Annotated in this window: 45 protein-coding genes, 5 tRNA genes and 1 pseudogene (1 of these 51 running past the window's edge); 26 read left to right on the plus strand and 25 right to left on the minus strand. The window is 45.4% G+C overall.

Annotation, left to right across the window (positions count from 1 at the left end; all coding sequences use genetic code 11):
* From GMES_RS22720 to GMES_RS00025, 3 genes are all read left to right on the plus strand, one after another.
* Nucleotides 1-256, plus strand: a 256-nt coding sequence (locus GMES_RS22720; RefSeq protein ID WP_226990228.1) for a DUF6515 family protein, incomplete at its 5' end; no start/stop codon positions are given.
* A 4-nt stretch (nucleotides 257-260) separates the two neighbouring features.
* Nucleotides 261-413: a hypothetical protein gene (locus GMES_RS22725; RefSeq protein WP_193362968.1), complete on the plus strand. Its 153-nt coding sequence runs from the start codon at nucleotides 261-263 to the stop codon at nucleotides 411-413.
* Nucleotides 414-690: 277 nt separating this feature from the next.
* The gene (locus GMES_RS00025; RefSeq protein ID WP_006990471.1) at nucleotides 691-4,992 is read left to right on the plus strand and encodes a DEAD/DEAH box helicase; all 4,302 of its coding nucleotides are present in this window, start codon (nucleotides 691-693) and stop codon (nucleotides 4,990-4,992) included.
* Between the two features lie 219 nt (nucleotides 4,993-5,211).
* Here the strand turns inward: GMES_RS00025 and GMES_RS00030 are convergent, their stop codons facing one another.
* From GMES_RS00030 to ppsA, 3 genes and pseudogenes are all read right to left on the minus strand, one after another.
* The gene (locus GMES_RS00030) at nucleotides 5,212-5,433 is read right to left on the minus strand and encodes a hypothetical protein (protein WP_006990472.1); all 222 of its coding nucleotides are present in this window, start codon (nucleotides 5,431-5,433) and stop codon (nucleotides 5,212-5,214) included.
* Between the two features lie 84 nt (nucleotides 5,434-5,517).
* Complete coding sequence (locus tag GMES_RS00035) at nucleotides 5,518-6,252, minus strand: chloride channel protein (RefSeq protein WP_006990473.1); 735 nt, start codon at nucleotides 6,250-6,252, stop codon at nucleotides 5,518-5,520.
* Between the two features lie 101 nt (nucleotides 6,253-6,353).
* A pseudogene (ppsA, locus tag GMES_RS00040) lies at nucleotides 6,354-8,792 on the minus strand (phosphoenolpyruvate synthase).
* A gap of 708 nt (nucleotides 8,793-9,500) precedes the next feature.
* Between ppsA and GMES_RS00045 the strand changes: the two are divergent.
* Both GMES_RS00045 and GMES_RS00050 read left to right on the plus strand, forming a co-directional pair.
* Nucleotides 9,501-10,184, plus strand: a complete 684-nt coding sequence (locus tag GMES_RS00045; protein WP_006990474.1) for a histidine phosphatase family protein — start codon at nucleotides 9,501-9,503, stop codon at nucleotides 10,182-10,184.
* A gap of 39 nt (nucleotides 10,185-10,223) precedes the next feature.
* Entirely contained in the window at nucleotides 10,224-11,195 is a 972-nt protein-coding gene (locus tag GMES_RS00050) for an ATP-dependent 6-phosphofructokinase (protein ID WP_006990475.1), read from the plus strand.
* Between the two features lie 181 nt (nucleotides 11,196-11,376).
* Here the strand turns inward: GMES_RS00050 and pta are convergent, their stop codons facing one another.
* Both pta and GMES_RS00060 read right to left on the minus strand, forming a co-directional pair.
* Complete coding sequence (gene pta / locus GMES_RS00055; RefSeq protein ID WP_006990476.1) at nucleotides 11,377-13,521, minus strand: phosphate acetyltransferase; 2,145 nt, start codon at nucleotides 13,519-13,521, stop codon at nucleotides 11,377-11,379.
* A gap of 9 nt (nucleotides 13,522-13,530) precedes the next feature.
* Nucleotides 13,531-14,727: an acetate kinase gene (locus tag GMES_RS00060; protein ID WP_006990477.1), complete on the minus strand. Its 1,197-nt coding sequence runs from the start codon at nucleotides 14,725-14,727 to the stop codon at nucleotides 13,531-13,533.
* 598 nt (nucleotides 14,728-15,325) lie between these two features.
* On the opposite strand from GMES_RS00060, the gene betI reads away from it, so the two are divergent.
* The 6 genes from betI to GMES_RS00090 all read left to right on the plus strand — a co-directional run bounded on the left by betI (nucleotide 15,326) and on the right by GMES_RS00090 (nucleotide 25,403).
* Nucleotides 15,326-15,916, plus strand: a complete 591-nt coding sequence (gene betI, locus GMES_RS00065) for a transcriptional regulator BetI (protein ID WP_006990478.1) — start codon at nucleotides 15,326-15,328, stop codon at nucleotides 15,914-15,916.
* Between the two features lies 1 nt (nucleotide 15,917).
* A complete protein-coding gene (gene betB / locus GMES_RS00070; RefSeq protein WP_039986147.1) occupies nucleotides 15,918-17,381 on the plus strand; it encodes a betaine-aldehyde dehydrogenase in 1,464 nt (487 codons plus the stop codon).
* Nucleotides 17,381-19,051 (plus strand): choline dehydrogenase, encoded by a 1,671-nt coding sequence (betA, locus tag GMES_RS00075; protein WP_006990480.1) that lies wholly within the window; start codon nucleotides 17,381-17,383, stop codon nucleotides 19,049-19,051. Before betB ends, betA begins: the two co-directional genes overlap by 1 nt.
* Before the next feature lie 106 nt (nucleotides 19,052-19,157).
* Entirely contained in the window at nucleotides 19,158-20,375 is a 1,218-nt protein-coding gene (locus tag GMES_RS00080; RefSeq protein ID WP_006990481.1) for a BCCT family transporter, read from the plus strand.
* 92 nt (nucleotides 20,376-20,467) lie between these two features.
* Nucleotides 20,468-22,837: a TonB-dependent receptor domain-containing protein gene (locus tag GMES_RS00085; protein WP_006990482.1), complete on the plus strand. Its 2,370-nt coding sequence runs from the start codon at nucleotides 20,468-20,470 to the stop codon at nucleotides 22,835-22,837.
* Between the two features lie 223 nt (nucleotides 22,838-23,060).
* Nucleotides 23,061-25,403 (plus strand): CehA/McbA family metallohydrolase, encoded by a 2,343-nt coding sequence (locus tag GMES_RS00090; RefSeq protein ID WP_006990483.1) that lies wholly within the window; start codon nucleotides 23,061-23,063, stop codon nucleotides 25,401-25,403.
* 57 nt (nucleotides 25,404-25,460) lie between these two features.
* On the opposite strand, the gene GMES_RS00095 is transcribed toward GMES_RS00090, so the two are convergent.
* Nucleotides 25,461-25,745, minus strand: coding sequence for a hypothetical protein (locus GMES_RS00095; RefSeq protein ID WP_039986131.1), 285 nt, complete (start codon nucleotides 25,743-25,745; stop codon nucleotides 25,461-25,463).
* Nucleotides 25,742-27,385: a response regulator gene (locus GMES_RS00100; protein ID WP_006990485.1), complete on the minus strand. Its 1,644-nt coding sequence runs from the start codon at nucleotides 27,383-27,385 to the stop codon at nucleotides 25,742-25,744. The genes GMES_RS00095 and GMES_RS00100 overlap by 4 nt, the downstream gene beginning before the upstream one ends.
* A 314-nt stretch (nucleotides 27,386-27,699) precedes the next feature.
* Between GMES_RS00100 and GMES_RS00105 the strand changes: the two genes are divergently transcribed.
* From GMES_RS00105 to GMES_RS00120, 4 genes are all read left to right on the plus strand, one after another.
* Entirely contained in the window at nucleotides 27,700-28,845 is a 1,146-nt protein-coding gene (locus GMES_RS00105) for an FAD-dependent oxidoreductase (protein WP_006990486.1), read from the plus strand.
* Nucleotides 28,846-28,901: 56 nt separating this feature from the next.
* Nucleotides 28,902-30,794, plus strand: coding sequence for a DUF885 domain-containing protein (locus GMES_RS00110; protein WP_006990487.1), 1,893 nt, complete (start codon nucleotides 28,902-28,904; stop codon nucleotides 30,792-30,794).
* Nucleotides 30,795-30,890: 96 nt separating this feature from the next.
* Nucleotides 30,891-31,070, plus strand: a complete 180-nt coding sequence (locus GMES_RS00115; protein ID WP_006990488.1) for a hypothetical protein — start codon at nucleotides 30,891-30,893, stop codon at nucleotides 31,068-31,070.
* Nucleotides 31,071-31,111: 41 nt separating this feature from the next.
* The gene (locus GMES_RS00120) at nucleotides 31,112-31,681 is read left to right on the plus strand and encodes an NADPH-dependent FMN reductase (RefSeq protein WP_006990489.1); all 570 of its coding nucleotides are present in this window, start codon (nucleotides 31,112-31,114) and stop codon (nucleotides 31,679-31,681) included.
* Nucleotides 31,682-31,800: 119 nt separating this feature from the next.
* On the opposite strand, the gene GMES_RS00125 is transcribed toward GMES_RS00120, so the two are convergent.
* The 5 genes from GMES_RS00125 to GMES_RS00145 form a co-directional block, all read right to left on the minus strand.
* The gene (locus GMES_RS00125) at nucleotides 31,801-33,216 is read right to left on the minus strand and encodes an alanine/glycine:cation symporter family protein (protein WP_006990490.1); all 1,416 of its coding nucleotides are present in this window, start codon (nucleotides 33,214-33,216) and stop codon (nucleotides 31,801-31,803) included.
* Between the two features lie 212 nt (nucleotides 33,217-33,428).
* Nucleotides 33,429-33,503, minus strand: a tRNA-Gln gene (locus GMES_RS00130).
* A 34-nt stretch (nucleotides 33,504-33,537) separates the two neighbouring features.
* Nucleotides 33,538-33,612, minus strand: a tRNA-Gln gene (locus tag GMES_RS00135).
* A gap of 4 nt (nucleotides 33,613-33,616) precedes the next feature.
* Nucleotides 33,617-33,701 (minus strand) — tRNA-Leu (locus GMES_RS00140).
* A 47-nt stretch (nucleotides 33,702-33,748) separates the two neighbouring features.
* Nucleotides 33,749-33,825 (minus strand) — tRNA-Met (locus tag GMES_RS00145).
* Nucleotides 33,826-34,385: 560 nt separating this feature from the next.
* Here GMES_RS00145 and GMES_RS22400 point away from each other — a divergent pair.
* Nucleotides 34,386-34,487, plus strand: coding sequence for an AraC family transcriptional regulator (locus GMES_RS22400; protein ID WP_226990229.1), 102 nt, complete (start codon nucleotides 34,386-34,388; stop codon nucleotides 34,485-34,487).
* Between the two features lie 127 nt (nucleotides 34,488-34,614).
* Here GMES_RS22400 and GMES_RS00150 read toward each other — a convergent pair whose 3' ends face one another.
* The 10 genes from GMES_RS00150 to lolB all read right to left on the minus strand — a co-directional run bounded on the left by GMES_RS00150 (nucleotide 34,615) and on the right by lolB (nucleotide 43,223).
* A complete protein-coding gene (locus tag GMES_RS00150) occupies nucleotides 34,615-35,058 on the minus strand; it encodes a hypothetical protein (RefSeq protein ID WP_006990495.1) in 444 nt (147 codons plus the stop codon).
* A 192-nt stretch (nucleotides 35,059-35,250) separates the two neighbouring features.
* The gene (locus tag GMES_RS00155; protein WP_006990496.1) at nucleotides 35,251-36,495 is read right to left on the minus strand and encodes an ABC transporter substrate-binding protein; all 1,245 of its coding nucleotides are present in this window, start codon (nucleotides 36,493-36,495) and stop codon (nucleotides 35,251-35,253) included.
* A 316-nt stretch (nucleotides 36,496-36,811) separates the two neighbouring features.
* On the minus strand, nucleotides 36,812-37,903 hold the full coding sequence (ychF, locus tag GMES_RS00160; protein WP_006990497.1) for a redox-regulated ATPase YchF: 1,092 nt from the start codon (nucleotides 37,901-37,903) through the stop codon (nucleotides 36,812-36,814).
* Nucleotides 37,904-37,947: 44 nt separating this feature from the next.
* Nucleotides 37,948-38,532: an aminoacyl-tRNA hydrolase gene (gene pth, locus GMES_RS00165; RefSeq protein ID WP_006990498.1), complete on the minus strand. Its 585-nt coding sequence runs from the start codon at nucleotides 38,530-38,532 to the stop codon at nucleotides 37,948-37,950.
* 5 nt (nucleotides 38,533-38,537) lie between these two features.
* Entirely contained in the window at nucleotides 38,538-39,179 is a 642-nt protein-coding gene (locus tag GMES_RS00170; protein WP_006990499.1) for a 50S ribosomal protein L25/general stress protein Ctc, read from the minus strand.
* Between the two features lie 248 nt (nucleotides 39,180-39,427).
* The gene (locus GMES_RS00175) at nucleotides 39,428-40,504 is read right to left on the minus strand and encodes a mechanosensitive ion channel family protein (RefSeq protein WP_006990500.1); all 1,077 of its coding nucleotides are present in this window, start codon (nucleotides 40,502-40,504) and stop codon (nucleotides 39,428-39,430) included.
* Nucleotides 40,505-40,664: 160 nt separating this feature from the next.
* Nucleotides 40,665-41,612, minus strand: a complete 948-nt coding sequence (locus GMES_RS00180; RefSeq protein WP_006990502.1) for a ribose-phosphate pyrophosphokinase — start codon at nucleotides 41,610-41,612, stop codon at nucleotides 40,665-40,667.
* A 30-nt stretch (nucleotides 41,613-41,642) separates the two neighbouring features.
* Nucleotides 41,643-41,717 (minus strand) — tRNA-Gln (locus GMES_RS00185).
* A 55-nt stretch (nucleotides 41,718-41,772) separates the two neighbouring features.
* A complete protein-coding gene (ispE, locus tag GMES_RS00190; RefSeq protein WP_006990503.1) occupies nucleotides 41,773-42,633 on the minus strand; it encodes a 4-(cytidine 5'-diphospho)-2-C-methyl-D-erythritol kinase in 861 nt (286 codons plus the stop codon).
* Entirely contained in the window at nucleotides 42,618-43,223 is a 606-nt protein-coding gene (gene lolB / locus GMES_RS00195) for a lipoprotein insertase outer membrane protein LolB (protein WP_006990504.1), read from the minus strand. Before lolB ends, ispE begins: the two co-directional genes overlap by 16 nt.
* A gap of 140 nt (nucleotides 43,224-43,363) precedes the next feature.
* Here lolB and hemA point away from each other — a divergent pair, with 140 nt between their 5' ends.
* The 6 genes from hemA to GMES_RS00225 all read left to right on the plus strand — a co-directional run bounded on the left by hemA (nucleotide 43,364) and on the right by GMES_RS00225 (nucleotide 49,936).
* Nucleotides 43,364-44,635 carry a glutamyl-tRNA reductase gene (hemA, locus tag GMES_RS00200; RefSeq protein WP_006990505.1) on the plus strand — a complete coding sequence of 424 codons (1,272 nt, stop codon included), beginning with the start codon at nucleotides 43,364-43,366 and terminating at the stop codon, nucleotides 44,633-44,635.
* An 88-nt stretch (nucleotides 44,636-44,723) separates the two neighbouring features.
* On the plus strand, nucleotides 44,724-45,812 hold the full coding sequence (gene prfA / locus GMES_RS00205) for a peptide chain release factor 1 (RefSeq protein ID WP_006990506.1): 1,089 nt from the start codon (nucleotides 44,724-44,726) through the stop codon (nucleotides 45,810-45,812).
* Nucleotides 45,813-45,817: 5 nt separating this feature from the next.
* Nucleotides 45,818-46,750 carry a peptide chain release factor N(5)-glutamine methyltransferase gene (gene prmC / locus GMES_RS00210; RefSeq protein WP_006990507.1) on the plus strand — a complete coding sequence of 311 codons (933 nt, stop codon included), beginning with the start codon at nucleotides 45,818-45,820 and terminating at the stop codon, nucleotides 46,748-46,750.
* Nucleotides 46,751-46,855: 105 nt separating this feature from the next.
* Nucleotides 46,856-48,409 (plus strand): response regulator, encoded by a 1,554-nt coding sequence (locus GMES_RS00215; protein WP_006990508.1) that lies wholly within the window; start codon nucleotides 46,856-46,858, stop codon nucleotides 48,407-48,409.
* 85 nt (nucleotides 48,410-48,494) lie between these two features.
* Nucleotides 48,495-48,872, plus strand: coding sequence for a SirB2 family protein (locus GMES_RS00220; protein ID WP_033187712.1), 378 nt, complete (start codon nucleotides 48,495-48,497; stop codon nucleotides 48,870-48,872).
* Between the two features lie 149 nt (nucleotides 48,873-49,021).
* A complete protein-coding gene (locus GMES_RS00225; protein ID WP_006990510.1) occupies nucleotides 49,022-49,936 on the plus strand; it encodes a SirB1 family protein in 915 nt (304 codons plus the stop codon).
* A gap of 38 nt (nucleotides 49,937-49,974) precedes the next feature.
* On the opposite strand, the gene bioA is transcribed toward GMES_RS00225, so the two are convergent.
* Nucleotides 49,975-51,255 carry an adenosylmethionine--8-amino-7-oxononanoate transaminase gene (bioA, locus tag GMES_RS00230; RefSeq protein ID WP_006990511.1) on the minus strand — a complete coding sequence of 427 codons (1,281 nt, stop codon included), beginning with the start codon at nucleotides 51,253-51,255 and terminating at the stop codon, nucleotides 49,975-49,977.
* Nucleotides 51,256-51,353: 98 nt separating this feature from the next.
* On the opposite strand from bioA, the gene bioB reads away from it, so the two are divergent.
* The 4 genes from bioB (at nucleotide 51,354) to bioD (ending at nucleotide 55,523) form a co-directional block, all read left to right on the plus strand.
* A complete protein-coding gene (gene bioB, locus GMES_RS00235; protein WP_006990512.1) occupies nucleotides 51,354-52,463 on the plus strand; it encodes a biotin synthase BioB in 1,110 nt (369 codons plus the stop codon).
* Nucleotides 52,463-53,695 carry an 8-amino-7-oxononanoate synthase gene (locus GMES_RS00240; RefSeq protein WP_006990513.1) on the plus strand — a complete coding sequence of 411 codons (1,233 nt, stop codon included), beginning with the start codon at nucleotides 52,463-52,465 and terminating at the stop codon, nucleotides 53,693-53,695. The genes bioB and GMES_RS00240 overlap by 1 nt, the downstream gene beginning before the upstream one ends.
* A complete protein-coding gene (locus tag GMES_RS00245) occupies nucleotides 53,685-54,650 on the plus strand; it encodes a methyltransferase domain-containing protein (RefSeq protein WP_153811039.1) in 966 nt (321 codons plus the stop codon). The genes GMES_RS00240 and GMES_RS00245 overlap by 11 nt, the downstream gene beginning before the upstream one ends.
* A gap of 78 nt (nucleotides 54,651-54,728) precedes the next feature.
* A complete protein-coding gene (gene bioD / locus GMES_RS00250) occupies nucleotides 54,729-55,523 on the plus strand; it encodes a dethiobiotin synthase (protein ID WP_006990516.1) in 795 nt (264 codons plus the stop codon).
* A gap of 235 nt (nucleotides 55,524-55,758) precedes the next feature.
* On the opposite strand, the gene aldA is transcribed toward bioD, so the two are convergent.
* Together aldA and GMES_RS00260 are read right to left on the minus strand one after the other, a co-directional pair.
* On the minus strand, nucleotides 55,759-57,222 hold the full coding sequence (gene aldA, locus GMES_RS00255) for an aldehyde dehydrogenase (protein WP_006990517.1): 1,464 nt from the start codon (nucleotides 57,220-57,222) through the stop codon (nucleotides 55,759-55,761).
* Nucleotides 57,223-57,227: 5 nt separating this feature from the next.
* Nucleotides 57,228-57,671 carry the 3' portion of a 2,5-didehydro-3-deoxy-L-galactonate 5-reductase gene (locus tag GMES_RS00260; protein ID WP_006990518.1) on the minus strand. The gene runs 321 nt beyond the window's last position, so only the last 444 of its 765 coding nucleotides appear in the window; the start codon falls outside the window, past its right edge; it ends in the stop codon at nucleotides 57,228-57,230.

Consider the following 57,671-nt stretch of genomic DNA (forward strand, 5'->3'; position numbering starts at 1 on the left):
GCTAGTGCGTAAAGCGCCAGTAAACAGTATTTCTCTGCGCTTTGCTGGCGTGTCATTTGTTTTTCACGACGGTCTATATTATCGCCATGTGAAGCAAGGGTATAAAGTGGTGCGCCCACCCGTCGGGCTTAGGGTTAGCTATCTGCCAGCAGGGTACAAGCGCATTGTTGTGGGAAGCAGTTCTTACTATTTTTCTCAAGGTATTTATTATGTGTTTGATAATGGCGGTTACCGTGTGATTGACGAGCCTGCATAATTAGATGATACATACAATATTGGCGTATGACTCGTTACCACAAGGCGCCGAGCCGGTTAGCCAAAATGGCCAACAGTATTTCAAATACCGCGACATTTACTTTCTGCCTCAATCATCAAACGCAGGTGTTCACTACTTAGCCGTCAAACTCAATTAATCGTTAGCTGGGCTTGAGCCAGCCAATGAATGATTGGAACCCTAGCAATGATAGTCTGAGTGACTAGATCTCAGTGCCTTATGATTAGCATTAGCAATCATAATCGCAAGTCAAATGGGTTTGGCTAGCGCCAGCAGCGATAGCTAAACCTAGATAAATAACGCCGCACTGGATTGACTGGTGCGTTTTGAAGAGTGATAACTGCAATTGTTTCGCAGCATTGTTTTTGATAACTTCACGCCACTGAAAAAGAATCCTCATTAAGAATCAATTGACTATGAAGCTTGCTGCTTTAATTCATCCCCAATCTCATGATCAAATCGAAGCGTTATATCAGAGTTTTTTAGCCCTGAGTGAAGCCGAGCAAGGGACACTCTTTGTTTTGTCTGTCATTCATAAGCCCATTGGGGCTCTGAAGCTAGGGCTGGTCATTGATTTACTCATTCGCCGAGGCTTACTGTCATTGCCCAAAAAGCACTATGTGCTTACCCCTGAGAGAAAAGAACAACTCACCTCTGAATCGTTGTTAATTAACAATCGAGAAGGCTTGCAACTCAATCCGCTGTTGGGCAATTTTTTAGTGCAAAAAATCGACCAGCTACCTATCGCCATAGAGCTTGCACCAGGGCAACGATTACTCGAAATTATCATGGCTGGCGAGGAAGTGGTGCCAGTCATAAACAGTTATAGCTGGCAGAATAAACAAGCCGATCAGGCTAGAGTGATCCGAGACTTGTATTATTTGAATCAAATGGATGGCTTTGAAGCCGCGTTAGATTTTCATAAAAACCCCCAAATTATTGAACATACAAAGAACAGGGTATTACTTGATATTTTGTTCTTACCCTTTGATTTAAAATCATTTTCACAACTTTCCAGCGCTGTTCAATACCAAGCATTTGCGACTCTTTTTAGAACATTTCAAATGCAAGGGCAAAGCTGCGCGTACCCCACTCAGTTGTTAGAGCAAGTTTGCGCAGCTACGCCAGATAAAACACAGCCCAGTGACAATAGCGATTGTCATCATCTATTGGCTGAGCAATATTTGTATCAGTTGCGCTTCGATGACTTTTTGCGTATTCAAAATCCAGAAGACAGAAGCAGCTACGGCTTGCAGCTACAGGGTATGTATTGGTTTTTATCGGGCCAGAATGACCTTGCTATTGGCTACTTCGAACAAGCCATGCTGGCAAAAAACAAGCTAACGAAGCGCAAAAAACAATACTTGAATGAGCTGCCAGGTTACTTCTATAAATTAGCGTTAATGGTAAAGGCGAATAAAGATGACGTGAGTGCATTTAGCACCGCATTGCAACAAGTGGAATATGAAGAAAGCGACCGTAAAGTTAATAGCGATTTCTACTATGTAGGCCAAGGCGTTGTTAAGCCCATTATGTGCCTTTCTGCAGGGCTAAAGTATGACATCAATATTGGTTACAACAGCATTGACGATGAGTTGGACTTCTTCGCCCATCAGCTGTGTTATTTTAATTATTTTTTAGGACAGGTTTGGTGTAATCAAAGCAAAGACCCCGCACTGGCAACTTTAGCTTTAAAATATCAAGGGCATTTTATGCAGCTTGATTACCCGCTTTTTGCACAAATATGCGCGCAATTTGCCGCCAGTTTCACTCAGCAAAATACTCAGACAGCGCTAGCATCCTCGGCAAAACCAGCAGCGAATTTAGTGGATTTTACCCGCTTGATCGTGACTAAATCACAGTGGGATTTAGCCCTTGATAAACTGATTGCCCTGAACCCGAATGCACCTAAAAATGAAGCACTGGCTAAAGAGGTTGTCATTAAGCCTGTGCGCTTAATTTGGGAATTTGAACAGACCTATGCTCACAGTTTAACGGCAAGGGAACAAAAGCTGAATAAGTCAGGTTGGAGCAAAGGGCGTGTGGTCTCGCTAAAACGCCTTAAAGAAGACACCCATAAATTTGACTATTTAACTGAAAGTGACAAGAAGCTTTGCCATGCCATTGATGCGTATCAAAATTGGGGCTACTACTCAAAAGTTGACTACATGCTACAAGGGTTACCCGCGCTGCAAGCCGCAGTAGGCATAGACAACCTTTATAAAGCAGATGACCTTAACCAAAAGATTGACATCACCCAGCGCGAGCCAGAATTGCTGGTTAGCGAGATAGGCGACCAACTTTGTTTAAGCATTGCTGATTTACCCGATGACATACGAGAGTACGACGATCAGCCGGCCTACAATCTAAAAGCGATTTCGGATAGTCAATATCAGCTGACCGTGTTCTCAACATCGCATCTAAAAGTGGCCGAAATCATCGGTGAATCTGGTTTGCTTATTCCCATCAGTGCTAAACAAAAAGCCCTTGAAGGGATTTCTGCGATTGCGCCGTTTTTGAATATTCAATCTGCTATCACTGAGCTAGATACCGGATTAGAAACCTTTGAGTGCGATCCCAATTTGGTGGTCAATATTCAGCCAAATCAAAGTGGCTTAACCTTTACTTGCGTCGTGATGCCATTCGGGGAAAACGGCCCAGCGTTTAAACCCGGTGTGGGGAATGCCAGTTTGACCACTGATATAGATGGCAAACGCATGGCCACCCAACGTGATTTGCAGCGAGAGGAAATATTACTCGATGAGCTAGACCAAGCGTGCCCAGTGTTTTTAGACATGGCGGATAACGTTCTACTGTTAGATGACTTGCAAGCGGCGCTGAGCGCCCTTGAGCAGCTAGAGATTGCCCACAAGCGAGACACATTCGATTTAGTACTGCGCTGGCCAAAAGGCAAAAAAGTGACTCTGTCGAAAACCCTAGACAGCGAGCACCTGCAACTGGCGGTCAGTCAAAAGAATGAATGGTTTGATATTACCGGTGACTTACAAATAGACAATGAGCAGGTCATTGAATTAAGAAAGCTACTCGAGCTGGTGCAAACCAGTCATGGGCGATTTATTGAGCTTGGCGAGGAGCAAATACTCGCCTTGTCTGACGATTTACGCCATAAACTTGAGTTAATTAATCAAGTTACTGATGACGGAAAATTCCACCCCTTAGCCAGTTTGCAAATGGAAGAAGCCACCACAGGCATGCGTATGAAAACCATTCATGCGTGGGAGCAGCAGACTGAAAAAATGCATCAAGCGAACGAGATTACGCCGCAAATTCCTTCGACCTTTCAAGCACAATTGCGTGACTATCAGCAAGTTGGCTTTGATTGGGCTTCACGCCTTGCACATTGGGGCGCAGGTGCGTGCCTAGCCGATGACATGGGGTTAGGTAAAACTTTGCAAGCCTTGGCTATTTTATTGTCCCGAGCCAGCGCTGGGCCAAGCTTGGTGATCGCCCCTACATCTGTGTGCTTTAACTGGCAACAAGAGGCACTTAAATTTGCGCCGACCTTGAATATAAAGTTATTCGCCGACTCGACTAACACACTACAGCGCGAAGTGCTGTTGAACGATTTAGGCCCGTTTGACTGCGTGATCATAAGCTATGGATTACTGCAAAGAGAAAGCGAAATACTCAAAGGCGTGCATTGGCACAGTATAGTGGCGGATGAAGCCCAAGCCCTTAAAAACCCGCTGGCCAAGCGTACAAAAGCCGCTTACGCACTGAAAAGCGACTTCAAAATGATCACAACAGGCACGCCCATTGAAAACAACTTAACTGAGCTGTGGAGTTTGTTTCGTTTTATTAACCCGGGTTTACTTGGCAACATTAAACGCTTTGGCCAGCGCTTTTCAGTGCCTATCGAAAATGCTAAGGAAGACCCCTTGGCTGCGCGCAAGGCCAGCCAAGCTCTTAAAACGCTTATACAGCCGTTTATATTACGGCGCATGAAAAACCAAGTGTTAACGGAGTTGCCATCTCGTACAGAGATCAATATCCGCGTAGAAATGAGCTCTCAAGAGCGCGATTTTTATGAAGCGCTTAGGCTCAATGCTATCGACAATATTAGCCAAAGCGGCCAACAAGCCAACGCAGGTGAACAGCGCATTAGAATGCTCGCAGAGCTCGTGAAATTGCGCCAAGCCTGCTGTAACTCGAAATTGGTCATGGCAGAAACCACAATACCCAGTGCCAAACTAGCAGCACTTGACGAGTTATTAGAAGAGCTGAGGCTGAACAATCATAAAGCGCTTATTTTTAGTCAGTTTGTTGGGCATTTACAATTGATCAAGCAGCACGTCGAAGCCAAAGGATTTAGTTACCAATACTTAGATGGCTCGACGCCGCAAAAGCAGCGACAAGCAAGCGTTAATGCCTTTCAGGGGGGGGAAGGGGACATATTCTTGATTAGTTTAAAAGCGGGTGGCTCAGGCTTGAACTTAACCGCTGCGGATTACGTCATCCACATGGATCCATGGTGGAACCCAGCGGTAGAAGAACAAGCATCAGATCGCGCCCACCGCATAGGGCAATTGCGGCCAGTCACTGTCTACCGCTTAATTACCCAGAACACCATAGAGGAGAGAATTGTCGCCCTGCATCAGCACAAACGCGACTTAGCCGATAAGTTACTAGAAGGGAATGAAGCTGCGACTAAGCTGTCGGTGGATGACATGCTAAATCTGCTCAAAGAAACCTTTTAGTTAAAGTAGAAAAGCGTTGAATAGCCTTTAACGTCTGGTGTGTGGTTCAGTGGCTGTGTTATGAGGATTGCAAAGTGAGTGAGGATGCATAGCGATGGGTAAATACAGACGCGTGAACAAAGATGCACGGTCGGAGCAGCGATATGTACGTAGGTTGAACGCTAAGCGTAACCTAATAGCGAGGGTTAGCGCTTAACGTATAAACTGTTGGCTTTCACACTAGGGCGTTGCGGGCGTATCTTCGAGTAATTTTACAATATTGGTGTTACCGCTTTCTTTTGCCAATTCAACAAAATGGTTTTTCTCTAATTCATCGAACACTTCATTAGTGAGGAGTGCTTTTAGTCGCACTTCATCGCCATTATAGATGGCTGTTTTTATAGCTTGAGTCGCTAATGCAGGTCGTTGTTGTAAGTTACTTTGATCATTGTAATCAGTCATAAAGGATCCTCAGTACGGGGGATTTACTAGCTATGTATACAGTTTGTACAGAAAACTCGTATAAATAGCTCGTGTAAAAAACTTTCACATAACAAATGTTTGGGTGCGGTGCGTATTATTCAACCCATATAACGCCGCCTGGATATTAAAAATAGGTGACCAACCGACAACAAACCCCATAATGGTGTATGCAGTAGCTGACGCGAGTATGGCAAAGTACAAAGCACGGGTTTCCATTGAAAACCCAGAATAAAGTACCTTAACTGCGAATAAAGCAGACCCCAGTGGGCTTTTGAATATTGCTGAAAGCCCGGCAGCCGTGGCAACCACTGTCAATAAACGACGCTCAGCATTTGCTAATCTAAACCGATCCGCAAGAATGGCGGCGATCCCCGCACAAATCTGCGCGGTGGGGCCTTCACGTCCTGCCGAGCCTCCTGAGCCAATAGTAATTGCACTTGCTAATGCTTTTACCCAGGGCACTCTGCTGCGTATGGCACCATCGTGTTGATGGAAGGCGTCAATATAGGCATCGGTGCCATGTCCTTCTGCTTCAGGTGCGAGTCGATAAACGATAACGCCGGATATTAGCCCACCCAAAGTGGTCACTACAGGTACCCAATACAAGGGCATTGAAAACGGAAAGGTCAGGGGTTGAGTTTCGTCAAAGTGTCCAATACCGACGATAAAAAGTTCGCTGCACAACTGCAGTAACCAAATAAACATTAGTGCGCCAATGGCGCCAACAACACCAAGACAAAAGCTCCATATTCCCATATAAATTTCACGTCTGGTGCGCCAACTGTATTTTTCAAACATGGCCGAATTCTCGAGCATTCATAAGCTGATGTGGCAGTAGCCATGTTTGACCACTGCGCACTCTTTCTTTCGTGCTTTCTACTTTGTCATTTAGTCCACTTTCATGCTGATTTAGCGGTTTGTGTTAAACGTTTTTCAACCTCTAACACGCGCCTTGTGGTGGCTAATACCGTATCTGGGTTTAGGCTCATGGCATCAATACCCAGTTCTACTAAGTATTCCGCTATTTCGGGATAGTCCGATGGTGCTTGCCCACAAATACCTGAATGGCGGCCGTTGCGTCTTGCGCCCTCTATTGATAGGCGCAGCATTTCTTTTACTCCGGGATCGCGCTCGTCGAAATCGAAGGCGACAATCTGCGAATCTCGATCCACACCTAGCGTTAATTGGGTTAAATCGTTCGATCCAATTGAGAATCCATCGAACAGTTGAGCAAAAGCATCGATTTGAATGACATTATTGGGTATTTCGCACATTACATACACTTGTAAGCCATTCTCACCGCGCGTCAGGCCATTTTCAGCCATCGCTTTTAGTACCTTTTCGCCTTCTTGCACACGACGACAAAAGGGGATCATCAGCTTGACGTTGGTCATGCCCATTTCATCTCGTACTCGCTTCATGGCCTGGCACTCTAACGCAAAACCATCGGCGTAAGCAGAGTGTGTATAACGAGACGCGCCGCGAAAACCAATCATTGGGTTGTCTTCTTCAGGCTCGAAATACGTACCCCCTAATAACGTTGCGTATTCGTTGCTTTTGAAATCACTCATGCGAACAACGCAGGATTTCGGATACACCGCTGCTGCGATTGAGGCAACACCCTCAGACAAGGCTTTTACAAAGAAATCTTGGGGGCTTTCATAAGCTGTGCACAATTCATTTATTTTCTGGCGGGTGTCGTCATCGGTTTTGTCGGGATGTTGCAGCGCCATAGGATGCACTTTGATGTACTCGTTAATGATAAACTCCATGCGCGCTAACCCTATGCCGTCTACTGGTAGAGAGGCCAAACTAAATGCTCGGTCAGGGTTACCCAAATTCATCATAATTTCAGTGTTAGGGTGCGCCAATTGGCTAAGATCTGTTTTTTCGATGTCGAAATTCAAAATACCTTCGTAGATATTGCCAAATTCTCCTTCGGCGCAGCTAACCGTTACAGGGCGCTCATTGGTGAGAAGTTCAGTGGCGTTATTGGTGCCGACAATGGCGGGAATGCCCAACTCGCGCGCTACAATGGCGGCGTGACAGGTGCGACCGCCTCGGTTTGTTACGATCGCGGATGCTATTTTCATCACCGGCTCCCAATCAGGGGTGGTGGTATCAGCGACTAATACTTCACCGGGCTGAAAGTCACTTAGTAAGGCTACGTTATTGATAACACGAACCTTACCGGCGCCGATTCGTGTGCCTACGGCTTGTCCGCGTGCAATCACATTCGCGGTTTCTTTAAGATGATAAATCTCTAGCACTGCACCGTTTTTCTGGGATGAAACGGTCTCGGGACGCGCCTGAACGATATAGAGCTCACCGTCGATGCCGTCCTTGGCCCACTCCATATCCATCGGTTTGTAATGACCCGCATCACCTGAGTAATGGTTTTCAATCTTAATCGCGTAGTCAGCTAATACCATGACGTCTGCGTCTGAAATACAGTAGTGTTTTCTTTCGTCGTCGCTGGTTTCAATATTGTTGGTATACTCTACCGCGATATTGTCAGTATTGAGACTGTCGGTGAAGATCATCTTTAATTCTTTTTTACCCAAGCGGCGCTTCAGTACAGTGCGATGCCCGAGATTAAAAGTGGGCTTGTGTACATAGAAACTATCGGGTTCAATTGTGCCTTGCACAATGTTCTCGCCTAAGCCAAGGGCACCGTTAATAAAAACCACATCTTTGAAAGATGTTTCAGTGTCTAATGAAAACATCACGCCGCTGGCACCAATATCACTGCGTACCATTTTCATCACGACCACAGATAAAAACACGGTGTACACATCAAAATTATTATCGTGTTAGTAGTGGATAGAGCGGTCAGTGAAGTTTGATGCTAAGCAACGTTGATACGCATCCAGTAATGCTTCGTCACTGCTTATGTTCAGGTAACTGTCGTTTTGACCAGCGAAGGAGGCTTCAGGAGAGTCTTCAGCGGTCGCCGATGAGCGCACGGCCAGTGAAATGTCGTTACCGTATTCTTGTTTGAGTTCATTGTATCCGCTTAAAATGGCTGCTTTGAGATCATCTGGCAGCACGCAGTTCATCACTATCTCACGGGCTTTCTTTCCGCCAGCTTGTAAGTCTTTGATATTATCTGGATTAAGCCCATCGAGCGCGGCGTGTAGTTTGGGCCATGCGTTATTAGATTCAAGCACATAATTATAAGCCTCAGCGGTAACGGCGAACCCGTTCGGCACGCGCACACCTTCTGCTGTCAGGTTTTGGTACATTTCCCCAAGAGAGGCGTTTTTGCCCCCAACAAGAGCCACATCAGCAATACCGAGCTCTTTAAACCAGCGAACATAACTTGTTGAATCTGTCATAAAATTTACCTTTTGCTGAAGAGTAGAATGTCGCAGCAAGTCGAGTCGAACTGCGTTAGCTGAGCCAATGCATTTCATGAAACTTTACGAAATAATGTACTGCCGACTCATTTTACGTTTCGCAACTCAATTTACTGCGTGATTAGATCTGTTCCACACCCGATCAATACCGATAGCCGTGTCTGGGTTGATGTGTGTGGGGATCAAAGTGTTAATTGACTCGGGCGAGCGACGTCCATTTTGTAAATGCAATATTTCATGTTTTTCAGAGGCACGAATTAAGTCAACAAAATGTCAGTGAAGGCACCTTAAATCACCGTTATTTTACGCCTTACTTAAGGGTATTTTTATGCGTAATTCCACCTACAAACTAGTGGCTTATACCTAGAGCAACATGTAACCCGTGGCTGAATGTCCTCAGTTTGAAGTCCACATTTACAGCCCACACGCCACTGTATTAGCTGGGAATGAATAGCCCATGAAAATAGCTTTTTTGGGGATAATTGAGCACAAACGCCTTTTTCGAAATGGCGTTGCAACAGTGCGTGTTGCAATAAAGCACCTGTTGCAGATGGCGCCTGCTGCAGAAGAGAGCGCTGAACAACAGGCTGCAAGGAAAATTGTCGAATATAGGTATAAACCCTGATTATTTTTAAGGGAATTGCGCGGCATAATCAATGATAAGTACATTGATGAAAGGCAGCGAAAATGTCGTTATTAACGTTGATCCGCCACGGACAATCCATTTGGAATCAGCAAAATCGGTTCACCGGATGGGTTGATGTTTCGCTTAGTCAGTCAGGGGTTAAAGAAGCGCAGCGCGCAGCACAAATGTTAGCCCAGCAGCGCTTTGATTTAGCATTTACTTCTGAGCTATTGCGGGCACAAGACACCTTATACGAGATACTTCGGCATAACCATCAATGTCACCAGTACGTGCGTATTCATGATACTGGCAGTCAGTGGTATGAGCATTTTGAAATGTCGCCCGCTGAAGAACTTGAATTGAAAATTTATGTTTCACAGCAATTGAATCAGCGTTATTACGGCGACTTACAAGGGCTGAATAAAGACAAGGCGCGGCAGTTGTTCGGTGATGATCAGGTTCATACTTGGCGCCGAAGTTATGATGTAGCACCGCCCAACGGCGAAAGCCTCGCGATGACCGCCACTCGCGCGATCGCTTACTTTCAATCGCATATTGTTCCGGCCCTACAACAAGGCAAAAATGTGTTGGTTTGCGCTCATGGTAATTCGCTGCGCGCGATCATTATGCACATTGAAAAAATGACCGCCTCGCAGATTGCTGCATATGAGTTAAAAACCGGCAGCCCTCATATTTATCAGTGCAGTACAGCAATGGAAATACTCAGTAAGCAAGTGCTTGAGTAATACCAGTAGAGATTTATTCAACGATTTGGACGACGATTTATGACGAAAAATATCAAGCATATTGGCTTATTTACTCCAGGCGGCGATGCCCCTGGTATGAATGCCGCTTTGTATGCGGTGGTAAAAGCGGCTAGTGCCAAGGGCATTAAAGTCAGCGGGATACGCAAAGGTTTTGAAGGACTGATTGACAACGATTTCGTGGAGCTGAAGACCAAGCAGTTACAAAAAACGATGCATCTGGGGGGGACCGTGCTTAAAACGGCGCGAAGCGAGCGCTTTAGAACGGTTGAAGGGCGAGAAGTGGCGCTACAGAATATCCACGATAATCATATAGACGGGCTCATCGCTATTGGCGGAGATGGTACTTTCCGTGGTATTTCGCTGTTGTCAGAGATAAGTGATATTCCATGTATTGGTATCCCAGGCACCATAGATAATGACACAGTGGGAACTGATTTTACCTTGGGGTTTGATTCTGCGGTTAATACGGCGATGAACTGTATTGATAATATACGGGATACCGCAGAGTCTCATAACAGAATGTTTGTGATAGAAGTCATGGGCAGAGATTCCGGCTATATAGGGGTGTATTCAGGCTTAACATCGGGGGCTGACTCAATCTTAATTCCTGAAAGCCCGCAGGATATGACGTACCTGCTAGATAAAATTCACGGTTACGAAAGTGAAGATGCGTTTATTGTGGTGTTGTCAGAAGGCAATGAATTGAGCATCGACCGTGTGTCACAACAGATACGCCAAGTGAATGACGCAATAGACTTACGTGTGTGCAAACTGGGCCACATTCAAAGAGGAGGTAATCCTACTGCGGCAGACAGAATGTTGGGCATTAGGCTAGGGGTGGCGGCAGTGAATGCCCTTATTCAAGGGGAAAGCAACAAGATGGCGGGCATTTGCAATAATCAGCCTGTACTAACGCCGTTTTCTGAAATAGCCAAGCAACACGCTATCGATGCTGAGCAACAAAGCCTAGTGGATTTGTTTTGCCGCTAAAATCTGCGGTCTATCATCGGTATTAAATAGCGACGTGCCATTAGCGACCCGGACAACCGAGTCTCGGTCAATCGAGACCCGGACAATCGAGACCCGGACATTGTTCATACCTTGTGGTGTTAAAAAGTGACCGTATTTATTGCTCAAGAAGGCCCCATTTAAACCTTTAGAGAGGTGCTCCTTAGCTATTTAGTTGCGTCGCTTGAATCGCTGTTAGCGCTATCGTATATACGATATCGTCAACCAGCGCCCCGCGACTCAAGTCGTTCACTGGCTTACCCATACCTTGCAGCATAGGGCCAATACTGACTAAATTAGCGCTGCGTTGAACGGCCTTGTAGGTTGTATTGCCCGTATTGAGATCTGGGAATACGAATACGGTGGCTTGGCCGGCTACTTTTGAATTCGGTGCTTTTTTACTGGCAACACTTTCCATCACAGCGGCATCGTATTGCAGTGGGCCGTCAATCAATAAGTCAGGTCTTTTTTGTTGCGCCAGTTCAGTGGCTTTTTTAACCTTGTCTACATCAACCCCAGTTCCTGAGGTGCCGGTGCTGTAACTGATCATGGCGACTTTGGGCTCAATACCAAATGCCGCAGCTGAATCGGCAGATTGTATCGCGATGTCTGCTAATTGTTCGGCACTAGGGTCTGGGTTAATCGCGCAGTCACCATACACCAGTACTTGTTCCGGCAGCAGCATAAAGAAGATGGAGGACACCAAAGACGCCCCGGGTGCCGTCTTAATTAACTGCAGAGCAGGGCGTATGGTATTGGCTGTGGTATGCACCGCGCCAGACACTAAGCCATCAACATCACCTTGCTTTAACATCATGGTGCCAAGTACGACGTTATCGAGCAGTTGCTCTTGTGCTACCACGTCGGTTAGCCCTTTATGCTTGCGCAGCTCAACCAAGGGTGCAATGTAATGTGCCTGTATATCTTGCGGTTGTTGTATGGTGACTGAATCAGGCAGTACCACGCCTTGCTGCTCTGCCACTCTTAATATTTCTACTTTGTCCCCCAACAGTACGCAATTAGCAATACCGCGCTCGGCGCAAATTGCCGCCGCTTTTATGGTGCGAGGCTCGTCACCTTCAGGGAGCACAATGGTCTTGTTAGCGGCTTTGGCTAACTGGGTTAGTTTAAAGCGAAATGCAGGAGGCGATAAGCGTAAGGCTTTTGATGCGCCAGCGCTTAACGAGTTTATCCATTTGGGATCAATACAGCTGGCGGCGTGATCCATCACGCGGTTAATGCGTTGTTCATCGTCAACCGGCACTTCTAAGTTATAGAAGTGTAAATTCAGTGATGTTTGCCATGTGTTGTCATCGACCAACATCACAGGTAAGCCTGTTTCCATGGCTTGGGAGCACAATGCCATCACTCTTGGGTCGGGTTCATACCCACCGGTAAGCAAAATAGCCCCGATTTTTGTGCCGTTTTGTGCCGCTAAGCATGCCATTACAAACATGTCGTTTCTATCCCCTGAAATAACAAGCAATGCGCCGGGTTTTAATACCCACACCATATTGTGGATTTCCCGGGCACACAGGTTTACGCTGCGTAATCTGCGGTGTTTATAATCGCCTTCATTGAGTAACTTGGCATTCAGGTGTTTTCTTAAGTCATCCACTCGGGGCGCGATTAATTCGAAACTCCAACTGATGCACCCAAGAAGGGCAAATGATTTATTAAAAATTGGCAAACTTTCAAGTCGCTGTATAATTTCAGCGGTTTCACTCTGGTCATGATTTTCGAGTAATTCGTTGCTTAAATGCCCACGGTCATCCAAAGGCGCATTGATTTTATTAAAGATACAGCCGAGCACTTTTTTGCTTCTGTGGCCGCCGTAATTATCTGCCACTATTTCTAACTTATCGTTAAGCTGGGTCATGCTGAGGTTGCCAGGCGAGCTCACTAACACAATTTTAGCATCCAGAGCGTTACAGATTTCCCGGTTCAGGCGCACCGCGTAAGGGTGACTTGGGGTCGACACTAACCCTTCGATGATACCAATGTCTTCGTCAGTATAGTGTGTTTCATATAGGGCGATGATTTCTTCTAGCAGGACGTCCATCTTGTCTTTACTTATCATGTCCTCAACATACGCTGATGTGAAAGGAGTGGCGGGTTTTGATGGGCCTAGCTGGGTGATAATCGTTGTCGATTTCTCTGGTTCATCGTCACCGTGACGAGGTTGTCCCATAGGCTTGAAAAAATTCACTTTTAAACCTTGCTGCTGCATGGCTCTGACCATACCCAATGAAACACTGGTGAGTCCGGCGCTACTACCAACAGGTATTAACATTATTCTACGTGCCATGGTATCTCCTTAGGCTTTAAAGGCGCAGTGAATGGTGTCTTTGGCGATAACCCACTCTTCGTTAGTGGCGATAGCAAAAACAGACTTAGACGTTGCATCGCTAATGCGTCCTGAGCGACCAAAGCGAGTTTCAGCGTTTAACGTTTCATCTAAGCTAAAGCCCATGTGGGCAAGCTGCGCTATGGTTTGCTGGCGAATATAACTGGAGTTTTCACCGATGCCGCCAGTAAACACTAGGGCATCTAAGGGGCCAACAAGCGCTATGTATGAGCCGATATATTTTACTAAGCGATGCACAAACATATCGAGGGCAAGTTTGGCGTTTTCGTTACCTAATGCTTGTTGCTCCTCTAACGTGCGACAGTCATTGCTTAACTGTGAAATGCCTTGAAGGCCTGACTGCTTATTCATAAGCGCACTGACCTGAGCGGCGCTGTAATCTAATGACTCAATTAGAAAGGTCGCCACACTGGGATCAATGTCACCGCATCGAGTACCCATCACTAGGCCCTCAAGTGGGGTGAAGCCCATGCTGGTATCTATCGCCTTACCTTGTTTTATCGCTGTGATGCTGCAGCCGTTACCAAGGTGCGCGGTGATCAGGTTACATTGGCCAATACCTTTATTCAGTAATCTAGCGGCCTCATGAGACACAAAGTGGTGGCTAGAACCATGAAAGCCGTATTTGCGAATACCGTGCTGCTCGTACAGGGCGTAGGGCAGGGCATAAAGATACGCGTGCTTGGGAAGTGTTTGAAAATAAGCAGTATCAAAAACCGCTACTTGAGGTAAATCTGGAAACGCATCTTGTGCACTTTCAATACCCGCCACATGGGCCAGATTATGCAACGGCGCCATTTTCGCTAAATCGCGAATCCCTTCTTTGACTAACGGATCAATTAAACACGATTGCTCAAAACGCTCCCCGCCATGTACCACCCGATGCCCAACCGCAATAATGCTTGATTGCAAGGCATCATGCTGCTTCAACACCCGGCCGATACTGGCCAGGGCCTCTTTGTGGTTGGCATTGTCACTAAGTTCGATAGCGGTTTCTTTCCCATCGAAGCTGTAGCGCAATTGGGCGTTGTGTGCCCCGAGGTTTTCAGCAATTCCTTGTAAAGGAGCAGCGCCTGTTTCGGCATCAATAATGGCAAATTTAATCGAAGAGCTGCCGCAATTAAGCACAAGTACGTGTTGATTCATAAACGTTTTTATCCTTCGTGGATGAATGCTAAGGGAACAATAGTAGCTTGCCTAATGTGTTTTGGGTATGACTAGTTAGGCTTAATGGTTCGGTCTTTGATAGGGAACAAGAGAGAACAAGCTGATTGCGCGATTAATAAGCAATGGGCGCGCTATTCAAACGTAAAAAAACCAACATACTCGCAATAATGCACAGTTTTCCCGTGCTATATCCACGCGCATTCAAGGTGCAAAAAGACTTAGATTGTGGTTCGTTTTTCGACATCGTCAGGCTTTCTTCGATAGGGCTTTGTACTCGTAAAATAGTTAGTGCACTACTAAATATGGCAGTTTTATGACTATCCCAAAATACCCGCTTAATAGAATTAATTTGCCTGAAACGCCCGTTTTTAAGCTCTTTTGAGGATTTTAATCAAAAAAATATGATTAATTTTAATCTTTTCGTTTGCTCTTTATTGACGCGGTGTTGCAGCGAATTAAGTTTAGCTCTACGCATTTATCTGGCCTGTTTACAGTTTGTCAACGTTGAATTATCAAACCTATTACCCTAAAATTTATTTTTATTGAACGTTCAATTAACAAAAAGCCTTTACACAATATGCCTAAAATTGGAATGCAACCTGTACGTCGTCAGCAACTAATCGACGCCACTATTGAGTCTGTGGCTGAGCTTGGTTTACGGGCTACCACCATTAATAGCATCAGTAAAAAGGCGGGTTTGTCCTCTGGCATTATTAGCCACTATTTTGGTGGCAAGCAGGGTCTTATCGAAGCGACCGTGCGTTATTTGTTATCTAACCTGAAACAAACGCTAATAGGTGGGTTAAAAGCTGATACCACCCCAGAGCAAAGGTTGATGTTAATTGTTGAAGCTAACTTCTCTCGGCTTCAGCAGCAAAGCAATGCAACCAAGACCTGGTTGAGTTTTTGGGCGCAGTCCATGCACGACATTGAATTGCATCGCTTGCAGAACGTAAACAGCAAAAGACTGTGCAGTAATTTAGCGTGTTCATTTAAACAGTTAATGAACACTGAAAACGCAAGATCTGCCGCTGAATTAAGTGCGGCAATGATAGACGGCTTGTGGTTAAGAGCGGTACTAAGCAAGTCTGACAAAGATGAATTTGAACACTGTGAGCGACTGGCAAAAGGCTACGTGCGCTCGCTTATCAAACAATATGGATCCTAACGTGACAACACCTGTTTACCAAAATTTTATACACGGCCAATTCCTCGCGAATCAATCTGGCGAGACGTTTGCTGTTAAAAACCCAGCTACCGACGAAGTAATTTATCACGTTGAAGTTGCGGATGATTCCATTCAACAGGCGGCGATCAGCAGTGCTAAAGAAGGCTTTGCACTTTGGTCAGCCATGACCGCCATTGAGCGTAGTCGAATATTATTGAAAGCCGTATCGTTATTACGTGAGCGTAATGACGCTCTGGCTAAAATTGAAGTGCTGGATACTGGCAAACCGTGGCAAGAGGCCGAGTGCGTAGACGTACAAACTGGCGCAGATGTTATCGAATACTTTGCTGGGTTGGCACCCGCGCAAGTAGGCCAGCAACAATCGATAGGTGATGATTTTTACTACACCCGCAAAGAGCCTCTTGGCATTTGTGCGGGTATTGGCGCATGGAACTACCCACTGCAAATAGCCTGTTGGAAGTCAGGCCCTGCGCTTGCTGCGGGTAACGCGCTTATTTTCAAACCGTCTGAAGAAACACCCTTAGGCGCAATTAAGCTAGCCGAGATTTTCTTCGAAGCGGGCGTACCCGCAGGTGTGTTCAATGTGGTGCAAGGCGCTGCAGAAGTTGGCCAATGGTTAACCCAAAGCCCAGACATCGAGAAGGTGTCGTTTACCGGTGAAGTAGGTACAGGCAAAAAAGTGGTTGCCAGTGCAGCTGGCTCACTAAAAGACGTGACCATGGAATTAGGCGGTAAATCCCCGTTACTCGTGTTTGAAGACGCCGATGTGTCACAAGCGGTAAGCGCAGCAATGATAGGCAACTTTTACACCCAAGGTGAGGTATGTACCAACTGCACCCGTGTTTATGTGCACAAATCAGTTTATCAGGCGTTTGTCGACGAGCTTAAAACCCGCACTGAACAGAATATTATTGCTGGTGATCCGCTTGATCCAAACGTTAATTTGGGTGCGTTGATTTCTAAAAATCACCAAGACTTAGTCATGGGGTATATCAATAAAGGCATTGAAGAGGGCGCGACCTTATTAACAGGTGGGTCAACGCTTAGCCCTGCGTCAGCACCAAATGGTTATTTTGTGGCACCGACGGTATTTACTGATTGCAATGATGATATGACCATAGTCAAAGAAGAAATCTTTGGCCCTGTGATGAGTGTGTTGGTGTTTGATGACGAAGCCGATGTGATTCGCCGGGCGAATGATACGCACCTAGGCTTGGCCGCTGCTGTGTTCACTCAAAATATTAAACGCGCGCACCGCGTTATTCATAAACTACAAGCCGGTATTTGCTGGATCAACAGTTACGGCAATTCACCTGCAGAAATGCCAGTAGGTGGCTATAAGCAGTCTGGTATCGGTCGCGAAAACGGCATCGAAACGCTTGATCATTACACCCAAACTAAATCCATTTACGTGGGCATGACCGACATAGAGAGCCCGTTTTAATGGCTGAGCAAACTTACGACTACATCATAGTGGGCGCAGGCTCTGCAGGGTGTGTGCTGGCAAATCGATTATCTGAAGATGCCAACAATCAAGTGTTGTTATTGGAAACCGGCGGCAGCGATAAAAATATCTTTATCAAGATGCCCACCGCGCTGTCTATTCCCATGAACACTGAAAAACTTGCTTGGCAGTTTCACACCGAAGCCGAACCTTATTTAGATAACCGAAAAATGCATTGCCCTCGGGGCAAGGTGTTAGGTGGTTCATCGTCTATTAATGGCATGGTGTACGTGCGCGGCCACGCCAAAGACTTTGACGAGTGGCAAGAGCACGGCGCACAGGGGTGGGATTACCAGTCTTGTTTACCTTACTTTCAAAAAGCGGAAACGTTTTATTTAGGTAAAGATGCATACCGTGGTGATAAAGGCCCTCTTGGCGTAAATAACGGCAATGAAATGGCGAATCCTCTTTATACCGCCTTTATCGAGGCAGGTAAGCAAGCGGGTTACGCGGCTACCGATGATTACAATGCAGCCCAGCAAGAGGGTTTCGGACCCATGCACATGACCGTAAAAGATGGTGTGCGTAGCTCTGCAAGCCGCGAATACCTTGACCCGGTCAAGTCACGTAAAAACTTAACCATAGTCACAGGCGCACTTGCTGAAAAAGTGCTACTTGACGGCAACAAAGCGGTCGGAGTTGAGTACAGCATAAACGGCAACAAAACGTCGGCTAAAGCATCAAACGAAGTGGTGTTAAGTGCAGGCTCCATTGGCTCACCACACCTATTACAACTTTCCGGTATCGGTGATAGCGACACACTCACCGCCGCGGGTGTTGAGGTGAAACATCATTTACCGGGGGTAGGGCAAAACCTGCAAGATCACTTGGAGTTTTACTTTCAATATAAGTGTAAGCAGCCCATCACGTTAAACGGCAAACTTGGCCTTATTTCAAAAGGTTTGATTGGCGCTCGCTGGCTATTTACCCGTAAAGGTTTAGGCGCGACCAATCATTTTGAGTCTTGTGCGTTTATTCGTTCAAAACCCGGCGTTGAGTGGCCAGATATTCAATACCACTTTTTACCAGCAGCCATGCGTTACGACGGGCGAAGCGCGTTTGCTGGGCACGGTTTTCAGGTACACGTGGGCCATAACAAACCGAAAAGTCGTGGAGCGGTCACGATCAAATCAGCTGACCCGACACAAGCGCCAAAAATTCAATTCAATTATTTGCAGCATCAAGATGATATCGAAGGCTTTCGTGCCTGCGTGCGCTTAACCCGTGAAATCATCGAGCAAAGCGCGTTTGATGATTACCGTGACGATGAAATTCAGCCGGGCAAACACATTCAAACAGACGAAGAAATTGATGCCTTTGTACGCCAAGCAACTGAGAGCGCATACCATCCGTCGTGTTCATGTCGTATGGGTGAAGACGCCATGGCCGTGGTGAACTCCAGCACTCAAGTGCATGGTATTCAGGGGCTTAGGGTGGTTGATTCGTCCATTTTTCCCACTGTGCCTAATGGCAACTTGAACGCACCCACCATTATGGTAGCCGAAAAAGCCGCAGACATGATTTTGGGTAGGCCTGCACTGAGCCAAGCACCGGTAGATGTTGCGATTTCAAGCAATTGGCAAACTGTGCAGCGAAACGTAACTATTTAATCTGGCCACCTGAAGCCCAGCAAAAGTAGAATTTTTGCTGGGTAATGCGAGTCAAAAGTAACAGGAAGAAAGATGAAGTTTTATCGCTTATTTTGGGGAGGCACAAATGACCTTATGGCTTAATGCTGGGATCATTTTCACCCTATTGGCCATTGTGGTTATTTTGCTCAAGTGGGGAAATGTCGTTTGTGTCGGTGTTACACCGGTCAGACTTTTCACCTTTATTGCTATTCTATTTACCTCAGGCCTAGACGTTGGCTTGATCATGTTCCCGCTGACTGAGTTTGGCGGTTATGCAAACCTCAAGGCCAACCCCGAATACGCCTTTACCAACCCAATGGCGATTGAGTTTGGTTATTGGGGCTTTCTGATTTGGGGATTTTACTTCGTTACCTGTTTTTACTTCTGCGTTGTTGAGCCCAAAGTTAAGTTTTTTGAAATCCCCGTGGTCAAACTGATTAACAATGTGGTGATCATTGGCACCTGTGCATTCACCGCGTTTTTGTTGTTATCTAATTTGCCTTGGTACTTACCGGCGATTGGTGATGGCGAATCGATTATCCCTACCTTCTATTTCATTGTTTTTGCCGCTATTTGTTTTGCTGTGTACTCCAGTACTGACATCAAATATGTGCGTTTACTGAGTATTTCCACCACTTGGTTATTTATTGCCTTAATTGCTCTTATGTGGGCCGGCGCATTTTTAGGCAGCGACAGCCAAATAGCTGCGTTTACTCATAACCTGGAAATGATCGGTAGTTACTTCGGTAACCTAGAAGATTTTGTATTGCCCCTGAACAAATACCACGAATTTTACTTATTTTGGTGGTTCGCATGGAGCATCATGATCGGACAGTTTACCTCGCGTTTTGTAGGTGGATTAAAAACCTATCAAGTGCTGGGGGCTATGTTGATATTCCCGTCCATTCCCATCGCGGTGTGGTTTAGCGTTATCTACCAATATCACGAAGCAGGCATTCCCACTGCAGGTCTGAAGAATTTTGCCATGGCTTTTGTGGGCGTTGTATTCGTGATCAATTCACTTGATTCGCTGATCCGTTTGTACACCGATAACTTAAACCTCACCGTTAAGCGCTTGGGAAAATTTGGCTACATCGCACTAAATGTAGTCACGCTATCGTTGTTGACCTTGCTGTTTAAATTAGAGTTTTTACAAATTCAATGGGTTGGGGCGCTCGTGATTGGTTTGTTCTTTAGCTGTGCGATTTTCATCGCTTATAGCAAGCCCAAAACAGTTAAGAATATCGATAGCTCACCAAAAGATAACGAGATTGATTTTAGCAAAATAGATTCAGCAGATTAGAAGTTTGAAACATTAGAAGTCACGAATTACTAACTAAGGAATTTACCATTAATACACACAATAAAAACATCACACACAAAACAGGACTTTTTATGAATACTTATGTGCCAAAGAAGCAAAGCCTTATCGCTTTGTCTGTGCTTTCAGCCATGTCGATGACGTCGTTGACAGCCTTTGCTCAAGAAGCAGACACAGCAGCTAACGCTAAAAAACAACGAGAAGACGTTGAGTCTATCGTTGTAACGGGCCGCAATGTGTCTTACGCCAACAGTGCCGCTTCTGAAGAAATGAAAAAGCAGCAAACTCCTATGACAAGCGTATTGGCCTTAGTTGATAACTTGCCAGGCGTATTGGTGACTGAGGGGGACCCGTTTGGCTCTGATGAATGGTCTACCAGTATCTCAATTCGTGGTTTTCAGTTGAACCTAGAATCTCAGCAAATCGGTATGACGGTTGATGGCATATCAAATGGTAACTCTAATTATGGCGGTGGTACTAAAGCCAGCCGTTATATTGATACCGAAAATTTGCGTGGTGTAGAAGTATCCCAAGGTACTGCTGACATCAGCTCGCGTTCAAACGAGGCGCTGGGCGGTACAATGGATTTTACCACCATTCTACCGGCTCTAGATGAAACGCTAACGGTTAGCACAACCCTTGCTGAACACAACGCTAGAAAATTCTATGTACGTTACGATACCGGCGAAATAGCTCAAGACACATTTGCGTGGATGTCCCTATCAAGTCAGCAAAACGATGACTACATGGACGGTTCAATCACCAACAAACGCGATCACGCTGAAGGTAAAATTATCAGCACCATTGGTGAAGTGGATTTAACCGCTTATGTTAGTTACGACGATGCAGAAGAGTATACCTATCAACGCGTTTACGGTTTAGCTCAGTATGCACAAAACTCAGAATGGGATGGCCTGACTGAAGATTGGTCTGGCGTGCCATACCAAGACCAAGTGTTCCGTGAAGGTTGGGTGACAGAGCGTGAGAACTTCTTTACCTATCTAAAAGCAGACTTCGCCGTGGGTGAAGTTGATTTTAGTACCAACGTTTACTACCACGAAAACGAAGGTGCAGGGAAGTGGATCCCATATTACATTGCTGATGTAACGGATGACGGCGTAGGTAATCCAAATTCTGAGCTTGATTCGTCCACTACTGCCTATGGCGGCGCATCACAGGGTTTGATTTATTTTACTAATCGCGCTGGCGAAACGTTATCGCCAATCGCTGGCTGTGAAAGCTCAATCGGCTTCCCATATGGCGGTGGCGGTGCAGAAATTGACCCGGGTTGTTACGAGCAAGGCGCGATTCCAGTAAGCTCAAACCGTCACACCCATTATGATAAAAAGCGTATTGGGGTAAACGGTGACTTTACGTGGCATACCAGTATTTCTGATATGGACAACGTATTACGCGGTGGTTTCTGGTACGAAGATTACCAACGTGACGAGTATCGCGATTGGCATAAAACGATCGATGCAGCGACAAGCGCGCGTTACGACAACACCCCTTATTGGGTGCAATATGACCGTGAATTCCCAGTTGAAACCTTGATGTATTACATTGAAGACGAACTTGATGCTGGTTTTGCAAAATTCCGCTTAGGTGCAAAGCAGTTCAATGTTGACGTTTCCAAAGATGATCAGTTTGTACCAGAGAACGATTTAGATGTGTCATCTGACTCAGACGTACTTATTTCAGCCGGTTTTGTTGCGCCATTACCGTTAAATGGCCTAGAAGTATTCGGTGGTTATGCTGAGAACTTTGCAGCGGTAAAAGATGCAGTACTAGAGCGTGATGACGCTGATGTGAGCACAGTTGAGCCTGAAACGGCTGATAACATTGATTTTGGTTTACGTTATTCAACACCTGGCTTTAACGCCAGTTTGACCTATTACAACATCAAGTTTGAAAACCGTATCACCTTCATCAGTAACGAAGACGTTAATGGTATCGACTTCTTAGAATCTGCTGCTGGTGGCTTTCTGAATGACGGCGGTATTGAATCTGACGGTATCGAAGCATCAATCGATTATAAGATTAATGAGAACTTCGGTGTGTATATTTCATATACCAAGAATGAATCGACTTACACTGATGATGACCAAGATATCCGTGGTAAAACCGTTATCGGCAGCCCTGAAGATATGGCCGTTATCAGCTTCGATTATACTAAAAACGACTTTTACGCAGGTTTCAGCACCAAATACGTAGGTGAGCGTTTCTTAGACCAAGCCAACACTCAAGAAGTAGATTCTTATGTAGTAAGCGATTTGTATGTGGGTAAAACCGCTTATGATATTGGTGGCAGCATCGATAGCGTAGAGCTTAGCTTTACTGTAAACAACGTATTTGACGAAGAGTATCTTGGCTCAATTGCGCCAAATGCGGGTTGGATTGGTGCACCACGTATCGCATCATTTAACGTTAGATTCGTAATGTAAAATTACTGACCTTACGAGGCCACATTCAGACTCTCTGTTTGTGGCCTTTTTTGTACTTGTACTTGCGTTTGTCGGTGCGACTGCTTGCGGAAACGGTCATTTTGTTTTTACGCGCGCTGGAAAAACTGACATAAAACGCGTTTATATTTTTATTTCGCGCAGATGTGATAAACCTATTTAATCAGAACAGGCAGAGCGCTAAGCCTGCTACAGGTAGATAACCATGAAATTCTTTTCTCGCTCTTCTTTATTTGCCAGTCTCGGGATCCTATTGACAGGCCTTACAGTGTCATTTTCAAGCTATGCCACTGTCAGTATCATAAAAGGCAAAACCATTATTCCCCATGGCAACGCGACGTCCGACAGCGACATCACTATTAAAAATGACAAATTAGCGTTCTCATTAGCCATGGGCTCTGCGCCGCCTTGGGGTGTAGCGCGTGGTTGTATTGTTGATATTGCAAACGTTGAAGCCGATGGTGTGCTGAGCCTTGACCGTGTAGCTTTTGCAGATTTCATACCGAATGATTGGTCCAGCTGGCCCAACACTTATCAAACCCTCGATGTAATAAAAGACAGCTCTGATGAAGCCATCGTTAACATTACCCGAGATTTTGGGCAGGTTGAAATAAGCACTACATATAGCTTGGTCTCAGGCTCTGACATCATCTATGTACAAACCACTATGACCAATCAAGGTGACGCGATCCCAGATATGCGTTCAGGGTTTACCTTGTGGCCGGATGGGGGATACAAGTTTGCAGTGCCTGAACATAAATCAATTGATACAAAAGGACAGGCTGAGAACTTTATAACCGATCGTTTTGTAGGTTACGGCGCTGATTGGGCTGTGGCGCTGCACGCGCCATACATGACTGAAACAGCAAACCAATCACGAGATTTATACACCCAACATAATTTGCAAAAAGGTCAAACTGTGACGTTCACAGGTGATTACCAAGTACTGGCCAGTGGCAATTTAGCCCCTGTGGTGCGTGCTGAAATCGAGCGTAAAAATGTTAAAGCAGGTACGCTAAAGGGCGAAGTGCAAACCCAAAGCGGAAGCACGCTCACACAACCTGCCATTATAGTGACCAAAGACGATGTGCCTTATATGTGGGGGCTAGGTCAAAATGGCCAGTATCAATTTGATTTACCGGTAGGGCAATACCAAGTCTATGCCACAGGTAAAGGCTATTCTGCGAGCAAAATTCATGATATTGAAATAACTGAGAAGAAAACTCAAACATTGTCTTTTAGCGACCTTCTAGCGCCGGGCGAGGTTGATATTCAGGTAATAGATGCAAACACAAAAGCGCCTCTTGATGGAAAAATTAAGATTGAAAAAGGCAATCAACCACTGATTGAATTTTTAGGTGCGCGCACGTTTTTCACTGAACTTGATAATAAAGGCCAAGCGACATTTCCACTGGCGCCGGGTGACTATCAACTGAATATCTCTGCCGGTAGTGGTTTTAATGCAAAGCCTGTACTAATTGACACCACAGTCAAAGCTAATAAAACCACGGATATTGCTAGTGCTATCACCATTAGCACGTATCCTACACAGCATGGTTGGTATGCAGGGGACTTACACCATCATGCTAACGTACTCGAAGGCTCGACTTCCCCTGAGTATTTGGTGCGCTCGCAATTAGCTGCGGGATTAAACGTGTTGTTTGTGAGTGATCACGATTCGACCAAGAACAATGCTGAAATCCAAATGTTGGCAGATAAGCAAGGTGTGCCTTTTGTTCCGTCAATTGAGGTTTCACCGTCGTGGGGGCATTTTAATGCATTCCCGATTGATAGCGGGGCACAGTTATCGGTCGATCCAGGTGTGGATGATATTCATACCCTGATCAAAGATATGCGCCGCATGGGGGCGACGATAATTGCATCAAACCACCCATATATTCCCTATGGATATTTGAGCAGTTTAGATAAAAATACCGCCCCAGGTGGCTTTAACCCGAGCATTGACGTATTTGAGTTGAACGCCGTAGTAGATAACCAGCCCACTATTGAAAAAGCGCATCAGCTCTGGTCAAAGGGGCTACCTTACTACTATACCGCAGGGTCAGACACCCACGATGTATGGAATCAAACCAGCGGCTTAAATCGCATGTTTGTTTACACGGGGAGCAAACCCAGCGCCAAGGCTTTCGCACAAGCCATGAAGAATGGCCGCTCTTATGTGTCATTCGGCCCGATCATTTACCCGCAAAATATAATGTTTGGTGACACGGTTAAACTGGCTCAAGCACAACCGCAATCGTTCACTGTGGATTTGGTTGCCGTTAACGGTCTCAAATCAGTACAGCTAATTGGTGCAGCAACAAAGACCAAAGGCGAGGTTAAAAACCAGAATGCAAGCATAGACATTAGCGGCGGAGTTAACAGTAAGGTGTTAAGGCAACAGGCACTCAGTGGTGATAGTGCGTCGATTACCTTTAACCTGCCTAAGGTATCGGGCTGGGCCGCTTTAGTGGTCGAAGATATGCAAGGCCATAAAGCCTATTCGAACCCGATCTGGTTAAAAGAAGTAGAGAAAAGCCAGTTTTGAAGTTCGTGCTATCAAGCCCCCACTTTACCTCAGTGGGGGAGATAAGTAGCATTTAGCCTAGGGTTGTTCTTTCCTTTCGCCTATCGCTTTATCGTTCCCTTTGCAGATGGTGTCGTAACCGTCTCGGTAGTAGCGTAAATCTACGCAGGCTTCTTCGTAGCGCTTTTTAGCCGTGATGGCTTGTTGCGGGTATTGTTTGTTATTCATAGTTTTTCGCCATTCATTGCATTGTTGCTTTTGGCGTTTTACTTCGAGAATATCTTCACAGGGTTTCTGTTTATTGGCGCAGCCTGAAAGGCCGAGAACGAGTATTGTGCTGGCAACTAGTATTATTCTTTTCATGCTACCTCTACGTATTTCCCGAGATCACTTTTAAGTGATTCAAATTTTTGTTGGTGTGACTCAAGCATAACCATATTTTTCAAATGCCGATACATCTGTTTTAAGGCGTTGATTGCTCGAGTTTCAGGCTTCTTCATTTGCGCGATTAGCTTCAGGTTGCATTGCAAAATATTCAGGGCCACACCTGTATTAACCGGGGCAACTTTTTGAGCTTGAGTAAAAGCATTGTGGGCCTCTTGATATCGCCCGCAGTTGTAATGCTCTACGCCTTGTTTATTAAAATTTAGATAATTTCGTCTACGCTGGGCAGATTGCTCAACACTGCTCTTCAACGCATACAAGGTACCTTCATCTAGCTGTTTACCACTTTTTGCCAGTGTTTTACTCAACCGTTCAGCATCGTCATATTCGCCTAAATCCAGCATGACTTTTATAGAATCAGGAGCAAACGCGCTGGGGTATTTTTCAAAACGCACTGCAATTTGCTGCTGACATTCGCTCAAGGTACGTTTTGCTTCGAGTAATCGCCCATCTAAGTAGTTGATCCGCGCAGTGAGAATATTTTCGTAAATACTGTAATCAAAATCTTCTTCAATTCTGGCTAACGCATCGTCGTGACGGTAGCGGGCAATCGCCGTCATCATTTCGTGCTGGTATCTGCTACGCAGATGTTTATCATCGCAGTGTTCTGCGGCATCTAAAATACTTCGGAAATACGTGCAAAGATGAGAGATATCTCTGTGAATCGATTTTTTGGACAGCTCCCACACATCCAAACTCCGCAGCTTAACCATTTCATAATGCTGATTCTGCCGGGCGATTTTGCAGGCAGCCAGTTGTCGCTCCACTGAGTAAGGGGCAATCTCAATTGCCCGTTCGATGGCGATTAAAGCGCTAGCGTAGTCATGTTGCAACAAGTAGCACTGGGCCAAAATATCTTGAGCTTCAAAAAGCATGGGATTACGCAAGGAGACATCGTGCGCCAGAGCAATAGCGGCATCGTAATTGGTGAGGTACATATCTGTTTTTGCCAGCGCAATGCTCACCCAAGGCTGAGGTTTTTGCGCTAACAGCGGCGTCAACATATGTTTCGCCTGAGAATATTCCCCCGCTTTCCAGTAAAGCTCAGCCAATAGGCGGCAACATGTTTTAGCGTAGCGAGTGCCAGACATTATCAGCTTGCGGCAGGCCGCTATGGCATCGGGCGTGTTATTTTTCTGCATGGCCTCATAAACCGAGCGCAGCACAACACGCTTATGGTAGGCCTTTGACAGGCGCAGATTTAACTGGGCCTGAGAAAAGGGTTTAATTAAATAGTCGTCAGGTTGGTGCTCTACGCTGCTAAACACTACCGGACGGTCAGAGTCTGCGCTGACCACTGCAAAGACTGTTTCTGGTTTGACCAGATTTTTTTGTCTAGCCTCTTCTAAAAACTGATATCCATTCTTTTTACCCGCACCTAAATGCAGATCACAAATAATAAAATCGAATTTCTCTTTTTTACATGCAGCTAGCGCCGAATCGGCGTTTTGAACTGCCACGACAGACTGCGCCCCCATGTTATTAACCACACCGCGTAGCAGTGTGAGAAAGGGGCGTTGGTCGTCCACAATCAATACACGTTTGTCAGAATAATTCATGATCTATCTACCTTTAGTGTCCGTTACATAAGGTGCTTGGAAGTTGCCGCTCATTGATTTTTACCAAATTAAACCGAGAGGGTAAATATTTAACCTTTGCCTGAGTATATAAAATACAGGTAACTAGCCACTATTTGGTTATGTGATCTTATCCGTAAGTATAAGTTTGTAAGCAAACAACTGAATTTAGCGCCGCGTTCAATAGCGGCTAAAACCAGAAATGTGGTAGGCTAACTAAGTCATTAAAAACGCATTATGTTATTTAATAATCACGATAATCTCGTTGGAAAAATCCAATGATAAGAGAAGCTTAGGTGTTTGATTTTTGTATAGTGGGCGGCGGAATGGTCGGCGCAGCAACGGCATTGGGGTTAGCGCAAAAGGGATTTTCTGTGGCGTTGATTGAAACCAATATGCCAAAACCGTTTGAGGCGACTGACGAGCCTGATATGCGCGTGTCAGCCATCAGTGTCACCTCACAATCATTACTCTCGTCTTTAGGAGCGTGGCAACACATTGAAAACATGCGTACGTGCACTTATCGGCGTTTGTCTGTTTGGGAGGACTCATCAGCACGCACTGATTTTGATAGCTCTGATATTCAAGCAGAGCGTCTTGGCTACATAATTGAAAATCGTATTTTACAGCTCGGCCTGCATGCAGCGTTGTCCCAGTGCGAAAATGTGACTTGGTTTACTCAAAGTGAGATCACCAAGCTAGTCACCCATGGGATCCCCGAAGTGCATTTTGCTGACGAGAGTCAGTTGACTTGCCAATGGTTAATTGGGGCTGATGGTTTGCATTCTCGCGTGCGAGCGTCAGCGAATATTGGAACTCAAGGGTGGCAGTATCGCCAGCAAGCCTTTGCTATTCAAATTATCACCCATGCTGCCCAGCAAGACATAACCTGGCAACAGTTCATACCAACTGGACCTGTAGCTTTTTTGCCCATGTATGGGCAGTTTGCGTCATTGGTGTGGTACAACACCAGTGACAACATCAATCGTTTAAAAGCATTATCGAAAACTGCACTTAAGCAGGAAATTAAAAAAGCGTTTCCGGATGAGTTAGTGGATTTTGATGTGTTGAAAACAGCCCATTTTCCTCTGATGCGAATGCACGCGAATCAGTACGTTAAGCACCAAGTTGTGCTGGTGGGGGATGCAGCTCATGCGATTAATCCCTTGGCTGGTCAAGGCGTTAACCTTGGTTTCAAAGATGTGGCTGCGTTACTTAATTGCATCGACGGGGATGTACCCACAGCGGAAAATATCGCGGCGTATGAAGCCAATAGGCGCAATGATAATTTACTCATGATGAGTGCAATGGATGCAATATACAGCACATTTAAACAGCGCAACCCGTTAGTCAAGGCAGCGCGTAATATCGCTTTGAAACTGGCTAACAATGGCGGCGTAATTAAACAGCAAGTCATGAAATACGCCATGGGGTTACATTAAGCTGGCACATTGCTTTTCATCAGAAAAAAACTGAACACCATTTTAGGAGAATAATAATGATAAAACGTCTACTGATACCCTTCGCGCTGAGCGCGTTAGTGAGTGCTTGTTCTACTTCCCATGACCAAGATGCCAACGCTTTGCAAGCGCCGAATGCACAGCAAGCACAGGACATGGTTAATACTCATCGTAATCAAGGGCAGCTGCAAACCTTGGTGGAGCAGTACACTAAGCAATTTTTGCGTTATGAGCCGCTACTATCCACCGCAATAGGTGTTCCAGAATCCTTAGCGGGAGCCGGGTACAATAAACGTTTTACTGATTTCTCTGCTATGGGCATGCGCAAACTGCAAGATGACATGAATACGGCAGCTATGGCAGTGGCGAAAGTTGATAACAACGGTTTCTCACAAGATGAAAAACGACATCAACAAATAGTGACTGACATTTTACGCTATTACGCAGGTTTCTCTGAATTTCACGGCGGTTACATAGACACATGGGCCGGGCATTTACCCTATATCATTAACCAGCTTTCAGGGCCGTTAATCGATGTTCCTAAAGTGATGCAAGTGCAACAGCCTGTGTCGAATGTTGAAGAAGCACAAGATTATATCGCACGATTACAGCACTTTGATTTCCTTGTTGCCGGTGTGCTAGAAAAATACAAAACGGACAAATTAAACGGTGTGCAATTACCGACAAAGCTCTATCCAAAAACCCTAGCGTATTTTGAGAACTTTTTAGCCAGCCCGGTTCCTGAGCATGCCTTATTAACATCGTTTACCAAGAAACTTGAACAAACTTCCCTAAGCCAAGATGAACAAACCGCGCTGATTAAACAAGCACAAGAGGCATTAACCAATGTGGTTTATCCTGCTTATCAAACCGTGAAAGACACCTTATTGGCGACCCAAGCGCATGCACCACAAGGCGACGGTATTTGGGCGCAGCCTAACGGCGATGCGATGTATTTGCACGAGGTGCGGTATTTAGGCGATTCAAGCATCACACCGGACGATATTCACCAATTAGGGTTAGATGAAGTCGCGCGGATCAGCACTGAAATGGATACGATCCTGCGTGCCCAAGGCTACGATGAGGGCTCAGTGGGCGAGCGTATGGTTTTGCTGGCTGAGCAACCTGAATTTTTGTATCAAGACAGTGACGAGGGGCGTGCGCAGCTATTAACCGATCTTAACGGACAAATAGCCGAAATAATGGCTAAAACCGATATGTATTATGGCGCCTTGCCGACACAGAAGGTTGAGGTTAAACGTATTCCTAAAGTCACCGAAGCAGGTGAAGCCGGCGGCTATTATTCCCAGCCATCATTAGATGGTGAGCGTCCAGGGATTTTTTGGATTAACCTGCGGGACATGTCAGCTGTACCCAGCTTCTCTCTAAAAACCCTTACCTACCATGAAGCCGTACCTGGACATCATTTTCAGATTGCCCTTAACATGGCACAGCAAGATATAGGTCTACTTAGGCAAAACGCGCCTTTTAATGCCTATGTGGAAGGTTGGGCGCTTTATTCTGAGCTAGTCGCCAAAGAAATGGGCATGTATGAAGAAGATCCCTTTGGTGATTTAGGGCGCTTACAAGCTGAGTTATATCGTGCGGTGCGCTTAGTCGTGGATACCGGGTTGCACCGTAAAAAGTGGACACGTGAACAAGCAATTGAATACTTCCATGAAACCACAGGCACGGGGATGACGGATGTGATCGCAGAAGTCGAGCGCTATATGGCGCTACCGGGCCAAGCCCTTGGTTACAAACTTGGCATGCTGCAGTTTGTTGAGTTACGCCACATGGCTGAGCGAGAGCTGGGCAGTGAATTCGATTTGAAACGTTTTCATGACCTATTGCTTTTACCCGGTGCCCGCCCCATGTCAGTGGTAAGAAGTGATGTTAAACGCTGGATTGCCAGTAACGGTGCGGGTTAACCGGCTTGATATAAAGGCCAGTACGAATGAAAGTTAATAACGAGGAAGCTTGATAAGCCCATCGATCGCTTTTGACTGCATGAGGAGAAGCATGAATTGACAGTTTTAATTATTTTGGGCGTGTTGTTTATCGCCCTGTTAGTTGTTGTACCCTTGCTTGAGCGTTCAAGCTTTAGAATATCCAACGAGCAAATGTCAAAAATGAGCCGTTGGATATTGCCATTATTAGTTGTGATGGTCGTTATCCAACTCATAATGCACTTTACCTCTAACTGATTTACTTTATACCAATTACCGGATCACTAAACGGGAAAATTATGGCACCGAAAATACTCTTTTTAGCGGGCAGTGCCCGTAAAGATTCACTTAATAAAAAATTGGCTAAGGTCGCTTATGAATTGGCGTTAGAGCAGGGCGCGGATGCAACATTTATCGACTTAAGAGACTTTCGCATGCCGATTTATGACGGAGACGATGAAGCCACCGATGGGTTACCTGAAAATGCAATTAAACTGAAACAACTGTTTATTGAGCATTCAGGGGTGTTTATTGCGTCACCTGAATACAACAGCTCGTTTTCTGCATTGCTTAAAAACAGCATTGATTGGATCTCACGCCCCCATGTTGAGAAAGAACGGCCGTTATCAGCCTTCAGCGACAAGGTTGCCGCACTTGCGTCTACATCCCCAGGCGCGCTTGGAGGGCTGCGTGGTTTAGTACCGCTCCGCATGCTACTTGGCAATATTCAGGTGATGGTGATCCCTGAGCAATTGGCCATTGGTGGCGGAATGACAGCGTTCGATGATCAAGGAAAGCTCACAGATGAAAAGCAGCAACGTGCCTTAGGGTTAATCGTTGCTAGACTAATTTCCGAGACATCGAATTAGTTTTCTAAACACGCCAGAACAGTAAATGGGATAGTGAAAAGCCGCTGGATATTGCGTCTCAGCGGCTTTTAAATGGTAGTTTACTTTAGGCAAATAAGTCGCCTTGGAAGTGAGTAAGTTTACTCGCTCTTGTCCCAAATACCCTTTTCGCTCTCACCTTGAATTTCGCAATCCCCGGTACGATATTCCATGTTTTTACCATTTTTGTGTTTTTCAAAATAGTCTTTACTAATGGCGACTATGGTTGGGGTTAGCATCACGATAGCAATAATGTTAATCACCGTCATCAAGCCCAGTGCCATATCCGCAGCAGCCCAAACCTCTGGTAACGCGGCCATAGAGCCCCACAAAATCATCGCCAAATAACCTGTGGTGTAACACGCTCTGCCAAGTTTGTTATCAAGCTTAAACATATGCAGGTTACTTTCGCCGTAGGCGTAGTTGGCTACCACAGAGGTAAAAGCAAACAAGCTGATGGCGGCTGCAACAAACTCTGTTCCGCCACCGCCTAAATGGCTGCTCATGGCATTTTGGGTTAAGCGGATACCTTCCATCTGATCGCTTGATGAACCACCCGCAAGCAATATTACAAACGCGGTACAGGTACACAAAATCATGGTGTCGATAAACACCCCAAGCATTTGCACATAACCTTGGGAAACAGGATGATTCGGGTTAGGTGTGGCACTCGCGGCGGCATGAGGCACACTACCTGAGCCCGCTTCGTTCGAATAAAGCCCCCGCTGTACACCATTTTTAAAGGCAGCGCCTAATGCACCCGCACCAGCTTCTTGCAAGCCAAAGGCTGATTTGATGATGTCCATGAGCATCCCAGGAAGCATATCGATATTCATAATGGTCACGAATAAGGTTACCGCTACGTAGCCCACTGCCATAAAAGGAACAACCCACTCCGCAAATCGGGCAATTGCACGAAGCCCGCCCACTACGATAAGTGCCGCTAGAGCGATGATCACTAAGCCTGAGTGCAGGGTAGGGATATCATAAGCGAAATTCAGCGCATCAGTAATGGTGTTGGCTTGCACGGCGCTGAAGATAAAGCCGTAACCAAGAAACAAAAAGAGTGCAAAGGTGATTGCCAACCAGCGTTTGTTTAATCCTTGCTGAATATAATAAGCGGGCCCACCACGATACTCGCCGTTATCATCACGTACTTTATAGAGTTGGCCTAAAACACTTTCAGCAAAGCCAGTTGCCATACCAAGTAAAGCAATCACCCACATCCAAAAGACAGCGCCAGCTCCGCCTAGCGAAATCGCTACCGCGACACCGGCTAAGTTACCTGTGCCTACTCGCGCTGATAAACTGGTACACAGCGCTTGAAAAGAACTGATCCCCGCTTTATCACTTTTGTTACTGCCTTTCATGACACCGAACATGTGAGTGAAATGACGTAACTGAATAAAGTTTAGTTTGAAGGTAAACCAAACACCGGCAATGATAAGCAGATAAATCAATACCTGACCATCACCCCATAATATATTGTTGATAAAACTGACAAGTTCAGAAATCAAAAGACGTTCCGTAATTTTTAATTATATGATGATTGGAATAAAGTGTGCCGCGTAAAGCTGGGTGTGTCTAGGTTCAAACGGGAAAAGGGGAGTAAAAAGGGAAGGAAAAAGGGTGGAAAAGCGTAATTATAGAAAATTTAGCGCCATAACGAAAAAAGCCAGACTAATGTCTGGCTTTTTAAGCATATACTGGTGATATTCATCACTAAATATGGCTGGGATAGCTGGATTCGAACCAACGAATGACGGGATCAAAACCCGTTGCCTTACCACTTGGCGATATCCCAATAAAACAGATATCAACAATCTATTTATTGAAAATGGCTGGGATAGCTGGATTCGAACCAACGAATGACGGGATCAAAACCCGTTGCCTTACCACTTGGCGATATCCCAAACATGGTGCGGAAGGAGAGACTCGAACTCTCACGCCGTGAAGCACTGGAACCTAAATCCAGCGTGTCTACCAATTCCACCACTCCCGCACATTTTCTTTCCTGCTTCTCTATGCGAAATAGAGTAAAACAGGAAATGGTGGCTACAGCGGGATTCGAACCTGCGACCCCATCATTATGAGTGATGTGCTCTAACCAACTGAGCTATGTAGCCATTCCTTCTCTCCCTCTCAGAAGAGGCGCGTATTATGCTGATTAGGCTTTTAGTCGTCAACCGTTTTTTTAAGGCAAAATGTTTGTTTGCTCGCATAATAAACAGCTGGTGTGAATTTAATCTAATTGTGAGTAAAAAATTAACAAAATAAGCCCGTTTTTGTAATTCCTCAGGTTAAATAGATTTGTTTTACTAGAAGTTGAGCCGCTAAAACCAAACCATTTTTTGTATTAATCCGATCTTTTTGAGGAAACTGAACAAAATTTTCATCGGTCTCAATTGTCTCGGCTGATTGAAGGCACATACATCGCATTAAATACAAAGGTGATGTCAGAATTAATGGTTAACATACAAAGAACTTGTGGTGCTCTTTCAAGTTAACGAAATACAGAGTAATTCATTTTGAAACTTGCCCAGAGGGAATTTAACTGCGGGGCTTGTTGTGTTCACGGTATTTGAATGGCAGCAACAGGGCAGTACACAGACGGCTAATTCAAAATTCGCTGAACGAATGCTCAGATCGCAATTATTTATCTGAATTGGTATCAAACAACGCAGCAATGAGGATTGCAGCTGGAACGAATGTCAGCGAAGCTGCTATGGAAGTGTGTTACGTAAGTTCATCTCAGTTCAGTCGAGAATTCAAACGCATTTACGGTTAAACACCGAAACATTGGGGCTCCACAAGGAATTGCTAACGGTTTGACCTTTATCCGCTAGGCTGCAAGTAAGCTCCACAGGCTCATCAACACCTATGTTAGCTCAACTTCCTTAGCCTGTTGAGCGATATTAGCGGACGGCTTTAATGCCAATAGTAAAAAAGTAAAAACCGTTTTCATCAAAGTTATCGTTTGATTCACGCCACAGCCATAATCCAAACTCAGGAATTTCATAGGTGTAACCGTCATCATGTGTCACTGGCGTGCACCCCGTAAGTGCTTCGACCTTAGCTAGTGCACTTTTCACCGGTAGGCTCAGAATAGGTTCGCCTAATAAGGTGATTTCGTATAGTTCACTATACGCAAGTTCAATTGATTCAACTGCCGCTGGATCACCTTCGTAAGATACATGCAGATCATTACGGTAAAAAGCATCTGTTGCTAGTTCGCGCTCAGGATACTTGTCGATGGATTTGAAAGGCTGATTTAACGTTTTTAGTACTTGCTCTCTGGGGGCATTCAAAGGGATTTGTGTGGTGCCAATAGATGGCTGTATATCAAAGATAGGTTTCATTCGGTTTCTATTTTTAGTTAATTCTTAGCTAATAGTGTGTGATATGCGTTTAGGAAATTCACTGTTGGTAAGCATTAGGAGCCTAAATGCGGAATAGAATGCTTGATGTTGCCACCTTAGCGCCACCAACATTCGTCACTACCAAAATGGTTCACAGACCGCGACAAAAATACACTACAAAAGCTAACAACGCTATTTTATATTGGATTGTGGGAAGGCCCTTAAGCGGACTTGTTCTAGTTTGTGCGTGATCAGGGAAACATCTGGATTATTAAGAAACTCTGACATGAGTTGCATGCCATCGACTGACATACTTTTTGTGGTGTCACGATCATAGAATTGGGTAATCTCGTGGTTATCAGCGAAGATATACGGCTCTTGGTTTGAATGGTAATTGTTGGTTCGCGTTGCTTGCAGATGCGGGGACAGATAGCCCAAATTTTTACTGAGACTTTCCTGGATATCCGAGCGCCCAATAAAGGACAGAAACAATTGCGCAGCCGGTTTGTTTTGCGCATTTTTTGGGATCATAAACACCTCAATTGGCGTTTCTTCGAATAACGGAATTTTGCTGTCTATTTGTGGAAAACGGAAAAAACCAATATCGTCACGAAATTGCTCAACAAATTGTTGCTCCACAAAACTACCCAATAACGTCATACCTGCCAGATCTCTATATACATAAGGCATAGCATCTTGCCAATTTTTTGCTTGGCTACCCGATAAAAGATAGCCTAAATCGATAAGTTGCTTTAAAGCGCTAAAAACCGATTTTACCCTTGGCTCGGTGTAGTTTATTTTCCCAGCCATTAATTGTTGATGAAAGGCGAGGCCGTTGATACGTAAGTTCAGATAGTCGAACCATGCCGCTACAGGCCAGTTTTGTTTTCCGCCGACCACAATGGGCGTAATGCCATTTGATTTTAACGTTGCACAAACAACCAGAAATTCGTTCCAGGTTTTAGGCGGCGTTAGCGCCATGCGAGAGAAGAGTGATTTTTTGTAATAGATACTCCATTGATAAAAAGCGAAAGGTACTGCATATAAACTGTCTCCTTGTTGCACTGTTCTCGTTATCCTTTGAGGAAAATGCGTGAGCCAGTTATTCTTCTGCCACAAATCGTTTAACGGCTCTAATAAGCCTTGGGAGGCAAACTGCTCCATACGCTCTCCCGCTTGCCAGTATACGACATCAAAGCCATTTTTTTGGGTTAACCACTTCTCTATTGATGCTTTGTACTGCTTGTCGTTTTGCACCGTAAACACAATCCGTAGATCTTGATGCTGCTGTTCAAATGCTTCTGCTAATTGATGGTATGCCGCTCGCTGGCCCTTGCTGGCCACTAACAAGCCAATGTTTAGGGTCTCACTCGTTTTGGCATTAGGGACTGTAATATTGAACAAGCAACAAAGCAGCATGAAAGGCCAAAAGCGCATGATGAAATTACCTTGAGTTTAAGTGACTTAACTAAATAGACCCCAATTTAGCAGAGCAACACACGACTAAAGTGCAATGCGCGAGGTAAAGTGATAGTGAATTAAAGTGATACTAGTGCACAGTGCGTCTTTTTCCTTAATGCTTTAGTCGCTGAACACGGGTATAGCCAATATTTAATACCAACCCCAATAAATAATTAAACGCTTAGCGAAAACTTAAATGACCAAATTCTACGCATAAAAAAACAGAGCTAAAAAGCTCTGTTTTTTCAAAAAGCGGGGGGATACGGTAGCGGGTAGCGTATCTTAAAAACAACTATACGTTGAAGCGGAAGTGAATAACATCGCCGTCTTTAACAATGTACTCTTTACCTTCTAAACGCCATTTACCTGCGTCTTTGGCACCTTGCTCACCATTGAATTCAACAAAGTTGTCGTAACCAATGACTTCGGCGCGAATAAAACCCTTCTCAAAATCAGTATGAATGATACCAGCCGTTTGCGGCGCGGTAGAACCGATTGGGAAAGTCCAAGCGCGCACTTCTTGTACACCAGCAGTGAAGTAGGTGTTCAAGTTAAGAAGGCTGTAACCACTGCGAATAACACGATTTAGCCCTGGTTCTTCCAGGCCCATTTCCGCCATGAACTCAGCACGCTCGTCGTCTTCTAACTCACCAATCTCTGCTTCCATTTCCGCGCAAACAGCAACAACCACGGCGTTTTCGCCTTCAGCAATACTGCGTACTTTATCTAGATATGGGTTGTTTTCAAAACCATCTTCGTTCACGTTGGCAATGTACATGGTTGGCTTTAGCGTTAAGAAGTTCATGTAGCCAATCGCTTTTAATTCTTCTTTTTCAAGTTCAACTGAACGTAACAACTCGCCTTCATCTAAATGCGGCTTAATTTTCTCAAGTACTTTAAGTTCAAACTTGGCATCGGCATCACCACCTTTGGCGCGTTTAGCCACGCGTAAAAGGGCTTTTTCTGTGGTTTCTAAATCCGCTAGCGCCAACTCAGTGTTGATAATATCGATATCGTCTTGAGGGTTAATTTTACCCGCAACATGAACAATGTTGTCGTTATCAAAACAACGAACGACATGACCGATCGCATCGGTTTCACGGATGTTAGCTAAGAATTTGTTGCCTAGGCCTTCGCCTTTGGATGCACCTTCAACCAATCCCGCGATATCTACAAACTCCATCGTGGTAGGCAATATACGTTTTGGGTTAACGATAGCAGCTAGCTTGTCTAAACGAGGATCGGGAACAGGCACTACGCCCGTGTTCGGCTCAATCGTGCAAAACGGAAAGTTAGCGGCTTCGATACCGGCTTTGGTCAAAGCATTGAAAAGCGTTGACTTACCAACGTTCGGTAATCCCACTATGCCGCATTTAAAACCCATTTTTAGATCCTCTTTATCTTTATTATCAGTATCAACTGATGTGCTTATTCTGCTTTGAATGAATGCAGCCGGTTCATGGCTTTCTTCATATCATCTTTGATTAGTATTTCGATACAACGGACGCCTTCATCTATTGCGGCATCCATTTGTTCTTGTTCTTTCGCAGGGGCTTTGCCTAACACATAGCCTGATACCTTGCCTTTATGGCCAGGGTGGCCAATGCCCACACGCAAACGATAAAAATCTTTGTTATTTCCCAAGCTTGATACAATATCGCGAATACCATTTTGGCTTGAACTGCCGCCTAATTTAAATTTGGCGATGCCAGGGGGCAAATCGAGTTCATCATAGGCCACTAAAATAGATTCAGGGGGAATGCGATAAAATCCGGCTAATGCCGCAACCGCTTGGCCACTTTTATTCATATAAGTGGTGGGAATGAGCAAACGTATATCTTGGCCACCTATCGTCACACGACCGGTATAACCAAAAAACTTACTTTGTAAACTCAGCGTACAATTGTGCATCCGGGCGAGGTTTTCAACTAACCAAGTACCGGCATTGTGGCGGGTGTATTTGTATTCGAGGCCTGGATTACCCAGGCCTACAATGAGTTGTATGTTAGACAAACAACTTATTCCGCAGCAGCTTCTTCACCTTCGGCATCATCTTCTTCAGATTCTACACTTGGGCCTTTAGCAGTTTTAACGGTTACAACAGCTAGATCGTGATCTTCGCCCTTAGCAAGTTCAACAGACGTTACGCCTTCAGGAAGAACGATGTCTGACAAGTGAAGAGTCTGACCAAGTTCAACGTTAGTCACGTCAACTTCGATGAACTCAGGCAAGTCAGCTGGCAAACAGCTAATTTCTACGTCAACCATGTGGTGCTCAGCGTGGCCACCATGAGTTTTAATAGATTCTGCTTTTTCTTCGTTTACGAAGTGTAAAGGCACGTTTGTTTGAAGAGCTTGCTTCGCATCAACACGTAAAAAGTCCAAGTGAGTTACACGAGGCTTGAACGGGTGACGTTGCATGTCTTTAATAACGGCTTCAACTTTTTTACCGTCAACATTCAAGGTAAGAACGTGAGAGTAAAAAGCTTCGAATTCTTGCGCTTGGAAAACTTTGTTATGTGACAAAGTTAAAGAAACGGCTTCTTTACCTAGGCCGTATAATACAGCTGGTACTTTGTCTTCGTGACGTAGGCGGCGGCTCGCACCTTTCCCTAAATCAGTACGGACTTCTGCGTCTAGAGTGAAAATTCCTTCAGACATGAGATAACTCCAATAAGTAAGTAATTAAGTGTAGATTTCTGCGACCAAAATCTACTATGTTCGCTAAATTAACCCGTTATCAAAACAAGATAATTTGCAGCCCTATAAAAAGGGCGGCGAATGTTACCACTGACATAGTGAGTTAACAAGAAAGATCTCCGTTGTTTGCCTATCTAAAGTAGGCCAGCTAGCCACCCATTCGTTCTGTAGCCAAAACAGCAAGAGAGGGGAGAAGGTTACAATATGTATTAGGGAGGGGTATTTAACTCCTGGGACTGCTCTTGCTGTGTATTGATCGCGCGAATAGGGTAGGGGATTACGATACCTTCTTGACGAAAACGTTTATGTAACGCTTTTATAAAAGCTGATTTAATAAAGAAGCGGTTAAAATATTCTTCAGCCCGCAGCATGACGGTAAAATTGATACTTGAGCTATCGAAGGTATGAAAAACCACAAACGTATCGTAATCATCTATCCCCCATTTGTGAGAATGCAATATTTCCCTCGCGACCTCTAAGGTCACTCGCTCTACGTGCTCTAAGTCTGAATCGTAATGCACCCCCACATCGACCGGTACAGACAACTCTTTTTCAGGGTAGTAATAATTGATCACCTTTGACTGGGACAGCATGCTGTTGGGCATCACCACAATATTGTTGGGAAGCATCTTAATCCACGTAGAGCGCCAGCCAATTTTTTCGACAAAGCCTTGCTCGCCTGAATCCAGCTCTACAAAATCGCCGACCCGTATGGGCTTATCAATAACCAGTTGTACGCCAGAAAAAAAGTTTTCTAATGTGGGTTGTAGGGCGAGCGCCACGGCAAGAGAAGTAATACCCAAAGATGCCACAATGGGCGTAATTGAAATTCCTAGGGTGCCTAAAATGACTAAACTGCCAATCCCGATAATGAGTATTTTACCGGTGCCTCGAATAATACTCTGACTATTGCGAAGCGCTTCTGAGGTGTCGGCGTAACTGACCAATAATTGATTGCAAAAACGTTCAGCAAAAACCAACAGCGCGATGATAATGCCTATTTGCGCCGTTACATCTACTTGTTTGTAAAACTGATCGGATATCAATTCGTATTTAAGTAGCAGGTATTGCAAGAGGTAAAGATTGAGCACAAGAATAAATATATTCAGCGGTTTACTCAAAGAGTTAAGCAGCACGCTAGTAACATGTCGGCCTTCAGTGCGCTTTATTCTTTGCAATTGCACCAATACAAAGCGTTTTATCAGATACATGGCGATAACACTGATAGCCACTAACCCGCCAACAACCAGCCAAGGGTAAGGGATAAGCTGCCAAACTTCTTGCATTGATATTCCACAATCAGGTGAAGATAATCTTGTAGCGCAAGTTATGTACCACATAAGGACAATATGCTAAAGCTAAGCGGATAATAGCCACATAAAACCAAAAAATAGACACAAAAAAGCCGCTATGAAAGCGGCTCAATAGATTCGTACTCAGCAGAAATTAGTATTCAAACATCGCCGAGATTGATTCTTCGTTGCTCACACGGCGAATGGCCTCAGCAAGCATATTTGATAAGGTCAATTGTTTCACTTTATCAAGGGCTTTAATTTCCGGGCTAAGGGGAATGCTGTCAGTGATGATGATTTCATCAATAACAGAGTCACGCAGATTTTGCGCCGCGTTACCCGAGAAAATAGCGTGGGTTGCATAAGCGAAAACATTCTTAGCACCATGGGCTTTCAATGCTTCTGCCGCTTTGGCTAAGGTGCCACCAGTATCAATCATGTCATCGACTATGATGCAGTCACGATCTTGTACATCACCTATGATGTGCATAACCTGAGCAACGTTCGCTTTAGGGCGTCGTTTATCGATAATGGCAAGGTCGGTATCGTTTAGCAGTTTTGCTACCGCACGAGCACGCACAACACCGCCAATATCTGGAGACACAACCACCGGATTTTCAATGTTACGACGACGCATATCATCTAACAAAATCGGTGTACCGAAGGCGTTATCAACAGGTACATCAAAGAAGCCTTGAATTTGCTCAGCGTGTAAGTCGATGGTCAATACGCGGTCAACCCCGACGTTTGACAAGAAATCGGCAACGACTTTGGCAGTAATAGGTACACGGGCAGAACGTACACGACGGTCTTGACGAGCATAACCAAAGTAAGGAATAACTGCGGTAATACGGCCTGCCGAAGCACGACGAAATGCATCGATCATGACAATCAATTCCATTAAGTTGTCATTGGTAGGTGCGCAAGTAGATTGGATAATAAAGACGTCTGAGCCGCGCACATTTTCATGTACTTCTACGCTGATCTCCCCATCGCTAAAGCGCCCAACACTGGCGTGGCCAAGTTTGGTATACAGCCTGTCGGCTACTTTCTGTGCAAGTTCAGGTACTGCGTTTCCAGCGAAAAGCTTCATGTCTGGCACGTTAAATTCCTCAGTGCGTAAAAGTGAAAATGGCTGGGATAGCTGGATTCGAACCAACGAATGACGGGATCAAAACCCGTTGCCTTACCACTTGGCGATATCCCAAAAATACTCTGTATTAATATAACCTTTCGCCGCGTAATGACGCGTTTTACTTGCGCTAGCTAATGCTACCTAGGTGCGCTAATTTGTCGTGCACGGGAGACACATCGACTCCTTTGGCGACAAAACCTGAGCAACCTGATGGTAAATTAGCAAGTACGTTTTCTGCTTCTTGGTTACCGGTAAAGACCGCAAATAAACAAGCACCTGTGCCTGTCATTCGAGACGGCGCGTATTCTAACAACCAGCGTAATGTATTTGCAACATTCTCAAAGCGATTACAGACTAATTGCTGGCAGTCATTATGCGTTTGGTCAAAATCATACTCTTGCCAAGAAATAAGTGGAGTGTTTCTGGGCAAATCAGGCGCGTTAAATATCTCGGCGGTAGACACGTGACATTCAGGAAACACAACGAGGTAGTGCTTTTGCACAATACTTACAGGCGACAGTTGCTCACCAACACCCTGAGCAAATGCGGTATTTCCCATGACAAAAACCGGCACATCTGCACCTAACGCTAAGCCTAATTCTGCCAATTTTGTCAGGCTTAGGTTACATTTCCATAAATAGTTAAGGGCAATTAATGTGGTAGCTGCATTAGACGATCCTCCACCAATCCCACCACCCATGGGCAACACTTTACGTAATTGGATGTCGCAGCCTTGGGGGCAGCCCGTATGTGCTTGTAATAAACGTGCCGCTTTAACGATAAGATTATCTTCATTCGCTACCCCGTCTATCGGCGTGAGCAATGTAATATCAGCATGGGGCGTGACATTAAATGCCAATTCATCACCTTTATCCAATAGCTGAAATAGACTTTGCAATTGATGATAGCCGTTGGGGTAACGGCCATTAATGTGCAAAAACAGGTTCAATTTGGCGGGGCTTGGCCACCAATCTATTGTTTGGTCCATTGATTTACTCTGATTAAAATTTGGTTCCCAAGAGCGGAATTATTGAGCTTTATATTGTGGGGCAGCCAGACATTATCCACTTGGTGATAGTCTTGATAACTGATCAGCCAACCCGCACAGCTGTCACAAACAGGGATTAACTGCTCGATTACGCCACTTTGCGCATAAATGACTTTATCAGAGGGCTGAGCTTGGCCTTTGATCCAAAAAGGAAATTGCGACACTGGGATTTGCCACCCAGTAATTCGCCATATTAAATGGCTGGCATCCGTATCTTGATACTGCTCATCGTCTGTATTTAACTCAGCCGACTCTTTGTCTCCCTGCATCGTCAGTATATTAATGCCCAACATGGTATTAAGAGAAAGATGGTAGCTATCGTCAATTTGTTGCCAATTTACATTCGCACTGAACTTTTCATCGCTACCTTTAAAGGCCATACGACCCTTTAATTTCCAGTGCTGTATTTGGCTTAACTTAGCTTGGTGTTCTTGACTATTAACCTGAATATTTGTTGGGGGAGGCGCAGCACACGCGCTGAGTAAAATCGTAATAAGAATAAGTAATGCGAAATGTATTGTTAAACGCACGCTCACAGGCACCATACTTAGAAAATGAAAGGAGGCTATAGGAACATACATAGCAGGGTGCTTTCAATAGTTTTACCTTTTGCGTACAATGCCGCCCTGATCTGGCCTTAACACCGTTTAATGAAAAAGCTGTATTCCGCATGACCTTAATTGCCTTTGGGATAAACCATAAAACTGCGCCAGTAGAATTGCGAGAAAAAGTTGCTTTCTCGCCGGACGCTATGGTCGAAGCCTTGAAATCTTTAGCACACTTAACAGGTGCTGATGAATCTGTGATTGTCTCTACCTGCAATCGGACAGAGATATACGCGCAGGCGGAAAATCTAACCGCAGACGCCCTCACAACATGGCTAGCTGAATTCCATCAAGCTAAAGCGGACGAACTAGGCCTTAATAGTTACATATATCATCAAGAAGACGCCATAAAACACATTATGCGTGTAGCCTGCGGTTTAGACTCATTAATATTAGGTGAGCCGCAAATTTTAGGGCAGGTCAAGCAGGCCTTCGTCAGTGCTAAAGACTCTGGTGTGATTAAAAGTGATTTTGAACGCTTGTTCCAACAGACTTTTTCAGTGGCCAAGCGGGTGCGCAGCGAAACTGAAATTGGATCTAATGCTGTATCAGTGGCTTATGCCTCGGTACAATTAGCCAAACATATATTCTCTTCATTAAAGAAAAGCAATGTGTTGCTTATCGGTGCGGGTGAAACCATAGAGCTGGTTGCTAAGCATATGCATGAGCAAGGGGTTAAAAAACTCAGTGTAGCCAACAGAACACTGGCTCGCGCCGAAGCCATTGCTCAGCCGTTAGGGGCAACGACCCTAACCTTGACTCAAATTCCAGCGCATTTAAAAGACGCAGATATTGTGATCAGCTCTACGGCGAGTCAGTTACCTATACTCGGCAAAGGCTTAGTTGAGCGCGCGTTAAAAGACAGACGCCACAAGCCCATGTTCCTAGTGGATTTAGCCGTACCTAGGGATATAGAAGTCGAAGTGGGTGAGCTCGATGATGCCTACCTATATACCGTGGATGATTTACAGCAAATCGTTGAAAAGAACATTGAGTCGCGCCAGCATGCTGCTTTGCAAGCCGAGCAGATGATTGAAGAACAAGCACAGCAATACTTGCAATGGCGCCAAGGGCAATCATCTATCGATGTATTGCGCGATTTTCGCCAACAAAGTGAAAGTCAGCGAGACACGCTAGTTGCCAAAGCGTTAAATCAGTTAGCAGACGGTAAAGAAGCGGAGCAAGTTATCAAAGAGTTAGCGAATAAGTTAACGAACTCGTTAATACATGCGCCGACCAAAGCATTAAAAAAAGCTGCCATGCAGCAAGATAATAAAAATATGAGTTTATTGCAGGATGCGCTAGGGTTAGCTCGCGCAAACGACTCATCTAAGTAACTTCATTTACACCTTTGTTGCTCGGTACTACTGCTAGGTTTGAGGCCAACAGGTACACAGCAAATTAAAGGTGCTTAGCAGGAATAACATGAAAGAATCAGTTCAGCGTAAATTAGAGTCATTAACGGAGCGCTTTGAAGAGGTACAGGCATTAGTTAGTCAGCCTGAGATTATTGCCGATCAAGATAAATACCGTGCATTGACCAAGGAATACTCGCAACTCGAGGGTGTGGTCAAATGTTTTGCAGATTATCAAGGTGCTCAGGGAGATTTTGAATCTGCGCAAGAAATGATGCAAGAAAGCGATCCTGAAATGCGTGAAATGGCCCAAGAAGAATATAAATCGTCTAAACAAGCCATTGAACAGTATGAAGATGAATTGCAGATACTGTTGCTCCCTAAAGATCCTAACGATGAAAGCAATTGCTTCATTGAAATACGCGCAGGTGCAGGCGGTGATGAAGCGGCAATTTTTGCTGGGGATTTGTTCCGCATGTATAGCCGCTACGCTGAAGCACGTCGCTGGAAAGTCGAAGTGGTTACCATGAATGAAGGCGACCATGGCGGTTACAAAGAAGTGATTGCGAATATTATTGGTGATGGCGCCTATGGAGTGCTTAAGTTTGAATCAGGTGGTCACCGCGTTCAGCGCGTGCCTGAAACTGAATCGCAAGGGCGAATTCATACTTCAGCATGTACCGTGGTGGTTATGCCGGAAGTACCAGAATCCGAAGCGATTGAAGTGAATAAAGCCGACCTTAAAATTGATACGTTTCGCGCCTCGGGCGCCGGTGGTCAGCACGTTAACAAAACCGACTCCGCTATTCGTATTACTCACGTACCGTCTGGTATTGTGGTGGAATGTCAGGATGAGCGTTCACAACATAAAAACCGCGCCAAAGCCATGGCGGTATTGCAATCACGTTTAAACAAACTTGAAGAAGAAAAGCGTCAAGCAGAAGAAACCTCTACTAGGCGCAATTTGGTGGCAAGTGGCGATCGCTCCGAGCGTATTCGTACTTACAATTTTCCTCAAGGGCGAGTGACCGATCACCGTATTAATTTGACCCTATATCGTCTAGATGACGTGGTGGCAGGTGATTTAGACGCGGTGCTTGAACCTATTCGTCAAGAGCACCAAGCTGATTTGTTAGCGTCATTATCTGACGAAGGCTAAATTCAATGAGCACCCTGCAACGTGCTCTTAGCGGCCACAGTATCGCCGAGCAATTAGCACTGGCAAAGGCGCAATTCATTGACAGTGATAGCGCCGCGTTGGATAGCCGTTTGCTCATGTGCCACGTTTTACAATGTGAAACAGCGTACTTGATGACGTGGCCAGAAAAGCCTTTAGATGAGGCGCAATTGAGCGCCTTTCAGCAACTAGTGGCAAAACGCAAAACGGGTTATCCCATCGCTTATCTGTTGGGATATCGTGACTTTTGGAGCCTGCGTTTACGTGTGTCCCCCGCGACGTTAATTCCCCGCCCTGAAACCGAATTATTAGTTGAAACTGTGCTTAATCTTCCGTTAGCTGACGATGCTAGCGTGCTTGATCTTGGCACGGGTACAGGAGCAATTGCCCTCGCATTGGGTAGTGAGAGACCCAGGTGGCAGGTAATGGGTATCGATAAAAGTGCAGATGCGGTGGCGCTTGCTAAGCAAAATGCCCAGTTAAACTCGTTGCCACAGATAGAGTTTATTCAAAGCGATTGGTTTAGTGCGCTAGAACAGCCACAAATAGATCAGCGACAATCCCAGCAAAACGATCGGCAAGACAATCAGCAAAAACATCAGCATAAATTGTTCTCTTTGATCGTCAGCAATCCGCCCTATGTGGAAGACGATAACATTTACCTACAACAAGGTGACGTACGTTTCGAGCCCGCCAGCGCACTCACATCAGGCAAAGATGGCTTAGACGATATTCGCATTATCATTGGTAAAGCGATAACGTTTTTGCCTAGCGGCGGTTGGCTTGTTTTTGAGCATGGATATCAGCAAGCGCAAGGGGTACAAGCACTGCTAGTAAACAATGGCTTTGGGCACGTTCACTCGATTAACGATTTAAACGACCTACCACGTATTACGCTTGGGTGTTTTGCCAGCGCTTAGCATGCTGCAGGATTGCAACTGTTTGAAAAGCGTACTATTTTAGACATGCATATAGTTGTACAACGAAATCAGAATGATAATTGCGCAAGCGAAGGGAAGGGTAGAATGAACGACGAGTTGTTATTTGCAGACGATACCGATGAAGACGCAGTTCAGTACCAAGGCACATGGAAAATTCTCATTGTCGATGACGAGCCAGAAATTCACGCTGTAACAAAACTGGCGTTGAGTGATTTTGAGTTTCAAAATAAAAATTTAGAGTTCCTGAGTGCGTACAATGGTGCCCAAGCCCGTGAAATATTGCTGAGTGAACCAGACATTGCCGTCGTTTTATTAGATGTAGTGATGGAAACCGATGATGCAGGTTTAAGAATTGCTGACTTTATTCGCAATGAAGCGAATAACCATTTCATCAGGATCATTTTACGTACAGGCCAACCAGGTCAAGCCCCAGAGCGTGATGTGATTATCAATTATGATATCAATGACTATAAATCTAAAACCGAATTAACCGCGCAAAAGCTGTTCACAGTGGTTATAGCCGCGCTGCGGTCTTATCGTGACATAGTGGCAATCGATGAGAATCGCATTGGACTGGAAAAAATTATCTCAGCATCAGCTAACCTATTTCAAACCCATTCCGTTGAGCACTTTATTGAGGGCATAGTACAGCAACTCTCATCTTTGCTCGGGGGCAGCAAAGATGCAGCATACTTAACCTGCGCCGTCGCAGGACCTAAGTCCTTGGAGACATCACGTTTAAATTCTTTAGAGCAGCTTTATGTATTTACCGGTCAAGGTGAGTACAAGAGGGCGGCGGGTAAGTCGTTACCAACGGTGTTATCAGGTGAACACTTAGAAGCGTGTCGTGCAGCACTGAACGACAAATCTTTGATCTACGAAGATGAGTATCTGGTAGCGTATTGTGAGAGTAAACGAGGTTCCGGCTCTTTACTCTACTTATCCGGCTTGCCAAAAAGGTTAACTGATTCCCAGAAGAAACTAGTAGAAATTTTCTCGCAAAATGTGCAAATCGCTTTTGACAACATTATGTTGACCAAGGATATCGAAGACACACAACGAGAAATTATTGAGCGTTTAGGTCAAGTCACTGAAGACGGGGCAATCAGTCTTGACTACACGCAACGCATAGTCGATGTGTGCAAGGTATTAGGGAAAGCGCTGAATTTAGACAAATCACAGCTAAAACTATTAACCTCGGCGGTGCCCTTACACGATGTGGGTAATTTATGCGGGTCTACCCATGCGTTATTCAAATTAGAGCAGCTCACACAAGACGATGTTGACTCAATCGATAAGCACACCAACTTTGGCTATAAACTATTAAAAGGGTCAAACAAGCCGTTGATCAAAATTGCCGCAACGATTGCCAAAGAGCATCATGAATATTGGAATGGCCAGGGTTATCCCAATGGTTTGAAAGGGGATAATATTCACTTGTATTCACGCGTAGCATCTATTGCCATTGCTTACAGTGTCATGCGGTGCCCAGCACAAGAAACAGCAGCATGGTCAGTTGAAAAAACGTTGGAACGCATACAAGCATTGGCAGGAGAGCAGTTTGACCCAAATTTGGTGGCTTTGTTGAGTGAAAATATTCATCAGATTGAGAGTGCCAGTCAGGGTTCTGTGCGTTAATATGCGCCCCAATTCTTTGTTACCTAACCTGATTCTAATTTAGGTAATCGACGTAAAATACGATTAACATCATAAGGACCAACCCATGTACACAGCAGTCAAACACATACACTTAACCTGCATAGCACTAAGTGTTTTGTTATTTGTTATACGCTTTTTTTGGACGATGACCAATTCAAGTATGTTGCAAAAAAAATGGGTGAAAATTACCCCACACGTCGTTGATACCTTGCTGATCCTAAGCGCTGCGACTTTGTGTGTCATGCTTAGCCAATACCCATTTGTCACCCCTTGGGTAACGGAGAAGTTAATTGGTTTGTTTATGTATGTGTTTATGGTGGCATTAGCGCTGAAAATGGCACGAACTAACTTTATGCGTGTCGTCGGTTTAGTGGGGGCGTTAAGCTGGATAGCCTTCACCGCTTTGGTCGCGATCAGTAAGCAACCGATTTTATTCGCTTAACACCAACACAGACCCACTGCTTGATTTTTTTCAGGCAGGACTGCGCTTATTTGTTGAACTGAGTTCACAACTTTCCACTAAATTTCTTATCAAGAATACGCCTCATCTTCCGATAAAATATATAGATTACGGATGAGGTATATTTTTCAGTGCAGTTGATAAAGCAAGCCATTCAAAACAACCAGCTGGCGCGCGCAGGACTTATTGCTAGCCAGCACATTGTGGGTGCGCAAAAAGACATCTGCACATGCTTGCGAAAAGTGGAGCGCTGGGCCAAACAAGCCAGGGTAATGGCCCATATATCACAACCCGATCAGGCTGCGTTTGAGCGTTTAATTCAGTTTTTTTATCGAGATTTAGCCTTTAGCGGCTCACATTTAAGAGGTGAAGTAAGCCCCTATGAAGTAGAGCGTCAAAGTGTTTTGCACCAGGTTCTTGATTATCGCAGTGGTACGCCTGTGACATTAGGGATCGTCTTCAGTAGCGTGGCACAACACCTGGGCTTTAAGGTGGCATGTGTTAATTTTCCTGGGCATTTTTTGCTGCGCTGTGATATTACTCCGCCAGAGGTCGAAGCAACATTGCAAAATGGCGCTGTTTCATCCCAGCAATGCAATATAGAGGCGTATTCTGATTCCCCTGTGGTTAGCACCAGCTTATTTATTGACCCAAACGATGGGCGTATTCTCAGCCAAGAAATACTAGAGCAAATGTATTTTGAGGTCATTGAGGAAATTGACGATGAAACTATGCCCAAAGAAGCGCTCGAAACAGCAAGTTGTGATGAAGTGGTCGTTCACATGTTAAATCAACTTAAAGCGTCTTTAATCAACGCCAAACGCTACGAAGAAGCACTGCGAAGTATTGAGCTGTTGATTGCTTTGTGCCCCAATAACCCTTACGAGCGCAGAGATAGGGGAGTGCTGTTGCACGAATTGGCTTGTCCGCAGCTGGCGATCATTGATTATCAATATTTCATTCGCCAATGCCCCGACGATCCAGCGGCGACGTTACTAGCTCAGCAAGTTAAACACATGAACATTACGCCACCTGTGATGCACTGATACGCGTGCGCGTAGCGCCCTTATCAGGCCGATTCTAATTAAGCCAGCACGGCATAAATTGCCTGTGTTAACTGGCGCAACTCCTTTGGTTGAATAACATAAGGCGGCATGATGTAAATAAGCTTACCGAAAGGACGGATCCATACGCCTGCTTTAACAAATTTTCGCTGTAACAAGGCCACATCTACAGCAGATTTGCACTCTACGACACCAATTGCGCCTAGCACCCTCACATCCGCCACACCTTCAAGCTCAGCACATTTTGCTAACTCTTGTTTTAATTGTTGCTCAATGTTTTTTACCTGCTGCTGCCAGGCGCCAGTGGCAATAATATCTAAACTGGCATTGGCAATAGCGCACGCTAATGGGTTACCCATGTAGGTTGGCCCATGCATAAATACCCCAGGGCTGCCTTGGCAAATGCCTTGTGCAACATCTTCTGTGCATATTGTGGCAGCAAGCGTCACATAGCCACCGGTTAGGGCTTTACCGACGCACATTATATCTGGGCTGATATCAGCATGTTCACAGGCAAACAGTTTGCCTGTACGGCCAAAGCCAGTGGCAATTTCATCGCAAATCAGCAATAGACCATAGTCATCACATAATTGACGTGCACGCTTTAAATATTCTGGGTGATAAATACGCATACCGCCGGCATTTTGCACCACAGGCTCGATCACTAGCGCAGCGAGCTCATTGTGGTATTGCTGGATCAACTCTTCCAGTGGCGCGATGTCATCTTCGTTCCATGTTTGCGCAAAACGCGTCTGTGGCGCCGGCGCGAAAATCTGTTGGGCGAGAGCATCGGTGAACAAAGAATGCATGCCGTTTACGGGATCGCATACTGACATAGCGGCGAACGTGTCACCATGATACCCATTGCGCGGGGTAATAAATTTATGCTTATTTGGCGAGCCTTGACATGCCCAGTACTGCAATGCCATTTTCATGGCGACTTCCACTGATACCGAACCAGAGTCCGCCAGAAAAACGCGCTCTAAGCCGGTAGGCGTTATATCGATTAACTTTCTGCACACATCAATTGCTGGTTGGTGGGTTAAACCACCAAACATCACATGGGAGAAGTTATCAATTTGCGCTTTAGCCGCGGCGTTTAATATTGGGTGATTGTAGCCATGAATGGCTGTCCACCAAGATGAGCATCCATCAACGAGCGTTTCGCCACTGGCTAGATGAATATGCACACCTTGTGCCCCGGACACTTGATAGCAAGGTAGTGGATCGATAGCTGACGTATAGGGGTGCCAAATATGTTGTTGGTCAAAGGCGAGATTAGCCTGAATTGAATTGTTCAAAAAACACTCACTTGTAAATTTTTAAAAAGAATTTAAGTTGACAATGTGCTGGGCGGACTTAGACTAAGCGCGAATTATTATGAAGTAAAGGACCAAGTATGTCAGTCAATGTCGACGCACCTAGTAGCAGTGGCGCAAGTGAAGTACGCCACGATTGGACGTTAGCAGAAGTAAACGCCTTATTCGCCATGCCATTTAACGATTTATTGTTTAAAGCCCAGTGCGTACACAGAGCGCATTTCGACCCGAACTACGTACAAGTCAGTACTTTACTGTCGATTAAAACGGGTGCTTGCCCAGAAGATTGTAAATATTGCCCGCAAAGTGCTCGCTATGATACCGGACTTGAAAAAGAACGCTTGATGGAAATCGAGAAAGTCATTCAACGCGCTCGCGAGGCAAAAGCAGCTGGTTCAACCCGTTTTTGCATGGGCGCCGCTTGGCGTAACCCTAAAGAGCGCGATATGCCTTATGTGACTGATATGGTGCGTGAAGTTAAAAAACTTGGCCTGGAAACCTGTATGACTCTGGGCATGCTAACTCGCGAGCAGGCCATTGCATTGCAACAAGCGGGTCTTGACTATTACAACCATAATCTGGATACATCACCAGAATTCTATGGTGATATCATCACCACACGTACCTACCAAGACCGTTTAAATACCTTAGATGCAGTACGCGAAGCTGGCATGAATGTGTGTTCAGGGGGTATTGTTGGTATGGGGGAAACAGGCTCAGACCGCAGTGGTTTATTGATGCAACTGGCCAATTTGGAGCATCAACCAGAAAGTGTGCCCATTAACATGTTGGTGAAGGTCAAAGGTACCCCAATGGAAAACGTAGAAGACTTAGATTATTTCGAGTTTATTCGTACTATCGCCGTTGCCCGTATCATGATGCCTAAATCGTTCGTGCGCTTATCTGCTGGGCGTGAAGCCATGAATGAGCAAATGCAAGCCATGTGCTTTATGGCCGGTGCTAATTCGATTTTCTATGGTTGCAAGCTACTGACCACATCAAACCCCGAGACGCACGAAGACGTGATGCTGTTCAAAAAATTGGGCATCAATGCCAAGCAAACGCGAGAATATTCTGATGAAGCTCATCAAGCCGCTTTGTTAGATGAAATTGAAACCAATGAAGCACCTCGAACACCTGAAATGTTCTATGATGCTACCCAGAAAAAACCAGAAACAGTAAACATTTAATGGCGTTCGATTTTATTCAAACCGCGCTTGCTGCGCGGCGCAAAAACAACTTATTTCGCCAAGTCACCACCCTTGATTCCGCCATTGGTGCGCTGATCGAGGTGGACGGTCAGCATTATTTAAACTTCTCCAGCAATGATTACCTGGGTATGCGCCAATCAACGGCTGTAATGCAGGGCTGGGTAGATGGTATTGGTCAATTTGGCGGTGGCAGTGGTGCATCACCTTTGGTAACGGGCCACACCCGAGCACATCAAGACCTGCAAGACAGCTTAGCTCAAGGGCTAGAGCGTGAAGCGGTGATGCTCTTTAACTCTGGTTTTGCGGCCAATCAAGCTGTATGTCAGGCTCTTTTTCAGGCCAATGCTCACTGTTGTGCTCTTCGAGATAGCGGGCAGGGCTACATACTGGCCGATAGGTTAATGCATGCATCTTTGCTTGATGGTGCCATGGGCAGCGATGCGACTTTACGCCGATTTGTGCACAATGATTGCACCCACTTAGAGACTCAGCTGAGTAAGATACGCGCTAACACCACTGAAGAGTCAGGCAAAGAACAAGACGTATTGCTGGTAACCGAAGGTGTATTCAGCATGGATGGCGATCAAGCACCGATACAAGCGTTAGCGAGTATCAGTGAGCAACATAACGCTTGGCTTATGGTCGATGATGCTCACGGTTTCGGCGTATTAGGACAAACCGGTATGGGCTCAGTTGAACAAGCGGGTTTGAACCAACATCAGGTACCTGTGTTAATGGCTACATTCGGAAAAGCGGTGGGTACCTCAGGGGCATTTATCGCCGGTAGCCAAGGTTTAATAGATTATTTAAGTAATTTTGCTAAGCACTACATTTACAGTACGGCTATGCCGCCTGCGCAAGCCGTAGCCACCTTGGCGAGTTTGCAAGCAATTCAACAAAGTGAGCAGCGAAGCTTGCTGCAAGAGAATATCGATGAATTTCGAAGGCTGGCAACTGCAGCTGGTATCCCATTGACGCCATCCATCACCGCTATTCAGCCTATTATCATTGGTTGCCCAAAACGTACATTAGCCATCAGTCAGCGGCTGCGCGAAATGGGATTGTGGATCATCGCCATTCGCACGCCGACTGTGCCTAAAGGAACAGATCGCTTGCGCATTACCTTGAGTGCCTCTCACCATAAAAAAGATATTCAAGCCTTAGTGGATGGCTTGGCGTTTGTGATGGGGGAGTTACCCGATGACCAGTAATGCCGCTTTATCTGGGGCTTGTAAGGTACATGTTTGTGCTAACCATTCAGCCGCGAAGATTATCCCCGCAGCAAATGGTGGGCGAATAGAAAGCGTTAAAAATAATATTGCTAACATGAATATTAACCATGAACAGCAACTCAAGTCTCGTATTGCCAAACAGTTTAGCCGAGCAGCAACGCGCTACGATGCTGCAGCGCAAGTTCAAATCGATATCGCGAATGATGCCTTGGGGTTGTTCGTTGAAATATGTCACAACAACAATCTAACATTGCCCAAACGCATTATTGATATTGGCTGCGGCACTGGGCGGGTAACGCGTGAATTAGCCAGTGTTAACACGCAGCACACGTCACATATTTTGGCCATGGACTTGGCCTTAGGTATGCTAAAGCACGCAAAAGAGCAAAGCGTTGACGCAACCCTTAACCATAATATTAGCTGGCTTCAAGGGGATGCAGAACATCTGCCCCTAGGGGATAGCGCGGCAGGTGGCGTATTCTCATCCATGGCGCTGCAGTGGTGTAAAAACAGTACTCAAGTATGTACCGAGATTAACCGTGTATTAGCCCCAGGGGCAAGTGGCGTACTTGCGATCATGTGCGAAGGCTCCATGCATGAACTAGATAAATGTTGGCAGCATGTTGATAGTCATCGCAAAATCAATCAATTTGCGTCAGCCGATACATGGTCAAGTGCGGCAAAAGCGGCTGGATTACAGGTGACCATGCAGCAGAAACGTTACGTGACATGGCATAAAGATGTGCGCGAGTTACTTGGGTCAATAAAGAGCATCGGCGCTAATGTCGTTACCAGCAACACGCAACAAAAAGCCATTAGCCGTGACACGCTACACGCACTTGAGCTGTTCTATCAAAGCGCATTTGGCCGTAATCAAGGGTTACCTTTGACGTACAATGTGTGTTTCTTAACGCTGGTAAAGCCAATTAGCTAATATTGAGCTGAGCTGCTCATAGGTGCTCATCATCACCGTTTTCATCACCGTTATTACCAATATGTTAAGGAAAGCGCCATGTCGCTAAACTCCCCCAGCACTAATCAAAGCTCTTTAGAGCAAGTGTTCTCAGATCAAAGGCTTTTAAAAGAAAGTAAGCAACACGCTTATTTCGTGACAGGCACTGATACAGAAGTGGGTAAGACCTTTGTCAGCTGCGCGTTACTAGCAGCATGTCATGACGCTGGCTTATCAACAGCGGCATATAAACCCGTATCCGCTGGTTGCGATGTGACGCAGGCGGGCCTTAGAAATGAAGATGCGCTAGCGTTACAACAAGCAAGTAATACTGCACTTAGTTACGATGAAGTAAATCCTATTGCGTTTGCAGAGCCTATCGCGCCGCATTTAGCCTGTGCAAAATTAATGGCTAAAGGTCAAGGGGCTCCCATTGAATTAGATGCCATAACAAAAGGCTATGCCGCCTTAAGTGAGAAAAAAAGCGATGTACTTTTAGTAGAAGGAGCGGGAGGTTGGCGTTTACCCCTTGGTCAAAATAGCCAAGGCCACGAACAGTTTTTATCTGACTTTGCCGTTGGCCAAAAGTTACCAGTGATCTTAGTCGTTGGTATGCGGTTAGGTTGCATTAACCACGCGTTATTAACAGCGCAAGCCATTGAGCAGGACGGTCTTAATATCGCCGGTTGGGTCGCCAATATTCTTGAGCCTGAGATGCCGTTTTTAGACGAAAACATTCAAAGCTTGGAACACTTACTGGACGCCCCCTTGATCGCCCGCGTACCTCGTGCACCAAGCCCATCAGCCGTGAAAGAGTGTGTAAATTTAGCATTGCTCGGGGTAGAAAAAGCGTGACTGAAAATAGCTAAATACCGGTTTTACCTCACTAAAGCTACTTTATATCAATGTATTTCACGGTAGAAGAGCAATAAAAAAGGGTAAACCTAATGCTAGGTTTACCCTTTTGGGCTGTAGGGCACGTTACTTACTGACTCTGGGCTAGCGCATTATTGTTATGTTTGTTTAAACTTTGCTCGAGCTTATTTAGACCGTCAGTAAGCGTTGGTGCTATATCAATTCCACTGGAAAACTACGCCTCGTTAAGGTAAACGGTTTTCTTTTCAAGGTATTGTTCAAGGCCAAACTTGCCGTCTTCACCACCAAAACCGCTTTGTTTCCAGCCGTTATGGAAGCCCTGGTGCTGCTCACCCATCCCGCGGTTGATATACACTTCACCAACCTCTAAATCACTGATAGCTTGATTAATATTGGCAAAGCTTCGGGTGTGTACGTAAGCGCTTAAACCATAAATGCTGTCGTTACAAAACTCGATCGCTTGCTCCATACTACTGACTTTAACGATAGGCAGAATAGGGCCGAAAGTTTCTTCGTGCACGACGATGTTGCCTTGTTTTACGTCAACCAACACGGTGGGCTCATACCAGCAACCGCCTTCAAAGCCTTCAACCGTTGCTGTTTTACCGCCAGTGGCCACGGTTGCACCTTGCTTGATGGCTTCTTGCACTATGTGGTGGATATTGTCTATTTCACGCTGGTTACACTTAGGGCCCATTTGTGAATCAGCATCCATCGGATCGCCGACTTTCAGCCCTTTCACCATAGGTAAGAATTTAGCCACAAACTCATCGTAAACTCCTGCATGAACATATAAGCGTTCTACGCAGGTGCAGACCTGACCGCAGTTGGCAAAACGTCCCCAAAGTGCATCTTCTGCCGCTTTATCAAGATCGGCATCATCCATGACGACCATAGGCGCTTTACCACCTAGTTCAAGCATGACGGGGGTCATATATTCGGCACTGGTTTTGTATATCTGCTTACCCGCGACAGTAGAGCCTGTCATGGTGATCATTTTCGTAATGGGGCTTTCACATAAGGTTTGCCCCACGACTGAGCCGGTACCGTTGATGACATTTAATACGCCATCGGGAAGGCCCGCTTCTTTGGCAATACGCCCAAGCTCTGTGGTCGCAAGCGGCGTTTCTTGGGTAGGCTTCAACACCATGGTATTACCGGTAATGAGCGCAGGGCCAATTTTTCGACCCGCTAATGCCAATGGGAAATTCCAAGCCGTAATGCCCACAACCACGCCTCTTGGGACCTTATGAATGTATATTTTTTCGTCCTGATTATCAGAAGGCAAAATGTCACCTTCTATGGTCAGCGCATTGTCACAAGCGTAATCAATAAACTTGGCGGTGACGTCCACTTCCATCTCGGCAACTGAAAGTAGTTTTCCTTGCTCAGCGACGAGCATAGGGGCAAGTATGTGTTTATTGTCGCGAATTTTGTTAGCGAAGGTACGCAAAATACTCTGACGCGAGCGGGCCGTTAATTTTGCCCACGCTTTTTGCGCCGCTTGAGCCACTTCCAAGGCATTTTCAGCATCTGCTTTACAACCCTTTGGTATTTCTCCTATGACGTTGCCCGTTGACGGGCTAAGTATTTCAATCGTATCGGATTCGTTAGAGGGAACATATTGCCCTCCAATGAAATTAACCTTGTTTTTAAAGTGTAAATCTTGAACAGTCATTGAGTTTATCTCCCCATCCAGCCGCCATCGACCAATAAAATAGCGCCATTGACGTAACTGGCAGCGTCAGAAGCTAAGAATATCGCAGGCCCTTTGAAGTCGTCAGGGGTACCCCAGCGGCCTTGCGGAATTCGCCCTAAAATCGCTGCCGAGCGCTCACTATCTTCGCGCAATGCTTGTGTGTTGTCAGTATCAATATAACCTGGTGCAATAGCGTTCACATTTACGCCTTTGCCTGCCCATTCGTTTGACAGTGCCATCACCAACTGACCAATAGCGCCCTTACTGGCTGCGTAGCCCGGTACCGTAATGCCACCTTGAAAGGTGAGCAACGATGCGGTGAAAATTATTTTACCCGATTGGCGCGCCACCATTTCTTTGCCAATTTCGCGGCTAAGAATGAATTGAGAATTCAAATTAACATCAATGACTTTATCCCATAAATCATC

The organism is Paraglaciecola mesophila KMM 241 (assembly GCF_000315015.1).
In the GTDB taxonomy this organism is placed as follows: Bacteria; Pseudomonadota; Gammaproteobacteria; order Enterobacterales; family Alteromonadaceae; genus Paraglaciecola; species Paraglaciecola mesophila.

What these genes read in the sequence shown, in the direction of transcription:
- GMES_RS22725 (WP_193362968.1), top strand. Translation starts at nt 261, where the DNA reads ATGATACATACAATATTGGCGTATGACTCGTTACCACAAGGCGCCGAG.
- GMES_RS00025 (WP_006990471.1), top strand. Translation starts at nt 691, where the DNA reads ATGAAGCTTGCTGCTTTAATTCATCCCCAATCTCATGATCAAATCGAA.
- GMES_RS00030 (WP_006990472.1), bottom strand. Translation starts at nt 5,433, where the DNA reads ATGACTGATTACAATGATCAAAGTAACTTACAACAACGACCTGCATTA.
- GMES_RS00035 (WP_006990473.1), bottom strand. Translation starts at nt 6,252, where the DNA reads ATGTTTGAAAAATACAGTTGGCGCACCAGACGTGAAATTTATATGGGA.
- GMES_RS00045 (WP_006990474.1), top strand. Translation starts at nt 9,501, where the DNA reads ATGTCGTTATTAACGTTGATCCGCCACGGACAATCCATTTGGAATCAG.
- GMES_RS00050 (WP_006990475.1), top strand. Translation starts at nt 10,224, where the DNA reads ATGACGAAAAATATCAAGCATATTGGCTTATTTACTCCAGGCGGCGAT.
- pta (WP_006990476.1), bottom strand. Translation starts at nt 13,521, where the DNA reads ATGGCACGTAGAATAATGTTAATACCTGTTGGTAGTAGCGCCGGACTC.
- GMES_RS00060 (WP_006990477.1), bottom strand. Translation starts at nt 14,727, where the DNA reads ATGAATCAACACGTACTTGTGCTTAATTGCGGCAGCTCTTCGATTAAA.
- betI (WP_006990478.1), top strand. Translation starts at nt 15,326, where the DNA reads ATGCCTAAAATTGGAATGCAACCTGTACGTCGTCAGCAACTAATCGAC.
- betA (WP_006990480.1), top strand. Translation starts at nt 17,381, where the DNA reads ATGGCTGAGCAAACTTACGACTACATCATAGTGGGCGCAGGCTCTGCA.
- GMES_RS00080 (WP_006990481.1), top strand. Translation starts at nt 19,158, where the DNA reads ATGACCTTATGGCTTAATGCTGGGATCATTTTCACCCTATTGGCCATT.
- GMES_RS00085 (WP_006990482.1), top strand. Translation starts at nt 20,468, where the DNA reads ATGAATACTTATGTGCCAAAGAAGCAAAGCCTTATCGCTTTGTCTGTG.
- GMES_RS00090 (WP_006990483.1), top strand. Translation starts at nt 23,061, where the DNA reads ATGAAATTCTTTTCTCGCTCTTCTTTATTTGCCAGTCTCGGGATCCTA.
- GMES_RS00095 (WP_039986131.1), bottom strand. Translation starts at nt 25,745, where the DNA reads ATGAAAAGAATAATACTAGTTGCCAGCACAATACTCGTTCTCGGCCTT.
- GMES_RS00100 (WP_006990485.1), bottom strand. Translation starts at nt 27,385, where the DNA reads ATGAATTATTCTGACAAACGTGTATTGATTGTGGACGACCAACGCCCC.
- GMES_RS00110 (WP_006990487.1), top strand. Translation starts at nt 28,902, where the DNA reads ATGATAAAACGTCTACTGATACCCTTCGCGCTGAGCGCGTTAGTGAGT.
- GMES_RS00120 (WP_006990489.1), top strand. Translation starts at nt 31,112, where the DNA reads ATGGCACCGAAAATACTCTTTTTAGCGGGCAGTGCCCGTAAAGATTCA.
- GMES_RS22400 (WP_226990229.1), top strand. Translation starts at nt 34,386, where the DNA reads ATGAGGATTGCAGCTGGAACGAATGTCAGCGAAGCTGCTATGGAAGTG.
- GMES_RS00150 (WP_006990495.1), bottom strand. Translation starts at nt 35,058, where the DNA reads ATGAAACCTATCTTTGATATACAGCCATCTATTGGCACCACACAAATC.
- GMES_RS00155 (WP_006990496.1), bottom strand. Translation starts at nt 36,495, where the DNA reads ATGCGCTTTTGGCCTTTCATGCTGCTTTGTTGCTTGTTCAATATTACA.
- ychF (WP_006990497.1), bottom strand. Translation starts at nt 37,903, where the DNA reads ATGGGTTTTAAATGCGGCATAGTGGGATTACCGAACGTTGGTAAGTCA.
- GMES_RS00170 (WP_006990499.1), bottom strand. Translation starts at nt 39,179, where the DNA reads ATGTCTGAAGGAATTTTCACTCTAGACGCAGAAGTCCGTACTGATTTA.
- GMES_RS00175 (WP_006990500.1), bottom strand. Translation starts at nt 40,504, where the DNA reads ATGCAAGAAGTTTGGCAGCTTATCCCTTACCCTTGGCTGGTTGTTGGC.
- ispE (WP_006990503.1), bottom strand. Translation starts at nt 42,633, where the DNA reads ATGGACCAAACAATAGATTGGTGGCCAAGCCCCGCCAAATTGAACCTG.
- hemA (WP_006990505.1), top strand. Translation starts at nt 43,364, where the DNA reads ATGACCTTAATTGCCTTTGGGATAAACCATAAAACTGCGCCAGTAGAA.
- prfA (WP_006990506.1), top strand. Translation starts at nt 44,724, where the DNA reads ATGAAAGAATCAGTTCAGCGTAAATTAGAGTCATTAACGGAGCGCTTT.
- prmC (WP_006990507.1), top strand. Translation starts at nt 45,818, where the DNA reads ATGAGCACCCTGCAACGTGCTCTTAGCGGCCACAGTATCGCCGAGCAA.
- GMES_RS00215 (WP_006990508.1), top strand. Translation starts at nt 46,856, where the DNA reads ATGAACGACGAGTTGTTATTTGCAGACGATACCGATGAAGACGCAGTT.
- GMES_RS00220 (WP_033187712.1), top strand. Translation starts at nt 48,495, where the DNA reads ATGTACACAGCAGTCAAACACATACACTTAACCTGCATAGCACTAAGT.
- bioB (WP_006990512.1), top strand. Translation starts at nt 51,354, where the DNA reads ATGTCAGTCAATGTCGACGCACCTAGTAGCAGTGGCGCAAGTGAAGTA.
- GMES_RS00240 (WP_006990513.1), top strand. Translation starts at nt 52,463, where the DNA reads ATGGCGTTCGATTTTATTCAAACCGCGCTTGCTGCGCGGCGCAAAAAC.
- GMES_RS00245 (WP_153811039.1), top strand. Translation starts at nt 53,685, where the DNA reads ATGACCAGTAATGCCGCTTTATCTGGGGCTTGTAAGGTACATGTTTGT.
- bioD (WP_006990516.1), top strand. Translation starts at nt 54,729, where the DNA reads ATGTCGCTAAACTCCCCCAGCACTAATCAAAGCTCTTTAGAGCAAGTG.
- aldA (WP_006990517.1), bottom strand. Translation starts at nt 57,222, where the DNA reads ATGACTGTTCAAGATTTACACTTTAAAAACAAGGTTAATTTCATTGGA.